Origin of the sequence: Bradyrhizobium sp. IC3123 (assembly GCF_020193625.1) — a bacterium.
GTDB classification, from domain to species: Bacteria; Pseudomonadota; Alphaproteobacteria; order Rhizobiales; family Xanthobacteraceae; genus Bradyrhizobium; species Bradyrhizobium yuanmingense.
Window position 1 is genome coordinate 1 of sequence record NZ_JADYVF010000001.1, and the last position, 56,030, is coordinate 56,030.

Here is a 56,030-nt window from a genome sequence, read left to right on the forward strand (position 1 = left end):
CACGGGCAACGCGCTGAACGCGCTCGGCCTTGCCGGCAACACCGGAACGGCGACCGCCTTCACCGCGGCGCGCACCTCCGGCATCGGCGGCATCAGCGGCAAGACCTTGACCTTCACCTCCTTCAACAGCGGCACGGCGGTCAACGTCACCTTCGGCGACGGCACCAACGGCACGGTCAAGACGCTCGATCAGCTCAACACCAAGCTGCAGGCCAACAACCTGTCGGCGACGATCGACGCCAACGGGCTGCTGACGATCTCGACCACCAACGACTACGCGTCCTCGACCATCGGTTCGAGCGCCGCGGGTGGTGCGATCGGCGGCACGCTGACCTCGTCGCTGACGTTCTCGACGGCTTCCAGCCCCGTCGCGGATACGGTTGCCCAGACCTCGCGTGCGAACCTGGTGTCTCAGTTCAACAACATCCTGAACCAGATCGACTCGACCGCGCAGGACTCCTCGTTCAACGGCGTCAACCTCTTGAACGGCGACCAGCTCAAGCTGGTGTTCGACGAGACTGCAAAGTCGAGCCTCAGCATCACCGGCGTGACCTACAATTCCAAGGGTCTGGGCCTCGCCTCGCTGACCAGCGGTGTCGACTTCATCGATAACGCTGCCACCAACAAGGTGCTGACCAACCTCAACGCCGCCTCGAGCACGCTGCGCTCGCAGGCCTCGAGCCTCGGCTCGAACCTGACGATTGTGCAGGTCCGTCAGGACTTCAACAAGAACCTGATCAACGTGCTGCAGACCGGCTCGTCCAACCTGACCCTGGCCGACACCAATGTTGAGGCGGCCAACAGCCAGGCGCTGTCGACCCGTCAGTCGATCGCGGTCTCCGCGCTGTCGCTGGCCAACCAGTCGCAGCAGAGCGTGCTGCAGCTGCTCCGCTAAGTCGCGGACGACATCGCAAGACGATTACGGCGGCGGGGCTTCGGCCCCGCCGCTTTCTTTTTGCGCACTGTTCGGAGATTTCGAGAGAGCAGGCGCCGCTCGAAAAAGTAACCAGCGGTTATGGTTAATGGATCGTAGTCGCCAGGAATTGCCAATGATTTCAGATGGATTGCGCGCCGTGCGCGCACGGTCCGCTCGCTTATGGTGAACCGGCGCTTATGCGGGCTTCATGCGTTTCACCCTTTGTTAGCCATGTCACGGCACGCTGGCCCCGTCACTCGATCCGGAAGCGATCGAACGAAGACGCGTAAGCCAGAAGGGTAAGAGTCATGTCCGGTATTGTTCTCTCTGCGTCGGTTCGTCAGAACCTCCTGTCTCTCCAGTCCACCGCCGATCTTCTCGCCACCACACAGAACCGTCTGTCGACCGGCAAGAGCGTCAACTCGGCCCTGGACAATCCCACCAACTTCTTCACGGCCCAGTCGCTCGACAACCGCGCCAGCGACATCAACAACCTGCTCGACGGCATCGCCAACGGCGTGCAGGTGCTGCAGGCTGCCAACACCGGCCTGACCTCGCTGCAGAAGTTGATCGACAGCGCCAAGTCGATTGCCAACCAGGCGCTGCAGACCACGGTCGGCTATTCCACCAAGTCGAACGTTTCGACCACGATCGCCGGTGCGACGGCGGCGGACCTGCGCGGCACGACTTCGTTCGCCAGCGCGACGGCGAGCAGCAACGTGCTGTATAACGGCACCGCCGGCGGCACCACGGCGGCGAACGGCACCAGCACGCTCGGCGCCACCATCGGCGTCTTCGCCAGCACGGGCGCAACGGCCGGTGACGGCACCACGGCGCTGGGCGGCACCATGACCCTGATCGCCACCAACGGCACGACCGCGACCGGCCTCGCCGGCAACGCCCAGCCTGCCGACGGCGACACGCTGACCGTGAACGGCAAGACCATCACCTTCCGCAGCGGCTCGGCTCCGGGCGCGTCCTCCGTTCCGGCCGGCTCGGGCGTCAGCGGCAACATCGTCACCGACGGCAACGGCAACAGCACCGTCTATCTCGGCACCGCCGGCACTCCGGCCGCGACCGTCAACGACCTGTTGAGCGCGATCGATCTCGCCAGCGGCGTCAAGACGGTCTCGATCACCTCGGGTGCGGCGACGATCGCCACGAGCAACGGCCAGACCGCTTCGACCGTCGCTGCGGGCGCCGTCACGCTGAGGAGCTCGACAGGCGCGGATCTGAGCGTCACCGGCAAGGCCGACCTGCTCAAGGCTCTCGCCCTGACGACGTCGACAGGTGCAGGCAACGCCACTGTCAACGTCAACCGGACCACGAGCGCGGCCTCGCTGGGTGCGACGATCACCGACGGTTCGACGCTGAACGTCAACGGTCACGTCATCACCTTCAAGAACGCGCCGGTTCCGGGCTCGACCGGTGCTCCCAGCGTTCCGAGCGGCTTCGGTGTCAACGGCAACGTCGTCACCGACGGCAACGGCAACTCGACCGTCTATCTGCAGGCCGGTACGGTCAACGACGTGCTGAAGGCGATCGACCTCGCCACCGGCGTGCAGACCGCGACCATCAGCGCCGCCGGCGTTGCCACGCTTGCGACGGCCACCGGCCAGTCCAACTCGACGATCAATACGTCCGGTCAGCTCAAGATCTCGACCGGCGTCAACGCTGATCTGTCGATCACCGGCACCGGCAATGCGCTGAACGTGTTCGGCCTCGCCGGCAACACCGGTAATGCGACCGCGTTCACCGCGGCACGCACCTCCGGTATCGGCGGCATCGCCGGCAAGACCCTGACCTTCACCTCCTTCAACGGCGGCACGGCGGTCAACGTCACCTTCGGCGACGGCACCAACGGCACGATCAAGACGCTCGATCAACTCAACACCAAGCTGCAGGCCAACAACCTGTCCGCAACGATCGACGCCAACGGCCTGCTGACCATCACCGCCTCCAACGACTATGCGTCCTCGACGCTCGGCTCGACGGCTGCCGGCGGTGCGATCGGCGGCACGCTCACCTCGGCCCTGACCTTCTCGACCGCTTCCACGCCTGTCCAGGATGGCGTTGCCCAGACGGCGCGTGCCAATCTGGTGACTCAGTTCAACAATATCCTCAACCAGATCGACACCACCGCGCAGGACTCCTCGTTCAACGGCGTCAACCTCTTGAACGGCGACCAGCTCAAGCTGGTGTTCGACGAGACCGCCAAGTCGAGCCTGAACATCACGGGCGTGACCTACAATTCCAAGGGTCTCGGCCTCGCCTCGCTGACGGTCGGCGTCGACTTCATCGACAACGCCGCCGCCAACCGGGTGCTGACCAACCTCAACGCCGCCTCGAGCACGCTCCGCTCGCAGGCCTCGAGCCTCGGCTCGAACCTCTCGGTGGTGCAGATCCGTCAGGACTTCAACAAGAACCTGATCAACGTGCTGCAGACCGGCTCGTCCAACCTCACCCTGGCCGACACCAACGTCGAGGCAGCCAACAGCCAGGCACTGTCGACCCGGCAGTCGATCGCGGTCTCGGCGCTGTCGCTGGCCAACACGTCGCAGCAGAGCGTGCTGCAGCTGCTCCGCTAACAAGCGGCTGAAATCACTGACTAAAATCGAGCGGCGGGGCCTTGGCTCCGCCGCTTTTTCTTTGCGTCCGGGGGCGGGAAGGGGCGTTCATCGGCGGTTAACCCTATCCCTTAAACCGCCGTTAACCATACTTTAAAGGACACCTCCTAAAACTGGACAAAAGGCCGGCTTTCCAGTCCGCGCGGCCGATTCGTATCCGGTTCAAGAGGAAGACTCGCCAATGTCCAACATCGTTCTCTCGGCGTCAGTTCGCCAGAACCTGTTGTCGCTGCAGTCGACGGCCGACTTGCTGGCCACGACGCAGGAGCGGCTGTCGACCGGCAAGAAGGTCAACACGGCGCTCGACAATCCCACCAACTTCTTCACGGCCCAGGGGCTGGACAACCGGGCGAGCGACATCAGCAACCTGCTCGACGGCATCAATAACGGCGTCCAGGTGTTGCAGGCCGCCAACACAGGCATCACCTCGCTGCAGAAACTGATCGACAGCGCCAAGTCGATCGCCAACCAGGCGCTGCAGACCACGGTCGGCTATTCAACCAAGTCGAACGTCTCCACCACGATTCCCGGCGCGACCCCGGCCGACCTGCGCGGCACGACCTCCTATGCGAGTGCGACCGCGAAGAGCAACGTGCTCTATACCGGCGCGGCCGGCGGCGTGACCCCGGTCACGGGAACTGCCGCACTCGGCGCCTCGCTCGGTTCGAGCGCCGGCACCTTCACAGGTACGGCCGCGCTCGCGGCCGACGGCACCACCGCGCTGTCCGGCACGGCGACGCTGGTCGGCACCACGGCATCGACCACCTTCGGCACGCCGCCCGCGGACGGCGACACCATCACGGTGAACGGCAAGACCATCACCTTCCGCACCGGCGTTGCTCCGAGCGCCCAGCCGACCGGCTGGGGCCTCGACGCCAGCGGGCACATCGCCACCGATGGCAACGGCAATTCGATCATTTATCAGGGAACGGCGGCGGCGCCCCTAGCGACCGTCAACGACGTCCTCACCGCCATCGACCTCGCCAGCGGCGTCAAGACCGCAACCATCAGCGCAGGCGCGGCGACCGTCGCCGTCAGCGGTGCGGCGGGTCCCGTCGGCACGCTTCAGGTCGCATCCTCCATCACGGCGGGCGCGGTTACGTTGAAGAGCTCGACCGGCGCCGATCTGAGCGTGACGGGCAAGGCCGACTTCCTCAAAGCACTCGGCCTGACGTCCGCGACCGGCGCGGGCAACGCGAACGTGACCGCGAACCGCTCGACGACCGCGGGTTCGCTCGGCACCCTGGTCCAGGACGGCTCGACGCTGAACATCGGCGGCAAGACCATCACCTTCAAGAACGCGCAGACGCCGCAATCGACAGCGAGCGTGGCCACCGGCTATGGCGTCAGCGGCAACGTCGTCACAGACGGCAACGGTAACTCGACGGTCTACATCCAGAGCGCGACGCTGACCGATCTGCTTAACGCGGTCGACCTCGCCACCGGCGTCAAGACCGCCAGCATCTTCAACGGCGCGGCAACCATCTCGACCACCGCGGGCCAGATCCCGTCGTCGGTCAACAGCAGCGGTCAGCTTGCGCTCTCGACCGGCATCAATGCCGACCTGTCGATCACCGGCACCGGCAATGCGCTCAGCGCCTTCGGCCTCAGCGGCAACACGGGAACGGCGACGGCCTTTACCGCGGCGCGCACTTCGGGCGTCGGCGGCATCAGCGGCAAGACCCTGACCTTCACCTCCTTCAACGGCGGCACGCCTGTCAACGTCACCTTCGGCGACGGCACCAACGGCACCGTCAAGACGCTTGACCAACTCAACGCGCAGCTTCAGGCCAATCACCTGACGGCCACGATCGATGCCAACGGCGTGCTCACGGTGACCACCGTCAATGAATACGCCTCTTCGACGCTCGGCTCGACGATCGCGGGCGGCGCGGTCGGCGGCACGATCACCGGCGTTCTCGCCTTCACCACCGCGCAGCCGCCGGTCCAGGATCCCGTGGCGCAGACCGCGCGCTCCAACCTGGTCAACCAGTTCAACAACATTCTGGCCCAGATCGACACGACCTCGCAGGACTCCTCCTTCAACGGCGTCAACCTGCTCAATGGCGACACGCTGAAGCTGGTCTTCAACGAGACCGGCAGCTCCACGCTGAGCATCAACGGCGTGGTGTTCAATGCGGCGGGCCTCGGTCTCAGCAATCTCGTCAACGGCGTCGATTTCATCGACAACGGTGCCACCAACAGGGTGCTGGCCAGCCTGAACGCGGCCTCGAGCACGTTGCGTTCGCAAGGCTCCACGCTCGGTTCGAACCTGTCGATCGTGCAGGTGCGTCAGGACTTCTCCAAGAACCTGATCAACGTGCTGCAGACCGGCTCAGCCAACCTGACGCTCGCCGACACCAACGAGGAAGCGGCGAACAGCCAGGCGCTGTCGACGCGCCAGTCGATCGCGGTCTCCGCGCTGTCGCTGGCCAACCAGTCGCAACAGAGCGTGCTGCAGCTGCTCCGCTAATTCCGCAGCGCAACTTCGCTATTCGAGATTACGCGGCGGAGCTGATGCTCCGCCGTTCTTTTGAGGAAGATCGCTAAGTCGAGATTAGCCGAGATCGACGCGGATCACGCCAGGCGAGTTTACATCGTGCGTGCGTAGATCTAGCGTTGCGCTGACGAAGGACTCCGTGCCCCGTAATTCTGCGGAGTACTTCCAAGCACGATACGTAAGCAAATCTTAAGCGGTGCTGCCTAGGGTTGGGAAAGAAATCCTTAAGCGCGTACAACGCGCTAGGTAACCTCCAGGGTGTGATTGATGTCGAATTCCGCTGCCTCGGCTTATGCGCGTGTTGCAACCACCACCGCATCTCCTCGCGACATCGAGGCGCAGACTCTGCTCAAGGCCGCCAACAAGCTCCAGGACGCGGTGAACAACGCCGATCCGCTCAGCGAGCAGACCATGCAGGCCCTGATGTTCAACCGCAAGCTCTGGACCATCTTCCTGAGCGAGGCGATGCGCGACAGCAATCCGCAGCCGATCGACGTCCGGCAGAAGATCGCCAACATCAGCGTGTTCGTGTTGAGCCAGACCGCCGCGCTGCAGATGAGCCCGCAGTTCGATCACTTCCGTCCGCTGATCGAGATCAACCGCAATATCGCGGCAGGGCTGTCCGGACGGCCGTGACGGAATTCGTGATGGTCGCATCACGAGCACATCGGCGAAACTCGCAATTTAGGCAGGAGCTGATCGCGGCCAGTGGTCTTGCCTCGGCACGCGAACTCCGCGCTGACCGATGACGGCCAGACGCAGAGCAGAAACATCGGCATCGATCGCGTGATCGTTAGGCGCTGAGATCCGTGCTGAGCGGACGCGAGGGCTCGGACTTCATGTCCAGTGCGTGGAAATAGGCACGCCGGCGGAGCATCGCCTCGTCAGGGAACTGGTTCACCACCGTGTCGGTCTTGTCGTTGACGACCTGAAAGACGAAGGACGCGGCCGCCTGGTCGAACACGACCTGGCGCGAGATGTTCTCGTGGTTCGGCAAATCATTGCGCACCGGCGCGCTCGTATCGCTCGCGGCGACCGTTTGCCTCACCGGAAGATCAGTTTGCACAGCATCGTTCGCCGCCGAATTCGACGTCGGTACGATCTGCACGGGGGCCGGGATCCCCACCGGCCTGATGCTGAAATCTGTACTCATGGCAGCCTCCTGGTTGCCTTACGTGAGTCAAATCCCAACCCCTCTAATCACGCAAGCATGGAACACCAGGACTGAACACCCGGTAAGGAAACGTGCCTAACCGCGCGACGCCATCGCCGCGCGGTTTTTCTTAAAATTGTCGGTTGTTCTCGTGCTGCTCAGAGCGAGCGGCTGACCGCAAGCGGCGTGATATGGCGCGGACCTGGCGCTGCGCTGCGCCCGGCGGCCGTATAGGTGTTCGGCACGTTGCGCTTCTGGATCTCGGCGTTGACGCCGCGCACGACGCTTTCGGAAACCGCGTGCGCGGTCGCGAGCACGGTGAGATTGACCTGGAGCATCGCGCGGAACGCATCGTGATGGCGATGCAACGTCGAGAGCAGCTCCGGCGCGGACTTCGCGAGCTGGTCCTGGTTTGCCTTCAGCTGGCCGACTGCGCTGACGTAGCTGCGCGACAATTCCTGCTTCTTGCCCTCGAGCGTCATCGCCTCGCGGACCTTGCCGGCGCGGACGAGCTCTGTCTCGCGCTCGATCAATCCGAGCAGGGCGCTCATCGCGTCCATTAGGCCTTCGGCGAGCTTGCGCGCCTCGCTGCTGACGGGCGCGCTGCCCGGGCGCTGGGCCTGCATCGGCTGACGTGAGGCGTTGAAATGGTTCATCTCGTTTGACCTTATGCCGTGCGGATCGTTTTCGCCTGCTGCAGGATGAGGGTACGGTAGACGTCGCTGGCGATGCCGACGCCGCCGGCCTGGGCGAAGTTCTTGGAATATTGCTCGGTCAGCATCGAGCGCCATACGCCGGTGCCGGGCGTGTCGCCGAACGGGCCTTCGCCTTTCAGGCCCGAGGTCATCTGCGCGAACATGCTGTTGAGGAACATTGCCTCGAAGTCGGTGGCGGTCTTCTGGGCCTTGGCCTGTTGCTGCGGCGAGACCCTTTGCAGCGCGGCGGCGAGCTCGAAGTCCGGCCGGCCGTTCCGGCTCTCGACCGAGAAGGCCGAACTGGTGGCGAGGCGCGGGGTGTTGATCGCGCTGGTCTGCATCACATCACCTCGATGTCGGCTTCGATGGCGCCGGCGGCCTTGATCGCCTGGAGGATGCTGATCATGTCGCGGGGGCCGATGCCGAGGCCGTTGAGGCCGTCGACGAGCTGCTGGAGCGAGACGCCGTCCTTGACGAGCGCCAGTTTCTTGCCGTCCTCGGTGACGGTGACGCTGCTGCGCGGCGCGACCACGGTGCGGCCGCGTGACAGCGGATTGGGCTGGCTCACTTGCGGGCTCTCGGAGATGGTGACCGTGAGGTTGCCCTGCGCCACCGCGACGGTGGCGACGCGGACGTCGCGGCCCATCACGATGATGCCGCTGCGTTCGTCGATGACGATCTTGGCGGCGAGATCAGGGTCGACCTGGAGCTGCTCGATCTCGGTGAGGAAAGCGACGACGTTGCCCTTGAACTCGGGCGGGATCGACAGCTGCACCGTCGAGGGATCGATCGGCTCGGCGGTCTTGACGCCGAGATAGTCGTTGATTGCGGCCGCGATGCGCTTGGCCGTCGTGAAGTCGGGGTTGCGCAGCGCCAGGCGGACGTTCGGCAGCCGGTTGAGCGCGAACTCGATCTCGCGCTCGATGATGGCGCCGTTGGCGATGCGTCCCACCGTTGGCACGCCGCGCACGATCTTGGCGGCCTCGCCCTCGGCCTGGAAGCCGGAGATCGCGAGCGAGCCCTGCGCCACCGCATAGACGTTGCCGTCGGCGCCGAGCAGGGGGGTGACCAGCAGGGTGCCGCCCTGGAGGTTCTTGGCGTCGCCGAGCGCGGACACCGTGACGTCCATGCGCGTGCCCTGAGTGGCGAAGGCCGGCAGGTTGCCCGTGACCATGACGGCGGCGACGTTGCCGGTGCGGATGGTGGCGCCGCGGATATTGACGCCCATGCGCTCGAGCATCGCCTGCAGCGACTGCTTGGTGAAGGGGATGTTGTTGAGCGTGTCGCCGGTGCCGTTGAGGCCGACGACGAGGCCATAACCGATGAGCTGGTTCTGCCGCACGCCCTCGATATTGGCGAGGTCCTTGATGCGCGAGGTCGCCGCCGCCGTGGTGACCGACAGCGCCAGCGCCGACAGCGCGGCGCAGGCCAACCCAACAATCCTCACCCAACGAACGCCTGGCATCTCTGCTCCCCAAGGCCCCTAGAAAAGGCTCCTCAAATCGGACAGGACTTGCACGACACTCCCATGACGAGCTGGTCCGGCGCTTTCCTTGCGAGCGCTGTGCCAACGCCTGGTGGCGAGCTAGGTGGCTGAATAGCTTGAATAAATCTGTTGCGTCCGTTGTCAGCACTCGTTCGCCCTGGGGAGCGAAACTGCCGCCTGTCGGCAGATTTTGCCGGGCCGTTTACGCGCCGTTAACCATAAGACAGCGAAGGTGAGGCATCGATCACCCGGATTCTTTCCGATGCGCATCTACGGACCGAACGGTACGACGCTTGGCACGCCGGCCAGCCAGGCCAAGCGGACGGGCTCCGGCAGTTTCGTGCTGCCCGACACCTCATCTGCGCAGGAGACGCGGAGCGCTGCCGCACCGAAGGCGGCCGCCAACATCGATGCGCTGCTAGCGTTGCAGGGTGTCGAGGAGGATCCGGTCGAGCGCCGCAAGCGCTCGGTCGCCCGCGGCAGGACTGCGCTCGACGTGCTCGACGATGTCAAGATGGGCCTGTTGTCCGGCAATCTCGACGTCTCGACCGTGATGCGGCTGCGTGATGCGGCGGCCCACCTGAAATCGTCCTCAGGCGATGCCGGTCTCGATGCGGTGCTCTCCGAGATCGAGCTGCGGGTCGAGGTCGAACTGGCGAAGGCCGGGCAGGCGTAGTCACGGAGGCTCTTACGCCGCTTCCTCCTTCAACTGCGCATCATAGCGGCGCTGGGCGGCGAGCACGTCTTTCAGATTTTGCTCGGCCCAATCGCGTAAGGGATCCACAGCCGCCGCCAGTGTCAGGCCGAGCTGGGTGATCGAATATTCCACCGTCACTGGCACGGTCGCGATGGCGCGGCGCCTGATCAGGCCGTCGCGTTCGAGCGACTTGAGCACCTGGCTCAGCATCTTCTGCGAGATGCCTTCAATCGTGCGGCGCAATTGATTGAAGCGCATCGGCTCCTCGCGCAGGAGCAAGAGGATCAGCACCGCCCATTTGTCGCCGACGCGATCGAGGATTTGGCGGGTGGGGCAGTTCGCTGCGTAGACGTCGGGTTTCATCGTCGGTTCTCGGAAATCCATACCGTTGCTTGGCATCCGCGTGCCGGTTGTACGCGATCAGTTACCTCAGCGTAATCAGGTAAGCACAAAGTGCTCTCTTAACACCAGCATTCTTTACGATATCTAGTCTCTGTCAGTTACCATAGAAGCAAAGGAGCCTTCCATGAAAATCGCAGTCGCCGGCGCCTCGGGCCGGGCGGGGTCGGAGATCACCAGGGAACTGTCCCGCCGCGGCCACACGGTCACGGCCATCGCCCGGAACCCGGAAAAGATTGCGGCCCTGCCGAACGTCACGCCAACCAAGGGGGATGTGCTCGACCAGGCGGGCCTCGCCAAGCTGTGGGCCGGTCACGACGTCGCCGTGAGTTCCGTGCACTTCCTGGCCAGTGATCCGCTCAAGCTGATCGGTGCGGCGAAGGACTCCAAGGTCGGTCGCTACCTCGTGGTGGGCGGCGCCGGGAGCCTCGAGGTTGCCCCGGGCGTGAAGCTGGTCACGACTCCCAATTTTCCGGCCCAATACAAGGCCGAAGCGGAGGCGGGCTCGGCCTTCCTGGACCTGCTGCGGCAGGAAAAGGACCTGAACTGGACCTTCATCTCGCCCTCGGCGCTGTTCGAGGAGGGGGAGCGCACCGGCAAGTTCCGGCTCGGGACCGACCAGCTTCTCGCAGATGCGAACGGCAAGAGCTGGATCACCTTCGCCGACTACGCCATTGCGCTCGCCGACGAGATCGAAAAGCCGGCCCACCTGAAGCAGCGCTTCACGGTCGGCTATTAAGGGCGGCCAGCCGCCTCCAAGCCCTCAAGGATAAACCTTCCTGTGCAAGGGCTTGGGGGCGCGGACCGGGCGGTGAGGGAAATATTGTCTGTCACGGGAGGCCACTATATAAGGCCCGGCTCAACGGACCCCGGTCCGTCCGCGAGTCGTTGCTTAAGAAGATAGGCCTCCCTTGGAAAAGTTGAAAAACTACCGACCGACCGACAAAGAGCCTTTCATGAACGACCGGCAGAAGGAGTACTTCCGTTTGAAGCTCCTCGCCTGGAAGGATGAGATCCTCAAAGAATCCAAGCTCACCCTGCAGGCTCTGCAGGAGGAGAACGTGAACCACCCCGATCTCGCCGATCGGGCCTCGTCCGAAACCGACCGTGCCATCGAACTCCGCGCCCGCGACCGCCAGCGCAAATTGATCGCCAAGATCGATGCCGCGCTCCAGCGTATCGAGGACAACACCTACGGCTATTGCGAGGAAACCGGCGAGCCGATCTCGTTGAAGCGGCTCGAGGCCCGGCCCATCGCGACGCTCTCGGTGGAAGCGCAGGAGCGCCACGAGAAACGCGAGAAGGTCTATCGCGACGAATAAGGTCCGAGCCGCAGAGATGCGGCTCTTTGTTTTTGGACGCAGGGCGCCATTTCGCGCCATGCTCCGCATATTGCCCATAGCTTGCCGTCGCGCCCACCATGGCGACAGCGCGATCGCGAAAAGTGAATCGCGATCAACGGGCTAGACCGGATTGCTCCGAGCTCACGTGAGTTCGGATGAGAAACAGCCTTCACTTCAGGTGCGGGAGATTTTGCGAGTCGCATCAACGAGATCGACTCTGAAGTTGAGACGCTGATCCAGCTGCATCAAGCATCGCTGCAATCAGGCCTGCTGCGACGTCTCGAGACGGGCATTCCCATAAAGCCTGGACCAGCTCAATATTTCCTTAAACGCCAACAACAGGCCGTGGGCCGCATCGGTCAGCTCGTACTCGACCCTCAACGGCTTTTCCGCGAAGACAGTGCGCGACACGAGGCCGTCCTGCTCGAGCTCGCGCAGCTGCGTGGTCAGCATGTGCTGGGTGATGCCGCCGATCGACGCAAGGCGCCGAAACGAACCGCGCCGTTCATCAGCGCAAACAGGATCTCCAGTTTGAGGGGAATGCGGGTCATGAGCACTGTTCTGGTCACCGGCGGGTCGGGCTTCGTCGGCATCCATGTCGTCCTGCAACTTCTGGCCGCCGGCCATGCCGTGCGGACGACGGTGCGACGGCCGGAGCGCCAAGCCGATGTGCTCGCCATGCTGCGCGAGGGCGGGGCGGCGACGCCCGAGAGCGTGGCCTTCGTCACCGCCGATCTGACCCGGGACGACGGCTGGGAGGCGGCGGTCGCGGGCTGCGACTACGTTCTCCACGTGGCGTCCCCGCTCTCGACCACCGTCCCGACGGACGAGAACGAGATGATCATCCCCGCCCGCGACGGAACGATCCGGGTGCTCCGGGCCGCGCGCGCGGCCGGTGTCAAGAGAGTCGTCATCACCTCGTCGCTGGGCGCGATCGGCTATGGCCATCCGCCGCGCGACAAGCCGTTCGATGAGACCGAATGGACCAATCTCGCCGGTGTCGACGGCCAACCCTACGTCAAGTCCAAGACGCTGGCCGAGCGGGCGGCTTGGGATTTCGTCGCGGGCGAGGGGAATGGGCTGGAGCTGTCGGTGATCAACCCTGCCGGTATTTTCGGGCCGGTGCTGGGGCCGGACTTTTCCGGCTCGATCGAGATCGTCAGATCTCTGCTCGACGGTGCCATGCCGGCGGTGCCGCGGGTCTATTTCGGCGTGGTCGACGTCCGCGACGTCGCCGAGCTGCATCTGCGGGCGATGATTGCTCCGGAGGCGAAGGGCGAGCGTTTCATCGCGGTCTCCGGCGAGACGATGTCGATCCTCGACATCGCCCGCGTGCTGCGGCGGGAACTCGGGCCCCGGGCGCGCCGGGTTCCGCGGCTCCAGGCGCCGGACTGGCTGGTGCGGCTGGCCGCCCGCCGGATTCCGCTGCTGCGTGCGGTCGTGCCGATGCTCGGAAAGGTCAGGCATTCCACCAGCGCCAAGGCCAAGTCGCTGCTCGGCTGGCAGGCGCGCTCCAATGAGGAGGCGATCCTTGCGACCGCCGAGAGCCTGATCCGGCTCGGCCTCGTGAAGGGGTGAGGGCACGCCAGCCGCGCTTGTCAGGCCGGGGCGGGGATGCTGAAGTGCCGCCTTGGACTGCGTAGCGTGGGAGGCGGCGCCGATGGACAAGATTCTCGAAGCCGCAAAGGCGATCGCGCTGGCGCGCCGCAACCACGCCCCGCTTGCGGCGCTGGAGCGGCCCCCTGCGGACGAAGCCGAGGGCTATCAGGTCCAGCGCACCCTGCACGATCTGCTGCTGCCGCATGTCGGCCCGCTCGTCGGCTACAAGATCGGCTGCACCAGCCAGGTGATGCAGGACTATATCGGCATCCCGCACCCTTGCGGCGGCGGCGTGTTCCAGAAGGGCATCCATGACAGCGGCGCCAAGCTCGCCGCCTCCAATTATGTTCGCGTCGGCGTCGAATGCGAGATCGCGGTGCGGCTGAAGCGGGACCTTGCCGCCGGCGAAGCGCCCTTCACGGCCGAATGGGTCGGCGAGGCGGTCGAGTCCTATCATCCCGCCATCGAGATCGTCGACGACCGCTACGTGAAATGGGAGACGATGGGCGCGCCGACCTTGATCGCCGACGATTTCTTCGCCGCCGGCTGCGTGCTGGGTCCCTCGGTCCCGCGCTCGTTGGTGCCGGACCTCAAGGCGGTCAAAGGCCGCGCCATCGTCAACGGCGAGGAGGTCAGCCACGGCACCGGCGCCGACGTGCTCGGCCATCCCCACAACGCGCTCGCCTGGCTCGCCAACCATCTCGCCGCCGAAGGCAAGGGGCTGCACGCCGGGCAGCTCGTGCTCACCGGCAGCCTGGTGAAGACGCTGTGGCTGAAGGCCGGCGACAAGGTGCGGATGGAGCTGGACGGGCTCGGCGTGGTGGAGGCGGAGTTTACGTGAGCGGCATTGGTCCTCTCCGCAGTCATTCCCCGCGAAGGCGGGGAATCCGTACGTCGCGCCTTCGCCAAGGCTTCGGCGGACAAAGTCGCTGCGCTCGCAATGACGGAGTGTGTTGTCGCGGCGTTGCAATAATGTCGCGGACCTGCCTCGCAGTACGCAGTTTCTGACACATCCCGACAAAGGCATCTTGCGCCCGCCGGCAATCGGGTCTATGAGCCCCGTCCGATTCAACCTGCGCGTTCAAAAATGAGGAGACCAGCCGTGAGTACTTTGTGGCGATCGACACATTCCGTGCCGACGCTCTCAGTGCGTCCGGCTGACAGTCATCCAATCATGTTGAACGACAATGGCACAGTCATTGATTCAGCGCCGGCGGGAGGCCGAGCGCACGCGGGTTGAAGCCTACGAGCTGTCGCTGCGGCACGTGTCGCAGCCGACGCGTCCTCCACCGGATTTCGAGAACGCAATCAAAGAGGCCAGGCGTGGCTTCGAGGCGGACATCCTTCGCGATGCTTCGGCATGGAAGCCGCAGCTGAAAACTCGCGACGCCGCGCGTCTTCGTCTTGGCGCCGCCCGCTATCTCTTTGCGCGCTATCCTGTCGCTGAGCATCTGGAGCAGATCTGGATCGACAGCGCGGGACTGAGCCGCGACGAGATCATGTTGCGCAAGCGATGGTATGTCGTGGCGGCCGGCGGCGGTTCGCTCTACGCCGCCGGTGCGGCCGAATGGCTGTCTCGCAAGGAGGTCCATGCCTTCCTCAATCCGTTGGGGAAGGTCGGCTTCGAGGCTGCGATCTGGCAGGCGATTGCGCGTTCCTATGCGACCGATCCCGCTGTTGCGATGCGGATCGCGCGCACCAGGATCACGCAGACGCAGCGCGCTCAGCATCGCTTCTGGCGCGAGGTGGTGCGCTTCTTCTGCGCGCAACCCACCACGGTCGAGGACATGGATGACTTCCATGACCACCTCGCCGATTGCCACCGGCGTGATCCAGAGTACACCCTCAAGGGGCGTTCACTGGTCTCGCTTGGGCGGCAGATGCGCGAATGGCATCGCGATCTCGATGCGATTGCTCGTATCGAGGCCGCACGCCGTCGCGCCGAGGCGGCGCGAAACCGTGCGGGGGGGCTGGCAGCAGGCCCCGAGCAGAGCGAGGACCGTTGGCCCGGTGCAGCGATCGCGGACTGGTCATGGACCAAGTCGTCCAAGGACCGCGCCAAGCGCGAAGAATATGTCGTGGTCCAGTTGCGGACCGCAGCCGATCTCGTGGCTGAGACGCGGGGCATGCGTCACTGCGTCGCCACTTACGCGACAAAGTGCATTGCCGGGCATGCCTCGATCTGGTCGCTCCGTCGCCGTGCCTCGGGTGACGTCCAGCGGCTGCTGACCATCGAGCTTGATACCCGTTCCAGGGCGGTTCAGGTTCGTGGGTTTGCGAACCGTCCGCCGTTTGCCGAGGAGTGCAAGATCCTCCAGCGATGGGCGCAAGCACGCGGGATCATGCTGCTGTGAGAGAAGCCTGCGCCGCTTTGGCGGCGCAGGCAAAATACATGCGGCCCTCGCCAGGGGAGCTAGCGAGGGCCGCGTAGTACATCGTCGTTCGCGCCTTTAGTTCGCGAGCACGATGTGGGAGCTCTTGAAGGGGCTTAGAAGGGCAGCAGCACGTCCATGACTTGCTGGCCGTAGCGCGGCTGCTGCACGTCAGTGATCTGGCCGCGGCCGCCATAGGCGATGCGGGCCTGGGCGATCTTGGTGGAGTCGATGGTGTTGTCGCTCTGGATGTCCTCGGGGCGGACGATGCCGGCGACGATCAGCTCGCGAATTTCGAAGTTGACGCGGATCTCCTGCTTGCCTTCGACGACCAGGTTGCCGTTCGGCAGCACCTGGGTCACCACTGCGGCGACGTTGGTCTGCAGGGCTTCCTTGCGGTCAACGCTGCCCTTGCCCTCGCTCGACGAGGTCGAGTCGGCGGTCAGGACGCGGCCCGGCAGGATCTTGTTGGCCTGGGTGATGGTTTGGGCGCCAATGAAGTTGGTGATTCCCGAATCTTCCTTGTTGGAGCGGCTGCGCGAGGTGTCGTTCTCGATGTTGGCCTTGTCGGTGATGTTCACGGTCACGGTCAGGAGATCGCCAACCTGGCGGGCGCGCTGGTCCTTGAAGAAGGCGCGGCTGCCGTTGCGCCACAGCGAGTTCGGATTGTAGGAGGCAACCTCGGGCTTGGGCATCGGCATCTGCACCGGCTTGTAGCCGGGCTGCGTCGTCGGATTGTCGATCGCCGACAGCTTCGGCTGCTCGCCGATCTGCGACAGGCGGTCGATCGAGGAGCAGCCGCTCGCCAAGGCGCAAGTCGCCAGCAGCAGGGCAGAGATCGCGATGCGACGAAGGCGGGAGGCCGAACTGAACGTGGACATGAATCTACTCTGACTTGGCTGGAGCTTGCGAGAGGCGAACTTGCGGAATCTGGGCTTGGGCGATCTCGGCTGCGGACGCGGGTGCCTGGACCAGGCTCTGCGCCAGGGCAGCGGCCGCCGGCACGGGGTCGCGCTTGACCGACGAGGTCTGCTCGACCGCCGGTGCCATCGGTGCGGACTGGCTGGCGCCCTGCACCGTGACTTGGCCGCGGCCGGTCACGATGCCGGTCAGCGTGCGCTTGGAGTGCAGATTGAGCACGCTGACGGTGTCGCCCTCGGCACCGCTCTCGTTCGCCTTGCCGCGCGTGGTGAGATAGAGACCCGGCACCTGGTAGATGATGGTGACGGCTTGGTCGCGCACCACGAAGTCGGGCTTGACGAGGTCGGCGGCGCGGATCGGCGTGCCCGCGCGCATTGCTCGGCGCAGCTGCATGCCGATGCTGCGGTCGCGCGAGGCAGGCTCGCCGGCGACTTCGGCCTTCGGCCGGCGCTCCAACGACAGGTCGGAGGATTTCAGGAGATCGGCGCGGTCGATGTCGCGGGTCAGCACGGCCACCTCCACCGTCTCGATCGCGGTGCCGGTGAAGCGCAGCTTGGTCGGCGCGGCGTTGCCGTCGTTGGCGATCTCGAAGGCGATGTCGAAACGCGTGCTGCGGGCATCATAGCGGGTTGCGACCGGCTGCAGCGCGCCGCTGTTGGAGGCGTCCAGCCGCATCTCGGCGACGCTGCGGTCGAACGTGATGGTGATGTTGGCGGCGTCGCCGAGGCCGAAGCGGCGCTCGAGCGCCGCGGCGACGGCGTTTTCGATATCCTTGCTCGCGAGCGTGCGGGCGAGGCGGGTGACCTGGACCTCTTTGATGTCCCCGGTCATGACGCCGATCACCTGCTTGGCCCGCAGGACCGAGAGCACCTGGCCTGTCGTCAGCGTGCCGGTGGTGCCGAGATCGGGCGAGCGGTAGACCGGGATCAGCGCGGCCGATCCGGCGTTGTCGATGAGATCGCCGATCCGCACCACGTCCGAAGTCACCGTGACGCTTGCGCGCAGCGTCGGCGCGGCGATGAAATCGTCGGCGGCCGCTGCCGGCAAGGCCAGCGCGAGAAGGGTGGAGATGGCGGCGAGGGTGGCGCGGATCATGGTCATCACCTCAGCGGAACAACGCCGTGGTCGATTGCATCATCTGGTCGGCGGCGCTGATCACCTTGGCGTTCATCTCGTAGGCGCGCTGGGCGGCGATCAGGTCGCTCATCTCCGAGACGACGTCGACATTGGCCTGCTCCAGGCTGCCTTGCGTGAGCTTGCCGTAACCTTCGGTGTTCGCGGTGCCGTCCTGCGGCGCACCGGACGAGGGCGTCTCGGTGAACTGGTTGTTGCCGACCGGCTGCAGGCCCGCCTTGTTGATGAAGCGCGTGACGCCGATCTGGCCGACGATCGAGGAGGTGGTTGAGCCCGGCAACGTCACCGAGACCTGGCCCTGCTCGCTCACGGAGATGCCCGAGGCGTTGTTGGGAATGGTGATGGTGGGCTGCACCGGATTGCCTTGCGCGGTGACGACGCGGCCCTGATTGTCCATCTGGAAGGTGCCGTCGCGGGTGTACTGGAAGGTGCCGTCGGGCATCAGGATCTTGAAGAAGCCCTCGCCCGAGATGGCGAGATCAAGGTCGTTGCCGGTCTGCGACAGCGTGCCTTGCGTCATGCTGCGCGGCGTGCCGACGGTCTTGACGCCGCCGCCGATGTCGACGCCGACCGGTAGGATGGTGCCCTGGTCCGACGACTGGGCGCCGACGCGGCGGACGTGCTCGTAGATCAGGTCTTGGAACGCCGCCGTCTGCTTCTTGAAGCCGGTGGTGCGGAGGTTGGCGATGTTGTTGGAGATCACCTGAACGTTGAGTTCCTGTGCCGCCATTCCGGTCGCTGCGGTGTGAAGCGCCTGCATCTCAGTTCTCCTTCAATCAGGCCGGAACGTCGGCGAGCTTCTCGATCGCCGATTTATGGAGGTCGCTCTGCTGCTGCAGCAGGTTGGCGACCGCGGCGTAGCTGCGCATCACCTCGACCATGCGGGTCATCTCGCCGACCGCATTCACGTTCGACTTCTCGACATAGCCCTGCTGCAGGGTGGACTTGGTGTCGGGCTGCTGGTTCGCCGAGCCGGCGGCATAGAGATTGGCGCCGAGCTTGGTCAGCTTGGCCGGATCGTCGAACGAGACCATGCGGATCTTGCCGCGGATCGAGTCGGTCCGCGCCGTGCCCTCGAGCACCGTGACGGTGCCGTCGGGCGCGACGTTGATGTCGTGGTCGGTCGGCTGAAAGGTGATCGGGCCGGCATTGCCAAGCACGAGATTGCCGTCGGCGGTGACGAGCTGGCCGGTGCTGTTGAGCGAGAACTTGCCGTCGCGGGTATAGAACTCGCCGCCATTGGCCTGCACTGCGAAATAGGCGCCGCCGTTGATCGCCATGTCGAGCGGATTGTTGGTCGGCTCCAGCGGCCCCTGGCTGATGTTGCGGAAGGTGCCGCGGTCCTGGACATAGGAGACCCGGCGGTCGCGGCCGATGAAATTGTCCTCACGCGCGTTCGAGTTCAGATATTCCTCGAACAGCGAATGGTCGGACTTGAAGCCGTTGGTGTTGGCATTGGCGACGTTGTTGGCGATGACATCCATCTGCCGTTCCAACGTCATCTGCCGTGACAAGCCGATCAGACGCGCGTTCTGCATCGGAAATCTCCCCTGAGCGGATCTGCCATTTCGCTCTCCCAAGCGCCTTGGCGGACCCTGTGGCCGAGACCGTCGGGCTCTCCCAAGCCGTGAGGTCTCGGGCCTGTCTCAGCGAAAGCCGTGCCAATCAGGAAAATCACGTAACTTCAAAGTGTTGGCGACTTTCGAGGGGCGCGAGCAGGCGGCAGAAAGGTTCTGTTAGCCATGTTTGCCCGGCAGATTTTTCCTAGCGGCGGCCCAATCGAAAGATTCCGTTAACCATTATTACCGTAGCGTTTGCGCATCAGAGGAGCGCATTGCGCTGGGGCATTCGTATCGCGTCATTGTCTGCCAGGAGGCTTCGCTCTTTCGACCCCTTTGAGAGATGAACGGGCGCGGCAACCATGGCAGAGAACGAGGAAGGCGGCGCAGCCGCTGATGGCGCGGAAGCCGCTCCGCCGAAGAACAAGCTCAAGCTCATCATCATGGTCGTCGGCGCGCTCGCCGTGCTCGGCGGCGGTGCTGCGACCTGGTTCTTCTTCTTCCGTCATAGCGGCGATGAGCATCATGCCGAGGCCGCGCCGCCGCCGAAGCCGCCGGCCTTCGTCGACGTTCCCGACCTGATGGTCAACCTCGCCGGTTCGCCCGGCGAGCGCGTGCAATATCTGCGGTTGAAGATCGTGCTGGAGCTGAAGGAAGAGAAGCAGATCGAGGCGATCAAGCCGACGATGCCGCGCGTCACCGACATCTTCCAGACCTATGTGCGCGAGCTGCGCCCGTCCGACCTCAACGGTTCGGCCGGCATCTTCCGCCTCAAGGAGGAGCTGACCAAGCGCGTCAACGCGGCGGTCGCCCCGATCCAGGTCAGCGCCGTGCTGTTCAAGGAAGTCGTGGTCCAGTGAGCATGACGGACTAGGGATCATGGCGGGCAACGACCAAGTCGACCAGGATGCAATTGCCGCCCAGTGGGAGGCCTCGCTCGATAGCGAGGATCCCGCCGAGGCGGCAAAGGCTGCCGCCGAGAACGAGCTATCGGAGACGATGGCCCTGCAATGGGCCGCCATGGTCGAGGACGGCAGCCGCGATCTCGGCACCGGCAAGAATTCCGGCGAGCGGGTGCTGTCCCAGGAGGAGATCGACAATCTCCTCGGCTTCACCGTCGGCGACGTCACGCTCGACGACCATTCCGGCATTCGCGCGATCATCGATTCGGCGATGGTCTCCTACGAGCGCCTGCCGATGCTCGAAATCGTCTTCGACCGCCTGGTGCGGTTGATGACGACCTCCTTGCGCAATTTCACCTCCGACAACGTCGAAGTCTCGCTCGACCGCATCACCTCGGTGCGCTTCGGCGACTACATGAACTCGATCCCGCTGCCCGCCGTCCTCACCGTCTTCAAGGCCGAGGAGTGGGAGAACTTCGGCATGGCGACGGTCGATTCCAACCTGATCTATTCGATGATCGACGTGCTGCTCGGCGGCCGCCGCGGCACCAGCCAGCTGCGCATCGAGGGCCGGCCCTATACCACGATCGAGACCGAGCTGGTCAAGCGGCTGGTCGAGGTGGTGCTGGCCGACGCCGAGCAGGCGTTCCGGCCGCTGTCGCCGGTGACCTTCTCGATCGACCGGCTCGAGACCAATCCGCGTTTCGCCGCGATCAGCCGTCCCGCCAACGCCGCGATTCTGGTGCGCCTGCGCATCGATATGGAAGACCGCGGCGGCAACATCGAGCTGCTGCTGCCTTACGCGACCATCGAGCCGATCCGGGGCGTCCTGCTCCAGATGTTCATGGGCGAAAAGTTCGGCCGCGACCCGGTCTGGGAGGGCCACTTCGCCACCGAGATCGTGCAGGCCGAGATCGCCGTCGACGCCGTGCTCTACGAGGCCGACATTCCGCTCAAGCAGCTGATGCGGCTCAAGGTGGGCGACACGCTGCCGCTCGACATGCGCGCCGACGCCAACGTCACCGTGCGTTGCGGCGACGTCACGCTGACCGAGGGGCGGATGGGCCGGGTCGGCGACCGCGTCGCGATCCGTGTGACGAAACCCTTGCGCAAGCCAAGTACGACACTTGCGATGTTCGAGAAGGTGGACGAGCAGAACAAGATGATGGAGGCCCCATGAACCACTCCCTGGGAATGGCGATCGAGACGTTGGTGGCTATCCTGCTGATGCTGACGATCGTCTACTGCGTCACGCTCAACAAGCGCTTGAGGCGGCTGAAGGCGGACGAGCATTCGCTGAAGGCCGTCATCGCCGAGCTGATCACCGCGACCGAGATCGCCGAGCGCGCGATCGGCGGGCTGAAGCTCGCCGTGCGCGACGTCAACGAGAACCTCGGCAGCCAGCTCGCCGCCGCGACGCAGATGTCGGATCAGCTCTACAAGCAGCTCGGCGAGGCCGACAACGTGGTGCGGCGCCTGTCCAAGATCGCGATCGCCGCGCGTCCCGTCACCAATCCGGAGACGGTCGCCGCGCCCGCGGCCAAGCCGTCGTCCGCGAAGGCAGTGGCGGCGGCCGCCGAAGCCTTCTCCGAGCGCCGACGATCCAACGGCCTTGCCGCATGAAGCCTGGGTATGAAGTCCTTTCGTAACATCCGCGTCATTCCCGTCGTCCTGGTCGCCGTCGCCGGCCTCGCCACGCTGAAGGTGGCGGGCCTTGCGATCAACGGCGGCTATGTCTTCGACTACAAGCCGAACCAGGGCAAGAAATCCTGGGCGGAAGAGAACCTGAATTTTCCGACCGGCCGCGAGGATCCCGACATCACCGGCTCGACCCCTGCGCCGAAGGAAGCACCTAAGCCGGCAGCGCCCGAGACCAAGATGGAGGGTGGCACCGTCGTCAAGATCGACGAGGGGCAGCCGCAGGTCTCGGCCGCGGAGCGCGCGATCCTGGAACGGTTGCAGGCGCGGCGTCAGGAGATCGAGGCGCGCCAGCGCGAGATCGACATCCGCGAAAGCCTGCTCAAGTCGGCCGAGAAGCGCATCGAGACCAAGGTCGAGGAGATGAAGGCGGTGGAAACCCGCATCTCCGCGACCCAGGCCGAGCAAAAGGCCGCCGAAGCCCAGCGCATGAAGGGCCTCGTGACCATGTACGAGGGCATGAAGCCCAAGGATGCCGCGCGGGTGTTCGACCGGCTCGAAATGGGCGTGCTGATCGAGATCGCCTCGGCGATCGCGCCGCGCAAGATGTCGGACATCCTGGGCCTGATGTCATCGGAAGCCGCCGAGCGGCTGACCGTCGAGATGGCCCGCCGCGCCAATGGCGGCGGCGATCAGTCCGCCTCGGCCGGCGAATTGCCCAAGATCGACGGCAAGCCGACGCAAAAGCCGAATTGAGGGCTCGAGGAGAAGCGCGCTTTCAATCCGCGCGCGGTCGACTGAAGCCCAGAGGAATGCCTCGTGCGCCTAATTCGCGAAGGCCTGTTGCACCCTGCGAACAGGCGGGCGCAACTGCTGCTCCATCTGGGCGAGGATATTGACCTGCTGCTTGATCAGCGCCGCCTTTGAGACGCGGGTCACGAGCTGCAGGGTGCTGTGGCAACAGGCACATTCATATGTCTTCAGGGCATATCCTCTTGCAATCGGGACGATCGCGACGACCGCTCTTGCTCTGCTACACACAATGCAACCGGCTTCTCCGCTCATTGATTACCCCCAGAGCTAACCAATGCGATTTGCATCGCCGAGATTCACATCTGATTCAGAGTCGCGCGCGAACCGCAACGAGCCGAAGGTTGTGAGTGCGCGCGCTCAGCAACCCGTCAAGGTGGAAATCAGAATCCCGTGGCGGATGCAGCCGGGGCAGGCGGCATCCTCCGGGACTGCGATGACTTGACGCGCGCAGGTGTGAAGTGGCGTACAGTGGTGCTCAAGGCGCCGTCCTACGCTTCGGTCATTCGCAGTCGGCAGCGCAGGAGGAGGCCATGAACTACTCGTCCGCAGCAGAACGCGTCATCGAGGCCGTCAACCGGATGCTCATAGCGGCGATGACATCCGCATGGACATCCGCGCTAAGCCATCAGCATGCCGCGCCGCCGGATGGCGAGGCGGGCAACGATGATCAATCTTCTCTTGGCGAAGAGAGCTCCTCGGCGCCCGATGGCGCCGGGACGCAACACTGAAGAGCCCATTGGCTCGGGGCGTCACAAGATCAGATCGTGCAAGCCGTGGCCGTGAGCCGGACTTGGGCCATGAGGCGGATCAACATCGGGCGGAGATGGTTCAGGCGTGAACGCCAGTTCGAGCCCGTGGAATCCTCCAGCGTGGCCGGGATGACCGGCGAGGTCTAGATGATCCGGCACGACGCTGTGCTGTGAGCCCTGCGAAGCGTTATCCTTGAACTTGAACGACTCGCCGAGCTGCTGCGTCTCGCTTGCAAGCGAATGGTTGGCGCCTCCGCTCGACGACTTCAGAAGGCTCGGATTGAGCGTCGCCTCTGCCATTCCATCGTTGGCACGACCGTGGGCATGCGCCGCCTCGTCGGCGTTTCCTTGAGGCGAGGCGCCGTGATTCCCGGCATTGTTCCCCGGTGCAAGCCCGCGCCCGGCGTGCTGTTCGGCGGCATTCTGGTCAAAATTCAGCGCGGCGATGGCAATGTCAGGCATGTGGCCGCTTCCAGCAATCGCGCCACTTTTGGCCAGCAATGCTGTGTCGGGACCGGCCAGGTGGTCGAAGACAAAACTGGCCTCCGTCGGTGCGGCGACGTATTGCGACATCGTAGACGGTCCGCTGCCCGAAGGAGCTACCGCAACAATAGCGAGTGTTTCGGTCGAGGGCGTTTGCATCGGGTCCGAACTGGAGATGCTCGAATATTCAGTTTGTTCGATCTGGTCCGAAGGCGTATCCAGGTTGTGGAGCGGCTCGCTTGACTGGATGTCCGGACTCTCTGCGAGGAGCGTGCCGTCGCCGCTTCCGGAGTCGGACGAGATTTCGGAAGTGATCGTCATTAGCCCGGCCGCATCACTCTGCAGGGTTGCGGTGAGGTCGGTCAGCTCGCTGGCGACCGCCACTACAGGCGCCGCTGGCGCCAGGATGAAGTCCGAGGCATCGACGGTTGCAATCCCCTGCAAATGGATTTCGAGCAGACTGGAATCGCCGATGTGCAGGGTCTGGTCCGTTGAGTTGACGTACACGATGGTTTCGTTCGACGCGCTGTCATAGATCCAGGCGATCGTATGTGGCGGCACCGTCGTGTTGGTTGAGCTCAACGCCAGGATGGCAAACCCGAGCGCGCCAAAGGCGGCCAGGTCGATCCTGTCCGCTCCCGATGCGAAGTCGGTGATGGTGTCGAACTGACCGGCACGGGAATCGGCAACGAACAAATATGCGAAACGATCGTTGCCATTGCTGCCGGTGAGTTGGTCCGCACCAAATCCGCCGGTTATGGTATCGGCGCCGTTGTTGCCGTTTACCGTATCGTTTCCCGAGCCGCCGTAGATGGCATCATTGCCATCGTTGCCCTTGATCGTGTCATTGCCTGAGCCGCCATAGAGAACGTCCGTCTTGCCGGTCCCATTGACCGTATCACTGCCGGCTCCCGCATAGATGACCTGACCTGTGTCGCCGCCGCCGGCGATGGTTTCGCTCCCCGGCGTTCCGTACACGTTCGGAGGATCGGAGATCACGACGGATCCGGTGGCCAGGTTGTCAAAATCGTTGGGGTCGGCATCACTGGCGCCATGAATGGCGACGGTCACCGTCTGCGTGGTACCGTCGATCGCGGTCACCGTGAATGTGTCGGTCAGGGTGTCGCCGGAATCGAGAGCCTCAACCACGCTGTTGTTGTTGTCGAGGGTGTACGTCCATGCGCCGGCTGCGGTCATCGTGAAGGTGCCGTATCCGTCGTCGCTCGCGGTCGGTGAAGAGATCGCGGTGAACGTATTCGGCGCGTTGTCGACGTCGGTATCGGTCAGCGTGCCAGTCGCGATGGGAGCGCCGGGCGAGAAGGTTCCTGCCTCGGTCACTGAGCCGGTCGTGGTGCCGGAAATGAGGGCCGCGTCGTTGCTGCCGTGAATGGTGATCGTCACCACCTGTGGCGTGCCGTCGAGGGTCGTGACAGTAAAACTGTCGGTGAGTGTGTCCCCGACATTCAGCGCCTGCACCGCGCCGCTCGCATTGTCGAGCATGTAGGTCCACGCGCCGGCGGCGGTTAGCGTAAAGGTGCCATAACCATTCGTGCTTGCCTTGGGCGAACTCACTGCTGTGAAGGTATTGGACGCATTGTCGACGTCGGCGGCAAACAGCGTGCCGGTTGCGCTCGGGCTGCCCGGTGTCGCATTGGCAACGCCGCCGGCCTCGGTCACCGCACCGGTCGTGGTGCCGGAAACGATGGCGGCATCGTTGGTGCCATGGATGGTGACCGTCACCACTTGGGCGGTTCCATCCAGAGTGGTCACCGTGAACGTGTCGGTCAGCGTTTCGCCGGTATTGAGCGCCTGCACCGCAGCGTTGGCGTTGTCGAGCGTGTAGGTCCACACGCCGGCAGCCGTCATGGTGAAGGTGCCGTAGCCGGCGGCGCTCTGCGTCGGCGAGCCGACGGCCGTGAATGCATTTGCGATCGTGTCCACGTCGGTATCGGTGAGGGTGCCGGTCGCGATGGGCGTGCCGGGGTTAGCACTGGCGACGCCGCCAGCCTCGATGACGGCGCCGGTCGTGTCGCCGGAGATGACCGCTGCATCACTGGCTCCCTGGATGGTGATCGTCACCACCTGGGGCGTGCCTCCGATCGTGGTCACCGTGAAGCTGTCGGTTAGCGTTTGGCCGGCATTGAGCCTCTGCACTGCGAGGTTCGAATTGTCCACGGTGTAGGTCCACACGCCGGCAGCCGTCATCGTGAAGGTGCCATAGCCGCCGGTGCGCGTCGTTGGCGAACTCACGGCCGTGAACGTATTTGGTGGGTCGTCGACGTCGGTATCGGAAAGCGTGCCGGTCGCAATCGGCGTGCCGGGCGTTCCATTGGCAATGCCGCCAGCCTCGACGATCGAGCCGGTCGTGGTGCCGGAGATGATTGCAGCGTCGTCGACACCGTTGATGGTGACTGTGAACGTCTGACTCGCAGAACTGAGGCCGTCGGAAACCGTGATGACGAAACTGTCGGTCGTGGGCGCCTTCAGCGCGTTGATCGCGATGCTGTCAGGCACGAACGTGTAGGCGCCGCTCGTACTGTTGACGTAGAGCGTTCCGTACGGACCGGGCTTTGACAGGTCGTATGTCACTCCGCCGAGGACCGTCTCGCCGGCGGTTGCCCCTATGACGCCAAAGGTCAGCTTGGCGCTGCCGCTGGTGCTGCTGGCAGCGAAGATTCCGCTCGTCGCAGTGAATGTATCAAACACCACCGTATCGAGCTCGGTCGGCCCCGCTCCGGTGCTGAGTGTCGGCGGTATGGGGTCGAAAACGGGAATGGCGAATGGCGACACAGGCGCCAGCAAATTCTGCAGCGAGGGCGCGTCGGGCTGAATGAAATTGATCGGCTGCAGCGATTGGGTTTTGACGAAGGGAGGCGTGCTCGAGCCATGCGGCCCCTGTCCGTCCAGATTGGCGAGCACGTCCTGCTGTGCGGCGCGCAACTCGTCCATGCGAGCGGCCGAGTTCGCGACCTGATTGACACTGATGGTGGATCCCACTTTCTTGACGATGATCGTTTCGCCGGGATCATCGACGATGATGTGCCGTGGGATCGGCTCCTTGGTCACGAGCTCAAATGCGCCGTGCGCAAGGTCCTTGTAAGTGATGGAGTCGTCATCCAGGAATGTGACGTCCGGGTCCGCGGCCTCGGCATTTTCCGCAACCGAGAAAGTCAATGCTGCAAGCGTCAGCATTCCGAAACCGCCCGCGTGACTTCGGGCGCGAATGCCTGCAATTGGCGTATTCAGCTGGAGAGACCCGGTTTCTGCCAGCCGACCTGGTACGAAACTGAAGCTGCCTCGGGTCACGTCGAACAGGGCTGTAGGTGGCGTGCCTTCGACGTCGAAGACGAATTCGCTCAGCGCGAGGCGAGTGTCGCAGGAGATGTTGAAGAAAGTACCGTCGATAAAGCGAATCGTGATCTGTCCGTCGGCGTCAGTCTCTATCACGTCAGCCCGGTAGACAGGCGCGCCGGCTACGGCCTGTGTGGCGACGCCACTGGCTCGCGTGAGCGTACCGCAGCCGATCGCTGTATGAATATGGCCAATGATTTGGACGGGCAGGGCCGCGGCGGCCCTATTGCCAACCTGGACATCGGATGCAACCAACATGGCTCGACCTCGCCTGGGTGATTAATTCAGGCTCGGCGTGCTGCCATGGTCTTTCGGGGCGGCCCTCGCCAAGGGACAAATATCCTGGGCGCTGGCAGCCGAAGGCTTGCCGCCGAAAATCATCAAGTCTGGTCCAGAGAGACGCATGGCGCGGGGACGGCGGCGCGTAATGCCATTCCCGGCGCGTATCCCTCCCGCTAAAGTGATTAAATTGACAAACGAGAGCTTATTTAATTTGTGGCGCTTCCGTAGCGTTACGGTAAACTAGGACGATTAAAATTATTAAACAAGAAATTTATTTATTGCGACCACGCTTCGCGGTTCAAGAGCGGTTCAAGAAATGAGCCGCCGCTAGTCGATAGGATCTTCTCGGAAAGGGCGGATCATGTGCAGACCTACGACAGCCGCTTTGGCGACCGGCTTGGTCTTGGCGCTAGCCAATTTCTCGCCGAGTGCGGCTCAAGCGCAAGTCGATTCCACCGGGCCCGCCGTCGCCAGCTCGTCTTCCAAACCGATCGGGAAGGTGGCGACGGCCACAGGCTCCGTCACGATCGAACATGCGGGCGCAGTGATCGTTCAAGCGAATGTCTCAAGTGAGCCCGGCCAGGCCAAGAGGGGTGATCCCGTATATCTTGGTGACGTGGTGCTGACCGGAGACGACGGCCGGGTCGGAATAAATCTTAGCGACGGCAGCTCGTTCAATTTATCGAGCAACGCCCGTATGGTGCTGGATCACTATGTGTATGAGCCGGCCGGCAAGTCCAACGCGACCCTGTTCAGTCTTGCCAAGGGAACGTTCACTTTTGTTGCGGGCAATGTTGCGAAGACCGGCGATATGAAGGTCGATACGCCCGTTGCCACGTTGGGGATCCGAGGTACGACGCCGCACATCGAGATTTCTGATGACGGGTCAGCCAAATTTTCGACGCTGATCGAAGAGGGCAAAAGCAAGGTCCTGAAGAAGCCGCCGGCCGGCGCGGCGCCGGAGCCCGATCGAAGCGCCAATCGCAGGCTCATTATCTGTCGGGGATGCTGAGAAGTTTGCTCGGCCGAAGCCGCCGTGATGCCGGCGCAGCGTCCGGCCCGGCAGAGAGACGCAACATGAGTGCTTCGTTTCGCTCGCGGAGTTCGGCGCTTGGTGTGAAAATCGCACGGGCCAGTGTCATCAGGGCAGGGATGCTCATTCTGATCGTTGGACTCTCCGGTTCGTCAGGCTTGGCGCAGACGTCGAAGAAGAGCAGCTCACTCAAGAATATCGAGCTATGTAACGGGTCAGATCGGGTCTCGCCCGAAGCTCGCATCGAGGCCTGCACGGCCTTTATCGATGCGGGCGAGGGGAGCACAAATGGCTTTGCCGTCGCCCACAACAACAGGGGCAATGCCCATAGCGCCAAAGCCGACTACGAAGGCGCGATCAAGGATTTCGTCGCAGCGACCCGGCATAACCCGAATTATGCGAAAGCCTTCAACAACCTCGGAGTGGCCTATCTGAGGACGGGCTCGCACGACCTTGCCCTTGGCGCTTTTCAAGAGGCGCTGAAGCTCAACCCCAACTATGCCACTGCCTTTGCCAACCGTGCGGCAGCGTTCTTGAAGAGGAATGCGTACGACCGTGCAGCGCAGGACTATGACGAAGCAATTCGCCTTGACCCGAAGCTGGAGGCGGCCTGGAGCGGACGCTGTTGGGCCCGGGCCATCCTCGGCGCCTTGCAGGCTGCGATGGAGGATTGCGAGATGGTGCTTCGATCGGGAGCGGGTAACGCCGCGACATACGATTCGCGAGCCCTGATAAATCTGAAAATGGGACAACTCTCCGCGGCTATCGACGACTACAACGCGGCGCTGCGGTACGCCCCCAAGCTGGCGAGCGCGCTGTACGGTCGCGGGGTCGCCAGATTCAAGCTCGGCGACACAGACGGCGGCAATAGCGATATCTCGGCGGCCAGAAGGATCGAGGCGCGAATCGCCGAAGATTTTGTCCGCTATGGGGTGCCGCAAAGGGACTGACAGGCCGCGACATCGTGCAGCCGTTAACAACTGCTTAACCGCCTGCGTCTCAAATTCAAACTCGCGGAACGGCCCCCGCTCCATCCGGCACGGCATGCTGTTCCCGCAAATCAAGACATAGCATTAACAAGTCCTTAATTGGCGAGACCTACAGTCGACGGCACGGGCCGGCGCCAGTGCCGGCATGCCCGCCGAACCGGAAGAAATGCCGCCAATGGCGCGAGAGGCTGCCGCTGGATTTGTGTCGCGAGCCCGCGCATCGGCGCGGGGCTTGTCGCGTCACGCCCGCGCCGCGGCCTTGCTGGCGGCCTGTCTCCTGTTTGGCCTTGCGGCGCCCGGCCGGGCGGCCGATCCGATCAGGGGCGAGGCGACGTTTTCAGCCGGTGGCGGCTTTGCCCGTCTCGTCATCAAGCTCGGCGAGGACGTTCCCTCCGAGGTGACGACCGCCGGCTCGATCCTCGTCATCCGCTTCGACCGGCCCGTCGATGTTCCCGTCGAGCGCATTCCAGAAGGCGCGCCCGATTACGTCAATTCCGCCCGCCGCGACCCTGACGGCGGCGCCATCCGCCTGTCGCTGGCGCGGCGCGTCACCGTGAACACCATGAACGCCGGCGAGCGCACCTTCATCGACCTGCTGCCCGAGGGCTGGAAGGGGCCGCCGCCGAGCCTGCCCATGGACGTGGTCAAGGAGCTTGCCGAGCGGGCACGCGCGGCCGAGCGTGCGCTGCGCGCCCAGCGCGCCGCCGCGGAGTCCAGGAAGCGTCCGCCGATCCGCGTGCGCGCCTCGGTGCAGCCGACCTTCGTGCGCTTCGTGTTCGAGATGCCCGACGGGGTCGGCGTCTCCTCCGTGCTCAACGAGCAGAAGCTGACGCTCGTCTTCAACGCCAATCTCAATTTCGACCTGGCGGACGCGGTCCTCGCCGCGCCGCCGAACGTCGCCTCGATCAAGCAGAAGGCCGATATCGACCAGACCAATGTCGAGATCGCGCTGATCGGCGATGCCGACGTGCATTCGTTCCGCGACGAGAAGAACTACGTCGTCGACGTCTCCTCCCAGTCCGATAAGGGTAAGTTGGCGGCAACGCCCGAGGCGACGATCACGCAGATGAAGCCGGCCGGTCGCGGGCCGGCGGCTGCCGCTGCACCTGCACCTGCGCCGGAAAAGCCCGCCGCCGAGAAGAAGGATGCCGCCCATCGCGAGCTCCCACCGCCGACCTCCGAGACGATCGCGCGCGAGGCGAAGGTCGACATCAAGCCCGAGGTGAAGCTGGAAGCGCCCGCCGCGCCGCCGCCCGCCGAAGCGCCGAAACCGGCAGCGCCTCCCGCGATCGAAGCGGCGCAACCGCCCAAGGAAGCTGCGAAGCCGGCGCCGGCGGCTGCCCCCGTCGAAGCGCCCAGGGAGGTTGCGAAGGAACCGGTCAAGGATGCTGGCAAGGATGCTGCCAAGGCTGTGCCGGCGGAGGTGCCGGTCGCGCCCGCGATTGCCAGCGTCGATGCGCGCCGCGACAGTGACGGCTTGCGCGTGACGTTCCCGTTTCAGGTCGCAACGCCGGCGGCGGCGTTCCGCCGCGGCGACACCGTGTGGCTGGTGTTCGATACGCCGAAGCCCGTCGATGTCGAGGCGATCCGCACCAAGGGCGGCGCGATGATCGGCGAGGTCGGCCGCGTCCCGCTCGACAAGGCGCAGGCGGTGCGCATCCGTCTCACCCGTCCCCTGGTCTATTCGCTGACGAGCGAGGAGGTCGGCAAGGAGACCAACTGGATGTTGACGCTCGCCGACAAGATCCAGGCGACGCCGCTGCCGCTGATGATGTCGCGCAACATCACCGATCCCGCGCTCGCCAATATCGCGATCCCCTTCGCCAATCCAGGCCAGCTGCACAAGCTCACCGATCCCGATGCCGGCGACACGCTCTATGTCGTCACCGCGCTGCGGCCGGTGCGCGGCTTCATCAAGCGGCAGGACCTCGTCGATCTCTCGCTGCTGGAATCCGCGCACGGCATCGCGATCCGGCCGAACTCCGACGAGATCGGCGTCGAGGTCGGCTCCGACAAGGTCATTCTCGGCAAGAAGGGCGGCTTGACCCTGTCGCCGGTCGACATCTCGGCCGAGCGGGCGCCGACCGCCGTGCGCCCGATCTTCAGTCCCGAAGGCTGGCGCAAGGGCCAGTCGGAAAACTTCATGGCGCGCCAGGGCGAACTGATGACGGCGATCTCGGCGGTCGAGCCGGCGCTGCGTTCGCTGCCGCGGCTCGATCTTGCGCAATTCTACATGTCGCGCGCCATGTATCACGAGGCCAAGGCCGTGACCGACGTGATGCTGAGCGATCCGCTCAACAAGGAGGAGAGCGGCGCGCTGATCATGCATGCGATCGCCAACATCCTGATCGGCCGGCCGGCGCAGGGCCTGAAGGATCTCGCCAATCCTGCGATCGGCAATAGCCACGATTCCCAGCTTTGGAAGGCGCTCGCCTATGCGCGCCAGGGCAAATGGGCCGATGCGCGCGAAAAGTTCAAGAACGTCGAATTCGCCATCGCCTCGCTGCCGCTCGACATCCAGCGCATCGTGACGATGGACGCGATGCGCGCATCCCTCGAGGTGAAGGACTATGCCGGCGCCTCCAAGCGCCGCAACGAGCTCGAGGTGGTCGGTGTCCCGCCCGAGGCCGCGCCGGGCTTCGCCGTGCTGCGCGGCCGGCTCGCCGAGGCGCTCGGCCACGACAAGGATGCGCTCGACGATTACAAGCTCGCGGTCGCCTCGAATGACCGTCCGGCTGCGGCCGAGGCCAAGCAGCTCGAGATCGCGCTGCGTCAGAAGCGCGACGAGATCGGCAAGGAAGAGGCGCTGCGCGAGCTCGAGACGCTGTCGATGACCTGGCGCGGCGATGCGATCGAGGTCAAGACGCTGCAGATGCTGTCGCGCCTCTATGCCGAGAACGGGCGCTACCGCGATGCGCTCACCGCCGCGCGTACCGCGACGCGGCTGCAGCCGAACGCCGAAGCCTCGCGTCAGGCGCAGGATCTCGCCTCCGAGCTGTTCACGCAGATCTTCCTCGGGCCGAAGGGCGACGAGCTGCCGCCGGTCGAGGCGCTCGGGATGTTCTACGAGTTCCGCGAGCTGACGCCGATCGGCCGCCGCGGCGACGAGCTGATCCGCCGTCTCGCCGACCGTCTCGCCTCGATCGATCTGCTCGACCAGGCCGCCGAGCTCCTGCAATACCAGATCGATCATCGCCTCGAAGGCGCCGCGCGCGCCCAGGTCGCCGCGCGCCTCGCCATGATCTATCTCGCCAACCGCAAGCCCGACTTGGCCATCACCGCGCTTCGCGCGAGCCGCATCAGCGATCTCTCCGGGGAGCTCCGGCAGCAGCGCCTGCTGCTGGAGGCGCGCGCGCAGAGCGACGTCGGCCGTCACGATCTCGCGCTCGACATTGTCTCCAACGTCGCCGGGCGGGAAGTGCTCCGCCTGCGCTCCGACATCTTTTGGGCGGCGCGGCGCTGGCGCGAGTCCGCCGAGCAGATCGAGCTCTATTACGGAGACCGCTTCCGCGACTTCAAGCCGCTCAATGCGGTCGAGAAGAGCGACATCATCCGCGCCGCCGTCGGCTACGCCCTCGCCGACGACTCGATCGGCCTATCGCGCTTCCGCGAGAAATACGCCCCGCTGATGAGCGAGAGCGCCGACCGTCTCGCCTTCGACATTGCGAGCAAGCCGGCCGCAGCCTCCAGCGCCGAATTCGCCGAGATCGCCAAGCTCGCTGCCAGCGTCGACACGCTCGACGGCTTCCTGCGCGAGATGAAGCAGCGCTTCCCCGACGCCACCGCCCGCGCGCCCGGCGCGCCGCAGGCCAAAGATACGAGCGACCACACCGGCTCGCTGCCCACGATCCCGGTCGTGCGGCAGATCAAGATGACGCGGTAGGACTGTCTCCGCGCGAAGCGCGGCCCGCGACCGCGCCACAAACTCGTCATTGCGAGCGCAGCGAAGCAATCCAGACTCTTTCCGCGGCGGCAGTCTGGATTGCTTCGTCGCAAGGGCTCCTCGCAATGACGAGGAGGGAGCGGGGGCTGTCGCTGAGAGCGGCAAGGACGCAGCAGCGAACGAAGCCTTACCCCCCGTAACTCTGCACCAGGCTCCCCGCCACCAGCGACCAGCCGTCGACCAGCACGAAGAAGATCAGCTTGAACGGCAGCGAGATCGTCGCCGGCGGCAGCATCATCATGCCCATCGACATCAGCACGGAGGCGACGACGAGGTCGATGATCAGGAACGGCAGGAATAACAGGAAGCCGATCTCGAAGGCGCGCTTCAGCTCGGAGATCATGAAGGCGGGGACGAGAATGCGTAAGGCGAGATCGTCGGGCGTGGCCGGCGGCGGCTCGCCGGAGAGATCCAGGAACAGCTTCAGGTCCTTTTCGCGCACGTTCTTCTGCATGAAGCCGCGCAGCGGCACGGAGGCGCGCTGGAACGCGTCCTCGACGCCGATCTGGTTGGCGACGAGCGGGCGGATGCCCTCGTCGTAGGATTTCTGCAGCACTGGGCCCATCACGAAGAAGGTGAGGAACATCGCGAGCGCGATGATCACCGAGTTCGGCGGGGCGGTCGCAGTGCCCATCGCGGTGCGCAGCAGCGACAGCACCACCACGATGCGGGTGAACGACGTCATCATGATCAGGATCGACGGGGCGATCGAGAGCACGGTGAGCAGCGCGATCAGCTGGATCGCGCGCTCGGTGACGCCGCCGCCACCGGCGCCGCCGCCGAGATTGATGCTGATGTCCTGGGCATGCGACGGCATTGCGAGCGAAGCCGCGCCGACCAGGACAGAAAGGAAAAGAACTCTACGCGGGAGGGCGGGCAACCTCACGAAGATGGCTTCGGACGGCCGAGCAGGGAGGCCATCTCGTCTTCGAGATTTTCAAAGCTGGTCTTTTCCGCAGCCGGCTTCGCCGGCGCAGCTGGCGGTGCCGGCGGCTCGCTGCGGGCGGCGCGCGCCGGAGCGGGCGGCGGCTCGGGCGCAACCGGAGGCGCGACCGTTTCCCCGGCCGGGCGGCGCAGGGCAGCCTCGAGTCGCTGCGCCATTTCGGCGAGATTCTGCTCGGCGCTCGAGGGCGCGGCAGCCGCTGCCGGCGGCGGAACGGGCGCAGCCTGCGGCACGGGCGGAGGAGGCGGTGGCGCCGCGGCGCGCTCGGCCCGCACCGGCGGCATCTTCATCGGCTCACTGCCGCGCGGCGGACGCGGCATCAGCGGCGGCTCGCCGCGGGCGATGCGCGGCGGCAGCGGCTCGGGCCGCGGTTCGCGCTCGGGACGTGGCGCGATCGGCTCCGGCGTAAAGCCGCCCAGAGCCGGCTCGCTGCGGCGTTCGGCCAGTGCAGGCGCAGGCCGACGCACTTCGTCGGCGAAGGATGGCCGCGCGGGCCGCGGCGGCGGCTCGGGCATTTGCGGCTCGGGATGATCGAGCAGCTCGGGCCGCGGCGCGTCGTCGGCCCAGCCGCCGGCATCGGGCAGGGGGGCAAGGCGCGGCGGTTCGGCGGCACTCGGACGTTGCGGAATCTGGTCGCGGCTGGGCGCGGCGCGAACGATGTTGGGCTCGACGACGATGTCGGTCGGGCCGCCGATCATCAGCAGATGCTCGACATTGTCGCGCCGGACCAGCACCAGGCGGCGCCGGCCGTCGACCGCGGCGGCGTCGATCACGGCGAGGCGGGGCATCCGGCCGCGCTGGGTGTTGGCGCCGATGCGGCTTCCGGCGAATCGGCGAACCAGCCATGCAGCGACGCCGATCAACGCCAGAACGACGATGAACGCGACGATGAAGGTGATAGGGCTGCCTTGCATACTTGTCCCCGACAAATGGCGCTTTTCTCGTGCCCATGGTCAGTCGAGCCGACCACCGGCGGACGATGCCCCAAACTGCGATTTCTTAACGTTCCACGGCAAGTTTTGCCGTCCCCAACTCTTAATAACCCATGAATCGCCCGATCCAAAACGACTTCTTGCCCTGTGCACGTCTCGCCAAACGGTTGGGTTAATGCCACTTTTCGCGCCGTCGAATCGCGGGGGCGCAAGAATCAGTTTCGGCTGGGGACATGCATCACGACCGGTCCTTAACCAGCTGTTAACCATACAGGCGGCAAATTCTGCCTAGCGGCGGTCCCTAGGGTCCGTCGGGGCGGAGGGAGCCGCGACGATGTCCATCAACGATATTCCGGAACTGTCGGTGCTTCGCACCAAGATGCAGTGGCATCAGGAGCGCCAGCGCGTCCTGTCCGAGAACGTCTCCAATTCCGACACGCCGAAATTCCGGCCGCGCGACCTGGTCGAGCCGAAGTTCGACAAGGCCGGCGCCGTCACGGGGTCCATGGGGCCCTTGGTCCTGACCCGGACCAGCGCCTCGCATTTGGCGCCGTCGGGGGCCCCTTCCGTCTTCGACCAGAACAAGAACGCGGGTTTCGAGACCCGCCCCGCCGGCAATGCCGTCAATCTCGAGGAGGAGATGATGAAGGCCGCCAGTAACCAGATGGACTACGCCGCGGTGACCTCGCTCTATTCGAAGAGCCTGCGCCTGCTCAAGACCGCGATCGGCAAAGGTTAGGCCCTAAAGGAGGCGGATCATGGCAAATGACAGCAGCGACTTCGCCCGCTCCATGGCAATCGCGACCTCGGGCCTGCGCGCGCAGGCCGGCCGCATGCGGGTGATCTCGGAGAACATCGCGAATGCGGACTCGACGGCGCAGACCGCCGGCGGCGATCCCTACCGGCGCAAGGTGCCGACCTTCTCATCCGCGCTCGACCGCACGCTCGACGCGCAGGTCGTCACCCTCGGCAGGATCAAGCCCGACCAGTCCGCCTTCCGCGTCCGATACGAGCCAAACAATCCGGCTGCGGATGCCAGCGGCAACGTCAAATATCCCAACGTGAACTCGGTGGTCGAGATGACCGACATGCGCGACGCGCAGCGGTCCTACGAGGCCAACCTCAACATCATCAGTGCGACGCGCCGGATGATCCAGCGCACGCTCGACATCCTCAAGAGCTGAACAGGACATTTGAGCCATGGCATCACCGACAATTGCCGCCAATGCTTACGCCAGCCTCGCCCGCGTGCTGGAGAACACCGGCACCGGCGCCGGCAAGGGCAGCGAACCGAACGGGCAATCCTTCGCCGCGCTGCTGAAGGACGCCGTCGGCAGCGTCGTGGAATCCGGTCGCAAGTCCGACGCGCAGACGGTGGCGATGGCCTCCGGCAAGGCCAACGTGATGGACGTGGTTACGGCGGTCGCCGACACCGATGTCGCGGTGTCCACGCTGGTCTCGGTCCGCGACCGCGTCATCGCGGCCTATGAAGACATCATGAAGATGCCGATCTGATTTGAAGCGAATGGCGAGTGGCGAATGGCGAGCTCTGGCCACCATTCGCTACTCGCGATTCGCTACTCGCTTCTCGCGCCTTCCTCTAACCCCATCGGAACCTCCAAATGACCGGACCCGAGACCCTCGACGTCGCGCGCGATGCGATCTGGACCATCGTGATCGTGTCGTCGCCGCTGATGGTGGTTGGCCTCGTGGTCGGCGTCATCGTGTCGCTGTTCCAGGCGCTGACGCAGATCCAGGAGCAGACGCTGATCTACGTGCCGAAGATCCTCGCGATCTTTGCCACGATGCTGTTGGCGCTGCCGTTCATGGCCGATTCGATGCACGCCCACATGCTGCGGATATCGTCGCGAATCATAGGCGGCTGAGGCACTATGCGTGAATTATGCGCATCGACGTCTCGTTGCTGCCGGCGCTCGCCGCTTCCTTCATGCTCGCCTTCGCCCGGGTCGGCGCGATGGTGATGCTGCTGCCCGGCCTCGGCGAGACCAACATCCCGACGCGGATCAAGCTGTCGATCGCGCTGTTGCTCACGCTGATCATCCTGCCGCTGCATCGCAACGCCTATCAGGTCGACATGGGCTCGCTGGCGCCGCTGCTGGTGCTGATGCTGCATGAGATCGCGATCGGCATCGTGCTCGGCGCGACCGCGCGCGTGACTTTGTCGGCGCTCCAGGTTGCGGGATCCGTGATCGCGCAGCAGATGGGGCTCGGCTTCGTCACCTCGGTCGATCCGACGCAGGGCCAGCAGGGCGTGCTGGTCGGCAACTTCCTGACCATGCTGGGCGTGACGCTGCTGTTTGCCACCGACAGCCATCATCTGGTGATCGCGGCGCTGAACGACAGCTACACGATCTTCTCGCCGGGCGAGACCGTGTCGAGCGGCGACGTCGCCTCGCTTGCGACGCGTGCCTTCGCCGCCGCGTTCCGTCTCGGCTTGCAGCTCTCCGGGCCGTTCCTGGTGTTCGGCCTCGTCTTCAATATCGGACTGGGCGTGCTGGCGCGGCTGATGCCGCAGATGCAGGTCTATTTCGTCGGCGTGCCGCTGTCGATCTTCGCGGGCTTCCTGGTGCTTGCCGTGGTGCTCACCGCGATGATGGGCACCTTTCTCGACTACTTCATCGGTGTCATGCACCAGATGATGCCGCTCAAGTGAGGGGGATCGATCGGTGGCGGAAGACAACGATCCCGAAAGTCAAACAGAAGACCCGACGCAAAAGCGCCTCGACGATGCGCTCGAACGCGGCGACGTCGCCAAGAGCCAGGAGATCAACACCTGGTTCATGATGGCGGGCGGCACGCTCGTCGTCTCCACCTTCTCGGGCTCGGTCGGCAGCGGGCTGCTGACGCCGATGCGCAACCTGCTTGCCAATTCCTGGATGATCAAGACCGACGGCAAGGCCCTGCTGGCGCTGATGCAGCAGATCGAGCTCGCCGTGCTTGCCGCGGTCGGCGTGCCCCTGTTGATGCTGGTGCTGGCGGCCATCGCCGGCAACATGCTGCAGCACCGGCTGGTCTGGTCGGCCGAGTCCCTCAAGCCCAAATTCAACAAGATTTCGCCCGGCGCCGGCTTCAAACGCATCTTCGGCAAGCAGGCGGCCGCCAATTTTCTCAAAGGCATCGGCAAGCTCGTCGCCTTGGCCGTGGTCATGACCATGATCCTGTGGCCGGAGCGGCACCGCATGGAGGCGATGGTCAGGCTCGATCCGGCCGCCATGCTCGGCGCCAGCACCAGCATGACCATCCAACTGCTCGGCGCGGTCGTCGCCGCGCTCGCGATCGTCGCCATCGCCGACTATTTCTTCCAGTACCGAAGTTGGTTCCAGCGGCAGAAGATGTCGCTCCAGGAGATCAAGGAAGAGTACAAGCAGTCCGAAGGCGACCCCCACATCAAAGGCAAGATCAGGCAGCTGCGGCAGCAGCGCGCCAAGAAACGCATGATGGCGGCGGTTCCCAAGGCCTCCGTGATCATCACCAACCCAACCCACTATTCGGTAGCGCTGTCCTACGAGCGCGGCATGACCGCGCCGATCTGCGTCGCCAAGGGCGTCGACAATCTCGCCTTCAAGATCCGGGAGATCGCGCGCCAGCACGACATCCCGATCGTGGAGAACGTGCCGCTGGCCCGCGCGCTCTACGCCACGGTGGACATCGACCAGGAGATCCCGACCGAGCACTACCATGCCGTCGCCGAAGTCATCGGCTACGTCATGCGCCTGAAGCGCGGATTCAGCGCCGGGCGGGGATAAGATGCCCGAAAAGTACCGGAAATGGCCGTAATCTGGGAATCAGCGTACCTTTTGCCGCTGCTGCCCTTGCACCTCAGGGTCCGATTCAGGCAGGGAGGACCCCACGCGCCCGGTGGCGCGTTGATTCTCTGCCGACAGGCTGCGCCAGCTCGAGAATGACCGCCGAGACCGACCACGACCTCACACGCGAGCCCGTTGCGGCGCACGAGCCGTCGCCGCGCTCGGGCAGCATTGCGCTGGTGCTGCTGGTGGCCGCCGGCCTCGTCGCCGTGGCCGTCGGGCTGATGACGCTCGGGCGCGCGCAGGCGCAGCCCTATATCCTCGGTATCCTCGCCGTGCTGGCGATGGTCGGCCTGTTCAACCTGTTCGCCTTCGCCGCCGGCATCATCCGCTTCGCCGACCGCAATCTCGACGATCCCATCATCGGCCGCATCTCCGATCACGCCTTCGACGGGCTCGCGGTCACCGACGCGCGCGGACACGTGGTCTATTCCAATGCTGCCTATCTGACGCTGACCGGCGCCACCGGCCCGCAGGACGTGCGCCCGGTCGAGCGCGTCTTCATCGGCAATCCCGACGTCTCGGAAGCCGTGTTCCGGCTGCTCAAGGCCGCCCGCGAGGGCAAGCGGCAGCAGGAAGAGGTGCGCATCTCCGGCCATGACGGCAATCAGGGCCGCTGGCTGCGCATGCGCGTGCGCCCGCTCGGCACCGGCAAGCGCGAGGCGAAATACGCGGTGTGGTCGATCGCCGACATCACGCGCGACCGCGAACGCCAGGAGGACGTGTTCCAGGAGCTCCAGCACGCGATCGAATATCTCGATCACGCCCCGTGCGGCTTCTTCTCGGTCAATCCAGCCGGCGAGCTCGCCTATGTCAACGCGACATTGGCGAACTGGCTCGACTACGACCTCGCCGAGATCGGCTCCGGCGGCCTGAAGCTTACCGATATCGTCTCCGGCGACGGCGCTTCGCTCTTGACCTCGATCGTGGCGGTGCCGGGCGAGGTGAAGACCGAGGTGTTCGACATCGACCTGCGCATGCGCACCGGCAAGACCATGCCGGTGCGGCTCTATCACAAGCTCGCCTTCGGCGCCGACGGCGCGCCGGGGCCCTCGCGCACGCTCGTGATCAGCCGCGCCCGCGACGAGCGCAGCGACCCTGATCGTGCCGCCGAAGTGCGCTTCATGCGCTTCTTCGACCACACGCCGATGGCGATCGCGACCGTCGATCGCGCCGGCAACGTGGTGCGCGCCAATGCGCGCTACGCCAAGCTCAGTCAGGCGCTGGGGCTCGACACCTCCTCCAAGTCGATCTTCCGCGCGGTCAATTCGCGCGACCGGCACCTCCTGATCGCGGCCATCAACCAGGCCGCCGAAGGCAAGGCCGATATCGCGCCGGTCGAGGTGGCGCTGGAAGGGGCCAAGGAACGCTGGGGCCAGTTCTTCGTGACGCCGGTCGATTCGGCCGAGACCGAGGCGGAAGCCGCCATCGTGCACATGCTCGAGACCACCGAGCGGCGCGCGCTGGAAAACCAGATCAACCAGTCGCAGAAGATGGAGACGGTCGGCCAGCTCGCCGGCGGCATCGCCCACGACTTCAACAACGTGCTGTCCGCCATCATGATGGCGAACGACTTCCTGCTGAACGCGCACAAGCCGACCGACCCGTCGTTCCAGGACATCATGCAGATCAAGCAGAACGCAACGCGCGCCGCCACCCTGGTGCGGCAGTTGCTGGCGTTCTCGCGGCGGCAGACGCTGCGGCCGCAGGTGCTCGATCTCGGCGACGCGCTGTCCGATCTCACCATGCTGCTGCGCCGGCTGATCGGCGAGAAGGTCAAGCTCGACCTCGTCCACGGCCGCGACCTCTGGCCGGTGAAGGTCGACGTCTCCCAGTTCGAGCAGGTGATCGTCAACCTCGCGGTGAACGCGCGCGACGCCATGCCTGACGGCGGCAAGCTGATCATCCGCACCGCCAACGTCACCAGCGACGATTCGGGCAAGCTCGCCTACAAGGGCATGCCCGCCGCGGATTATGTCCGCATCGAGGTCGCCGACACCGGCACCGGCATCCCCGCCGACATCCGCGACAAGATCTTCGAGCCGTTCTTCTCGACGAAAGAGGTCGGCAAGGGCACGGGCCTCGGGCTCTCCACCGTCTACGGCATCGTCAAGCAGACCGGCGGCTTCATCTACGTCGATTCCGAGCCGGGGCAGGGCACCTCGTTCCACATCTTCCTGCCGCGCCACATCGCCGAACCGGAGGTGCAGGTCGAGCAGCCCGCAGCCGCAATCGGCGCGACCAGCGGAGCCGCGAAGGAAGCCGCGCCCGCTGGGGCGGCAGAGGCGAAGCCGCGTACCGACCTCACCGGGCAGGGCACCATCCTGCTGGTCGAGGACGAGGAGGGCCTGCGCGCGCTCAATGCCCGCGGCCTGCGCTCGCGCGGCTACACCGTGGTCGAGGCCGAGAACGGCGTCGAGGCCATGGAGGTGCTGGACGAGCAAAGTGGCGCGATCGATCTCGTCGTCTCCGACGTCGTCATGCCGGAGATGGACGGCCCGACGCTGTTGAAGGCAATGCGCGAGAAGAACCCCGACATCAAGTTCATCTTCGTCTCCGGCTATGCCGAGGATGCCTTCGAGAAGAGCCTGCCCGAAGGCCAGCAGTTCGACTTCCTGCCAAAGCCCTTCACGCTCAGCCAGCTGGTCGCGGCGGTGAAGGAGACGATGACGAAGCAGGGGTGAGACCTGCCGCTCTCCTCGCAATGACGGCTGGTGGGCCAGCTCGGCTCGCGGACCCGGGGAAAAGCGGAAATCGGGTCGTAAACCCGGCGGTAAGCATCCTCCAATGGTTCCCGTAAAACCCCTGTCATATATGGGCTTTTGCCACATCCCCGCGACTGAGGGCCGCAGCCGCAAGTTCCGAAACCGGCTTCACTTTTCGGGAAGTCTGACCATCTTAGGGGCACGTCCCCATGCCGGGGATTTGGGAAACGCACATGACTTTCTCGCTTCGCTCCCGGAAATTCTTCAACACGATCGCCGTCGTGCTGGCGCTTGCGCTGCCGACCGCGCTGACGATCTCGTCGGCCGACGCCCGCGCGGGTGGCGGCATGTCGTCCGGTTCGCGCGGTACGCGCTCCTATTCGGCGCCGCCGTCGACCACGACCGCACCCGGCTCGGCCTCGCAGTTCAACCGCACCTACACCCAGCCGGGCGCAGGCATGAACTCGGCCGCGACCGCGCCGGCGCGCGGCGGCCTGTTTGGCCGCGCCGGCGGCTTCATGGGCGGCCTTGCGGCCGGCTTCCTCGGCGCCGGCCTGCTCGGCATGCTGTTCGGTGGCGGCCTGTTCGGCGGCCTCGGCGGCCTGTCCTCGATCATCGGCCTGATCATCCAGATCGCGCTGGTGGTGCTCGTGGTCCGGCTGGCAATGTCCTGGTGGCAGCGCCGTCACACTCCGCGGGCGGCTTACGCCAATGCTGAGGCCGGCGCAGCGCCCGGACCGCAGACGAACTATCGCAGCGGTCTCGGTGGTGGCCTTGGTGGCGGCCTCGGTGGCTTCGGCTTCGGCGCCAACAACGCGCCGCTCGAGATCAAGCCGGACGACTATGAGGCGTTCGAGCGCCTGCTCGGCGACGTCCAGGCCGCCTGGTCGAACGAGGACGTGGCCAAGCTGCACACGCTCGCGACGCCGGAAATGGTCTCCTATTTCGAGCAGGACCTCGCCCAGAACCGCGCCCGCAACGTGGTCAACAAGGTCACGGAAGTGAAGCTGTTGCAGGGCGACCTCGCGGAAGCCTGGCGCGAAGGCGAGACCGACTATGCCACGGTGGCGCTGCGCTTCGCGCTCACCGACAAGACGGTGGATCGCAACACCGGCGCAATCGTCGCCGGCAGCGAGCAGCCGGGCGAGGCGACCGAGATCTGGACCTTCGCCCGCCGGCCGGGCACAGGCTGGGAATTGTCAGCGATTCAGCAGACCAACTGATCGCGGACGAGATGAGGAACCAGGGCGTCGTGCTTCGGCACGGCGCCCTTTTTCTTTGGGTGTCTCGCCTCGCTGCATCGGAATAAGCGGCCGCGTGTCGGGTTGACATGGGGCGGTTAACAACAAGCACAACGGGAGGACAGCATGATCCGCATCGAGAGAACCGTGACGATTTCGAGCCTTGCGCTCGCCATGGCCTTGCTGGCGGCGCCCGCAACGCAAGCGCAGTCGGCCGACATGACTTTTTTCGTGACGTCGAACGGGCCCGGCAAGGGCGCCGATCTCGGCGGTCTCGAAGGAGCCGACGCGCAATGCCAGAAGCTTGCACAAGCCGCTGGCGCCGGCACAAAGACCTGGCGCGCCTATCTGTCGACGCAAGCCGCCGACGGCAAGCCGGCCGTCAACGCCAAGGATCGCATCGGCAAGGGGCCGTGGCAGAACGCCAAGGGCACGGTGATCGCCAAGGACGTCGCCGAGCTGCACGGCGCAACGAACAATCTCACCAAGCAGACCGCGCTCAGCGAAAAGGGTGAGGTCATCAATGGTGCCGGCGACCAGCCGAACCGGCACGACATCCTCACGGGATCGCAACCGGACGGCACCGCGTTTGCCGGGCCGGACGATCGCACCTGCAAGAACTGGACCTCGAGCACGCAAGGCGCTGCGATGGTCGGCCATTTCGATCGCCGGGGTCTGCGCGACGACGAGCCCTCGAAATCCTGGAATAGCTCTCACCCCTCGCGCGGGCCCGACGGCGGCTGCTCGCAGGCCGATTTGAAGACCACCGGCGGCGACGGGCTGCTGTACTGCTTCGCGGCGAATTGAGACGCTGAGTTCTCTCCACCGTCGGAGCTCTCTCCATTCGTCATCGCGAGGAGCTCTTGCTACGAAGCAATCCAGAGTGTCTCCGCGGAGGCAGTTCTGGATTGCTTCCGCCTTCGCCAAGCCTTCGGCGGACAAGTCGCTTGCGCTCGCAATGACGGCGTATGTTGAACCGCCGTTCCGCCTCACGCTGACGGAACCTTCAGCCACGTGCTACATTGGTCCGATCGCCTCCACGCTCACGGACCTCCCCCATGAAATACGAGCTCTACTACTGGCCCGAGATCCAGGGCCGCGGCGAATATGTGCGGCTGGCGCTGGAGGAGGCGGGCGCCGCTTACGTCGATGTCGCGCGCGGTCCGCGCGGATCGGCTGTGATGATGAAGATGATGGACGCGCAGAAGGGCACGCCGCCCTTTGCGCCGCCGTTCCTGAAAGCGGGCAAGCTCGTCATCGGCCAGACCGCCAACATCCTGTTCTATCTCGGCTCCCGCCATGGGCTTGCGCCGAAGACGGAAGCCGGCAGGCTCTGGGTGCACCAGCTTCAGCTCACGATCACGGACTTCGTCGTCGAGATCCACGACACCCATCATCCGCTCGGGCCCTCGCTCTATTATGAGGATCAGAAGGCGCCGGCGAAGAAGCGCACGGCCGACTTCTGGGACGAGCGCGTGCCGAAATATCTCGGCTATTTCGAGCGGCTCCTCGCCGGGAGCGGCGGCATTTACGTGACGGGCCGGCGCCTGACCTATGTCGACCTCTCGCTGTTCCAGCTCGTCGATGGGCTGCGTTATGCTTTCCCCAAGCGCATGAAGGCGTTCGAGAAGGATGTCCCGGGCCTCGTCGGCCTGCACGACCGCATCGCCGCACGGCCCAACATCCAGGCCTATCTCGCAAGCGAGCGCCGCATTCCCTTCAACGAGCAGGGCATCTTCCGCCGCTATCGCGAGCTGGACCGATAGCGGCTTCGTGCAGTTGGCGCGTTCACCAGACGCCGGGGATGAGGCGATGGCGCACCCGCGCCGTGTAATCGGTGTAGCCGGGCAGACCCTCGCGCAGCGTGCGCTCCTCGATCGGAATGCGGACCGCGAGCAAGGCGAGGAGGAGCGGCATCATCGCAAGTCCCCACCACGATCCCAGCAGCAACGGCACGCCGGTGAAGAACAGGATCATGCCGCTGTACATGGGATGGCGGACATAGGCATAGGGTCCGGTCGAGATCACGTGCTGCGCGCGCTCGGCTTGCAGCTTCACCACGGGCGCGGCGAACGAGTTCTCGCGGAACACCCACATGGTGAACAGTGTCGAGCCCAGGAACAGCCCGAGTCCGAGCACCTGCAACGCCGTCGACATGTCAGAGGATCGAACACGCCGGTCGAGCCCCATCAGGACGAGCCAGGCCAGGATGGCGACGATGAACAGCGCCATGAACATCTTGTCGGCGGCGGGCTGATCCTTTTGCAGCACCGGCCGCAGGCGTTCGGCGAGCAGCGCCGGATCGGTCCGGTAGAGCCACCAGCCGCAGAGTGGGCCGAGCAGGGCGGAGGTTGCGAGGAAGGCCCAGGCCGACGGCCAATGCAGCGTCCCCGCGCACGCGAACAGCAGCGCGCCCATGCCGACGACGAACACCGTGTTCCGCAATAGCAGCCGTGCGAACATGCGCAGGTCCCGAGTGAACGGCGCATGATCCTGGTGCAGCTATCCGGCAAAGATGCGGCCGGACACGCCAAAAGCCCGATCGACCGGATCGGGCGCTTCGGTCTCGGGACGCCTGATCAGGCGAGCTGATCGATCCGCGTGCCCTGACCCGGCGGCAGCGGCGCCGGCGGCTGCGGCTTGAAGGTCGGATTCTCGTCCTTGACCTTGGTCTGATCGTCCTGCGGCTTGGTCGTGTCGTAGTTCGGAACCACGATCGCGATCGGCGGGGGCGCAACGGTAGAAACCTTCATCCGCAAATCCTCACACATGGAAACAATCAAGCCTGCCCTGCGAGGAGCGAAATTTCCTTCAAGCCAATCGTTAAAATGTGAGGGAATTGGCGCGGTGAAGGCTGTGCACGCGTGGCATCCGCAAACCGAGACGACGAGGCCTCTCCCCGTCATTGCGAGGAGCCCTTGCGACGAAGCAATCCAGACTGCTTCCGCGGATACAGACTGGATTGCTTCGCTGCGCTCGCAATGACGGAGTATGCGGCGGACGCCATCGCGCGATACGCACCCCGCAAGGGTGCGGAAAGAGCTGGCGCGTGCCCTATTCGTCCTTGCCGCGCGTGATGGCGATGGACGCCTCTGTCTTGGTGCGGGTGCATTCCATGTTGAGCCGGCGGTAGCGCATGGTGACCTTGTCGCCGCGGAGTAGACCCATCCGCTTCAGGCAGCGCGTCGCGCCCGTCGTGGTGTCGTCCTTGGTCACGGTGAAGACGATCGCCGCCATCGAGCCGACCAGCGCGTAGAATTCCGGCTTCGGCTTGCGATCACCCTTGGCGTAGAGCTCGATGGAATATTTGTCGCCGCGGCAACCCACGGACAGCTCCTTGGCCGCCGGGTGCGTCAGGTAAACGACATTGGCGGCGCGAAAATTCACCTTGAGGCGATCGACCTGGCTCGCCAGCTCCTTGGCGCTGTCGTCGCAGCGATCGGCGCGGGCAGGCGAAGCGAGAGCCACAAGGCCGGTGAAGGCGGCGGCGACCAGGATCGCGCCGCGGACGTTCAGTTTCAATGTCATGATGAAAAGCCCCTTAGGGCACGCATTCAAGCGTCGGCGGACGCGAATCGCAAGGGTGGGCAGAGGCATTTCCACGAGCTGTGCCAATGCCTTCCCGTGCCGAACCTACCCCTCCCATGCGCACCGCTCCCTTTCTTTTCTGGCTAGAATGCGCTTAGAACGCTTCTATGCTGAGAGGCCCGCCACGGCCCCAAAACCCCGAGATTTGCCCCATGAACGCTCCCACCGCCTTCCCCGACCAGTCCAAGCCCGTTCCGCCCTACAAGCACACCCCGCTGTTCCCGCTGGGCAAGGACGAGACGCCCTACAAGAAGATTTCGTCCGAGGGCGTCAGGGTCGAGAAGGTGCTCGGCAAGGACATGCTGGTGGTGTCGCGCGAGGCGCTGCGGGCGCTGTCGGAGGCGGCCTTTGGCGACATCAACCACTATCTGCGCCCCGGCCATCTGAAGCAGCTCCGCGCGATCCTGGAGGACGGCGAGGCGAGCCCGAACGACAAGTTCGTCGCTCTGGACTTCCTCAAGAACGCCAATATCGCGGCTGGCGGCGTGCTGCCGATGTGTCAGGACACCGGCACCGCGATCATCATGGGCAAGAAGGGCTGCAACGTCATCACCGACGGTGACGACGAGGCGGCGCTGTCCGAAGGCGCGCGTGACGCCTACCTGCGCCGCAATTTGCGCTACTCGCAGGTCGCGCCGCTCTCGATGTACGAGGAGAAGAACACCGCCAACAACATGCCGGCGCAGTGCGAGATCTACGCCGAGGGTGACGACGCCTACAAGTTCATGTTCATGGCCAAGGGCGGCGGCTCCGCCAACAAGAGCTTCCTGTTCCAGGCCACGCCCTCGGTGCTGACCAAGGACCGGCTGCTCGCGTTCCTGAAGGAAAAGATCCTCACCCTCGGCACCGCCGCGTGCCCGCCTTATCACCTCGCCATCGTGATCGGCGGCACCTCGGCCGAGCTGTGCATGAAGACGGTGAAGCTCGCTTCGGCGCGCTATCTCGATGCGTTGCCGACGCACGGCTCGCCCGACGGCAACGCCTTCCGCGACGTCGAGATGGAGAAGGAAATCCACAAGATGACGCAGTCACTCGGCGTCGGGGCGCAGTTCGGCGGCAAGTATTTCTGCCACGACGTGCGGGTGATCCGCATGCCGCGCCACGGCGCCTCGCTGCCGATCGGGCTTGGCGTGTCCTGCTCGGCCGACCGCCAGGTGCTCGGCAAGATCACCAGGGACGGCGTCTATCTCGAGGAGCTCGAGCACAATCCCGCGCAATACCTGCCGCAGGTCGAAGAGTCGCTCGGCGGTGAGGTCGTCAAGATCGACCTCAACCAGCCGATGAAGGACATCCTGGCGACCTTCTCGAAATATCCGATCAAGACGCGGGTCTCGATGACGGGCACCATGATCGTCGCGCGCGATAGCGCCCACGCCAAGCTGCGCGAACGGCTGGAGAAGGGCGAGCCGCTGCCGGATTATTTCAAGAACCACCCGGTCTATTATGCCGGCCCCGCCAAGACGCCCGAGGGCTACGCCTCCGGCGCGTTCGGTCCGACCACCGCGGGCCGCATGGATTCCTTCGTCGACCAGTTCCAGGCTGCCGGCGGCTCGATGGTGATGGTCGCCAAGGGCAATCGCGCCCCTAGCGTGCGGGAGGCCTGCAAGAAATACGGCGGCTTCTATCTCGGCTCCATCGGCGGCGCCGCGGCGAACCTCGCCGAGCACTGCATCAAGAAGGTCGAGGTGCTCGAATATCCCGAGCTCGGCATGGAAGCGATCTGGCGCATCGAGGTCGTGGATTTCCCCGCGTTCATCATCATCGACGACAAGGGCAACGACTTCTTCAAGGAGTTGAATTTGGGCTAGTTGCTTCACCCGCACGCGCGCGGGGGAAGATGCTCGTGCCGTAACAATGATCGTCATGCCCGGGCTTGTCCCGCCTGCGCGGCCGAAGCCGCTTCGGCGAGGCGAAGGCCCGGGCATCCACGTTCTTAGTGCCGCAAAGAAGCCGTGGATGGCTGAACAACAAGCCCGGCCATGACGAAGCCAATGCTTCAGCGCCTCAACTGCAATTCGTGACCTGGTTGGAGCACAGCGCGCGCCACCAGCCGCGGACGCCGTCGTGGCTCTCGACCAGACCCCAGAGCCCACTGCAGGCGAAGATGCGCTTCGGGCCGCCGTCGGTGTCGAGCGGCCCGCCGAGCTCGCGCTGGGCCGGCATCCATTTGGCATCGATGAAGGGCGCCTGAAACAGCCCGCCCATGCGCGTGGTGCCATTGGCATAGTTCGCGCCGACCTTGTTCGAGGCGACCCAGCCGCGCCCGGCATAGGGCCTCGGCGCGCTGCGCGGATATCGCGTCTCGTCCTCATAGTCCTTGCCCGGCGGCCTCGCGTCTTCGATCAGGAACCAGCCGTCCCTGAAGCCGATGATGCGGAATTCGGTCAGCCAGCCGCCCTCGGGCGTGTTCTCGGCGCCGCCGAGCCTCAGCCGGTAGGGCGGCGGCAATGTGCCAAGCACGCGCGCCTTGATCGACGGCTCGGCGCGCACGTTGAGGCCGCTGGAATCCTTGTCGATGGACCAGGCGCCGAGATCGCAGGGCTCGGTGCCAGCAGGCAGCTTTGCGCGCTTGGCGGCGAGCTCGGCGTGCATCCCGGCGAAATCATTGTCGTCGTTATCAGGGGCCGGCCCGGTGCGCGGCTTCAGCTCGGCTGACGTCGCCCGCGTCGCGTCCGCAGTCAGCGTGACGACCAGAACCTGGCGCGCCGCAAAGACGCTCCCCGGTGTCTTCGGATCGTTCGATGTCGCGGGATAGACCGCGAGATAACCGGTCGACCCCTCGGTTCGATAAGCGGTGCCGGCAACATAGCCTGCCGGCACCAAGGCGAGCGCGCTCGCGCGCCACGCCGGTTCGCTGTCACCTGCGCGCGCGGCCTGTGCTACGGCAGACAGGACTGCCGCCGCGATGAGGAGGAGCGCACGCATCGGTGCAGCGCGCGGTTTACGCCCGCGCGCCCGTGAACGGGAAGCTGCCCATCGGGCCGATGCCCATCTCGCCACTGATGCTGTCGCCGGAGACCGTGCCGGTGAATTCGAGCGTGAGCGGCATCGGCTTGTCGATCGAGACCTTCCAGGAGACGTTGTCGCCGGAGACGGTGCCGTCGAAGATCTCGGTGGTATTGCCTTCCGCGCCCTGCGTGCCCGTGAGCGTGCCGCCAGCAGCCTTCAGGCTCAGCGTCGCCTGGCGCTCGCCCATCGGCGTCGTCATGGTCAGATTCCAGTTGCCGTCTACGGCCATTCCCGTCTCCCGAACAGATTGCGGCGGTCCGCGACGATCCGCGGCCGTCCCTGGCCGAGCCTATAGCCCAACTCGCAGCTCCTGCCTAACGCTCCGGTAGGGCATTTAGGCGCGGGCAGCGGCGCGTCGGCGGTTGGTTACGATCAGCCGCAGAACGAAGTACTGCACGGCAAAAGCCAGGATCTTGGCGCCGCCTGCGACCACCATAAGATAGAACGCCCAGAGCTTCAGATCGCCGGTGGCGGCGACTGCCATCATGCCGGCGCCGATCACGAACATCAGCGCCGCCCAAGCATAGCCCGCGATGGTGACATATTCCGGGACGGTCTCGACGATGACGGGCGGCATGTAGCGCAGCATCCAGCCGCGCTTGAGCATGATCGCGCCGATCGCGAAATGTGCGATCGAGGGTTTTGCCAGCATGAAGCGCGGATCATTGGTCAGCAGCGTGATACCGCCGAGCACGATGACCAGAGCGAGGCTCGCATAGGTCATGTAGTGGAGCGGCTGTCCCTTGAGGCGCGCATAGAGCACCTGCGCGAACGCGCCGGCAATCGCCACCGCCGTTGCGAGGATCACGTTGTCGGTGAGGAGATAGACGGCCAGGAAGATGATAACGGAGAGGAGGTCGGAGGCGAGGCGGGCGAATACGTCCTTCATCGTCATTCCTGTTTCGCGGTCGTGGGCAGGGCGCAGACTGCCGCACCCTACTTGATCCGGCGATGCCCGGCATATCACTTTGTGAAGACAACCGCGTACGAGATAGCGCATGGCAGCCCCCGACCAGAATGCCAGGCCGGGACCAGCAGCGCGGGATTCGGAACCGCAACAAGCAGAGCGCGATGCGCGAGACAGGGAGCCGCGCCGGACCACCCGTCTCTTACAATGTCAAGACGACGTAAACGACCTCCAGAAAATGAAGTGCTGCAACGAGCTGGCTGGTCATCTCGTCGACCAACCCCGTCCAGGGCAGGCGCGACACCATCGGGAGTGCGGCCGCGAGTAGAAGGCCGGCAGCGAGCAGGACGCCGCCTTCGAAGAACGTGAGGCTTCGCCGGCGCAGCCGTATCGCCAAGCATGCAAGTACGGCGCCGGCCGGGGCGATGACAGCGGTGGAATACGCGGTGATCGAGAGCATGTGCATCGGGCTTTCTTTGACCACGCAATATCCACGTGGATTCCGGGATCGCGATCTCCTCGCGCCCGTTGACGAGGGCTACGCCGCGCCGACCCAATTGCCGTGGAAGCCGTCGGGGACGCGATGTCCGAGCTGCACCAGGGCGGCAGGACCCGCCTCGATATCGGTGGCGTTGAACACGGCGAGATCGCTGCGGTTCTCCCGCGCACGCCAGACCACCGCGAGCAGCCAGCCGTCGCCTTCGGCGGCATCCCTGGATCGCTCGACGAAAACAGGCTCGGAGATGGTGTCGCCGGCCGGCAGCAGATATTGGCCGAGCCGCCTGCCGTTGCCGTCGACATGGACGATGCCCGACAGCGCGCCGAACATCGGCAGTTTCGGATTGGCGCAGGCGTACCAGCCGTGACGGCTCTTCAGCCCGGCGCGGCGATCGTCGATGCGCGGGAATTCTCCGGTGAGGTCGTCCAGGTAGGTCTGCTGGAAGCGGTCGGTATTGCCTGCGAGATCGAAGGTCCAGCGGCAATGGCGGGCGCGCGATTTCTCGGGATCGGTGGGGCGGCCGTCCGGATGCGGAAACAGCGGCGCTTCCTCGAACTGCATGACGTCGGCGACGATGCGGTTTTCGTCCTCCCACGCATTCATGACATGGAAGACGTAGCACGCTTCGGCACGAAACCAGACAATGTCCTTGGCCGTGCCGCTGCGCTTCATCACCCCGACATAGGCGCCCTTGTCCGGCTCCCAGGCATAAGGCGGCCGTCCGCTCATCGCGCGCTCCATGCTGCCCGTGATCGGCAGGATCGGAAACAGCACATGGTTCGCGGTGACGATGAAGTCGTGCACCATGCTGGCATAGGGCGCCTCAAACCGCTCGAACCGCGTCGCCTTGCCTGTTGCGTCGATCGATCCGTAGGAGAGGGCAGGCGTCAGCGGGCCCGCAGCGTTGTAGCCGAAGAACACCAGCTCGCCGGTGACGGGATCGATCTTGGGATGCGCGGTGAAACTGCCGGCGACGCGGCCCTGGTAGTTGTGATAGCCGCGCGTCGCCAGCGTGCCCGGCTCGATCTCCGTCGGCAGGTGCGCTTCTTCCAGCGCCAGCAGCTTGCCGGCGTGGAAGACGATGTTGGTGTTGGCGACGCCGCCATCGGTCAGGTTTGCCGGCGCATCCGGCAGCTTGCGGCCGAAGCCGCCGAACAGCGCGCGGCCGGCGTCGTGCTCGGCGAGCCATTTCGGCGTGCGGACCCAGCGGTTGCGGTAGCTGGCGCGCCCGTTCTCGAGATGGAAGGCGTGCAGCATCCCATCGCCGACGAACCAGTGCGCGCCGGGCGAATCGAACTGCGGATTGGGGCCGTTGCGATAGAGCGTGCCGTTCAGCTCGCGCGGCAATTCGCCGACGATCTTCAGGAAGGGCGCGTCGGCCTCGAATGGGATCGGCGCGATATTGTTGCTGCGCTCGGCCATGGCGTCGTGCTGCACGGCGAATCCTCCCTTATCTTTACATCGTAAAGATTGAGTAGACCCGATCGCAGCTTTCGTCAAGCGAAATCTTTACACTGTCAATATTGCGTCATATAGCTTGCAAATGGCCAAGACAGACACCAAGGGCGACGCGGCGCGCAGCCCGCGTGCCCTAAGAAAAACCACCTCGACCGCGGCATCGCGCGCCTCGCGGCGCGCCAGAACCGCCAAGACCGAGACGCCGTATCATCACGGCGCGCTCCGCGAGGCGCTGCTCCAGGCCGCCGAACGGGTGCTGGAGCGCGACGGGCTCGCTGGCCTGACGTTGCGCGCGGTGGCGCGCGAGGCCGGCGTCTCGCATGCCGCTCCCACCCATCATTTCGGCGACCTGACGGGCCTGCTCAGCGAGCTCGCGGCCGTCGGCTTCCGCCAGTTCAACGCGGTCATGAACGCTTCGTGCGATGCCGCCACCACGCCGCTCGAAGCCGCGCTGGCGCGGCCGAAAGCCTACATCGCCTATGCGCAGGCCCATCCTGGCATGTACGGCATCATGTTCCGCACCGAGCGGCTGGATTATTCGAGGCCGTCGCTGCACGAGGCGGCCGAGGCATCCTTCGCGGGCCTTACCAATGCGATCGGCATGATGCGGCAGGAGCAGATCAGCGGCGACGCGCTGACGCTGAACCAGGGCGCCGCGATCGCGCGAGCCTGGTCGCTGGTTCACGGCTTCACCATGCTGCTGCTCGACGGACGGCTGAAGGACATTCTCGCGCGGCTGCCGGAGGGAACGACGGCCGAGCGGCTGCTCGAGACGATGCTGACCGCTCCAGTGACCGATAAGCTGCCCGGCTCCTGATCACCAGGTGTGACGCAACTCTTGCTTTATTCAAGCGTTGATGCGCCATGGCAAAGGCATCGCGCTCTCCCTGGAAACGTGCCAACCCCCGTAAACGCGCGGGTAAGGCATCCAAGCATCTCAGTCCTGCACAGAAATCGGCGGCGAAGGCACGCGCCCGCCGCGCCGGGCGACGCTATCCCAACCTCGTGGACAACATGCGCGTGGCAGCGAAGAAGACCTCCAAGAGGAAGACGCCTTCCAAGTCGAAATCCTCCAAGGCAAAGTCTGCGAAGAAATCTGTCAGGAAAACCGGCAAGCGTAACGCAAAGAAGACCTCAAAGTCCTCGCGCAAGCGCGTCGCCTCCGCGCGCGAAAAGGATCCGCGGGGCGGGCTGACAGCAGCTGGCAGAAAGGCTTTCGCCCGCAAGCAGGGTTCCCATCTGCGACCAGGCGTCACCAAGAAACAATCCGAGATGACCCCGCAGGAAATGCGCCGGAAGGGAAGCTGGGCGGTTCGCTTCTACGGCCGCGCCAAAGTGCCACCGCTGGTCGATGCCAAGGGTCAGCCGACCCGGCACGCATTGTCGGCACATGCCTGGGGCGAGCCTGTTCCGAGGACGGTGGCAGCGGCCAGGCGCATTGCCGCGAAGGGCGAGCGCCTGCTGGCGCGCTACCGCCGCATCAAGGACAATGCCTAGCGCATTGTCGCGAGCTCGACGGCGCGGCCGCGCGCGCCGATGATCTTGACCTCGTCCTTGCCGCAAGCGAAACCGCGGGCGAGATCGTCGGCGGCCTTGCGCGCGAGCTCGTTGGCGTTCGGGTTGGCGATCCCATCGACATAGGCGACGTGGCAGACCGGACCCGGCGGCAGCCGGGTCACGACCAGCATGGCCTTGGTGTTCGGCCGACCCTGCTTGTCGGGATCGGAATTGTCGGCGATGTGCCAGCGCTGGATGATCGCGAACGGCCTTGCGCCGGCCGCGCGCCATTCGATGGTCGTCTCCGATGAATTGAACGGCCCGAACCAGACGTTGGCTGCCGGTTCCTCGGCTGCTGCCTTGCGGCTGCGCCCGACCGAGACGATCTCGCGAAGATCGTCCTCGGCGATCAGCACGATCAGGCCGTCCTTGCCCGGACAAACCCGCGTGCTGCTGCCGTCGAGCGCGCCGGGCTTGCCGATCTGCCGGCAATCTTTTGGAGCCGTCGAGGTGTAGCTGCTGCCCAGGGATTGGGCGTCGGCGCGGCTCAGACCGATGCAAGCCATCAGGACGGCGAAGCCTATTGCGGTGACACGGTTCATGTGAAGCTTTGATGGACTGGGAACTTCGTCCCATCAGACGTCTTGATTGTGGGCAAGGTTCAAACAGCGACGCGATATACCTGACAGCGGCGCGGAATCGTTCTACAAGAGCGGCTTCGCTTAAGCCGTGCGGGCCTCGTTCGCGTTCTCATTCTCCTGATCATGCCACCCACCTCGAACAAACCTTATCGCGTCGGCCGCTCCAAGACCGGGCTCGGCCTCTTCGCCACCAAGCCGATCAAGAAGGGGACCCGGATCATCCGCTATTTCGGACCGATCCTGGACTCGCGCATTCCCGAGCAGGACGAAATCGAGAACAAATATCTGTTCGAGCTCAACGGGCGCTGGACCATCGACGGATCGGTGCGCAAGAACCTCGCGCGCTACATCAACCATTCCTGCCGCCCCAACGCGGAATCGGACGTCCGCCCGCGCGAGCGCAAGGTCTATATCCGCGCCATCAGGAACATCGAGCCGGGCGACGAGATCAACTACGATTACGGCACCGACTATTTCAAAGCCTATCTGAAGCCGATCGGCTGCAAGTGCGATTCCTGCGAGAAGAAGCGCAAGAAGCTGCGCGCCGAGGCGAGGGCGGAAGCCGCCAAGGTGAAGGCGCGGGCCGAGCGCAAGGCGCAGAAGGCGGGCGCGAAAAGCACGGCTACGAAAAAGAAGAAGCTGAACGGCAAGCACTTCCCCGGCAAGGTCGGTCGCGCCAAGGCGTAGCCTCGCGCAGCACCCACCGGCTTTCACGAGTCCCCCTGATTGATCCTCAGGCTGCCGGCTGAAATGCAGCGGAGTCTCCACCACTCCATCATTGCGAGCGAAAGCGACTTGTCCGCCGAAGCCTTGGCGAAGGCGGAAGCAATCCAGAATCCAACCGCGGAAAGACTCTGGATTGCTTCGCTACGCTCGCAATGACGCTGTTGATACAGCGCGTTCAGATGTCTGACCGTCACCCTGAGGCGGCCCGCCTCTTCGGCGGCCCTCGAAGGGGGCGGCCCGCTTGCATCGAGGTCGTTCATACTTCGAGGCTCGCTGCGCGAGCGCCTCTGGCCCCGTAGGTTGAATTGAGCCCTTGCGAAACCCATCGCTTTTCCGTACTCGCTGCCTACCGGCGAGGCGTCGGGCAAAACACCCAAAATCTGTCAATCTCGGCGCGCAGAAATATATCGCTTTTCCGAATTTCGGATTTGTGGCATGTGTTGCCTATCCCGGCCCTGCCAGAGGGGCGCTTC

General features: G+C 64.9%; 55 protein-coding genes and 1 pseudogene. 32 read left to right on the plus strand and 24 right to left on the minus strand.

Annotated features, from left to right (window positions below):
* The 4 genes from I6F20_RS00005 to flaF form a co-directional block, all read left to right on the plus strand.
* Nucleotides 1-895 (plus strand): DUF1522 domain-containing protein (locus tag I6F20_RS00005; protein WP_275945360.1); only part of this gene is annotated, 895 nt, incomplete at its 5' end.
* 329 nt (nt 896-1,224) lie between these two features.
* Nucleotides 1,225-3,504, plus strand: coding sequence for a DUF1522 domain-containing protein (locus tag I6F20_RS00010; protein ID WP_225124686.1), 2,280 nt, complete (start codon nt 1,225-1,227; stop codon nt 3,502-3,504).
* A gap of 220 nt (nt 3,505-3,724) precedes the next feature.
* Nucleotides 3,725-6,016 carry a DUF1522 domain-containing protein gene (locus I6F20_RS00015; RefSeq protein WP_036013121.1) on the plus strand — a complete coding sequence of 764 codons (2,292 nt, stop codon included), beginning with the start codon at nt 3,725-3,727 and terminating at the stop codon, nt 6,014-6,016.
* A gap of 294 nt (nt 6,017-6,310) precedes the next feature.
* Nucleotides 6,311-6,679 carry a flagellar biosynthesis regulator FlaF gene (flaF, locus tag I6F20_RS00020; RefSeq protein WP_018642830.1) on the plus strand — a complete coding sequence of 123 codons (369 nt, stop codon included), beginning with the start codon at nt 6,311-6,313 and terminating at the stop codon, nt 6,677-6,679.
* Between the two features lie 157 nt (nt 6,680-6,836).
* Here flaF and I6F20_RS00025 read toward each other — a convergent pair whose 3' ends face one another.
* From I6F20_RS00025 to I6F20_RS00040, 4 genes are all read right to left on the minus strand, one after another.
* Nucleotides 6,837-7,196, minus strand: a complete 360-nt coding sequence (locus I6F20_RS00025) for a hypothetical protein (protein WP_036013119.1) — start codon at nt 7,194-7,196, stop codon at nt 6,837-6,839.
* Nucleotides 7,197-7,354: 158 nt separating this feature from the next.
* The gene (locus tag I6F20_RS00030; RefSeq protein ID WP_036013118.1) at nt 7,355-7,852 is read right to left on the minus strand and encodes a hypothetical protein; all 498 of its coding nucleotides are present in this window, start codon (nt 7,850-7,852) and stop codon (nt 7,355-7,357) included.
* Between the two features lie 11 nt (nt 7,853-7,863).
* A complete protein-coding gene (flgJ, locus tag I6F20_RS00035; RefSeq protein ID WP_225124687.1) occupies nt 7,864-8,232 on the minus strand; it encodes a flagellar assembly peptidoglycan hydrolase FlgJ in 369 nt (122 codons plus the stop codon).
* Nucleotides 8,232-9,356, minus strand: a complete 1,125-nt coding sequence (locus I6F20_RS00040) for a flagellar basal body P-ring protein FlgI (RefSeq protein ID WP_036013113.1) — start codon at nt 9,354-9,356, stop codon at nt 8,232-8,234. Before I6F20_RS00040 ends, flgJ begins: the two co-directional genes overlap by 1 nt.
* A gap of 283 nt (nt 9,357-9,639) precedes the next feature.
* Between I6F20_RS00040 and I6F20_RS00045 the strand changes: the two genes are divergently transcribed.
* Nucleotides 9,640-10,053, plus strand: a complete 414-nt coding sequence (locus tag I6F20_RS00045; protein ID WP_036013111.1) for a flagellar assembly protein FliX — start codon at nt 9,640-9,642, stop codon at nt 10,051-10,053.
* Between the two features lie 12 nt (nt 10,054-10,065).
* Here I6F20_RS00045 and I6F20_RS00050 read toward each other — a convergent pair whose 3' ends face one another.
* Nucleotides 10,066-10,437, minus strand: coding sequence for a winged helix-turn-helix transcriptional regulator (locus I6F20_RS00050; RefSeq protein WP_025037390.1), 372 nt, complete (start codon nt 10,435-10,437; stop codon nt 10,066-10,068).
* 163 nt (nt 10,438-10,600) lie between these two features.
* Here I6F20_RS00050 and I6F20_RS00055 point away from each other — a divergent pair, with 163 nt between their 5' ends.
* Nucleotides 10,601-11,212, plus strand: a complete 612-nt coding sequence (locus tag I6F20_RS00055; RefSeq protein ID WP_036013109.1) for an NAD(P)-dependent oxidoreductase — start codon at nt 10,601-10,603, stop codon at nt 11,210-11,212.
* 217 nt (nt 11,213-11,429) lie between these two features.
* Nucleotides 11,430-11,795 (plus strand): RNA polymerase-binding protein DksA, encoded by a 366-nt coding sequence (dksA, locus tag I6F20_RS00060; protein WP_085966600.1) that lies wholly within the window; start codon nt 11,430-11,432, stop codon nt 11,793-11,795.
* Between the two features lie 282 nt (nt 11,796-12,077).
* Here the strand turns inward: dksA and I6F20_RS00065 are convergent.
* Nucleotides 12,078-12,409 (minus strand): annotated as a pseudogene (locus tag I6F20_RS00065) (winged helix-turn-helix transcriptional regulator).
* Between I6F20_RS00065 and I6F20_RS00070 the strand changes: the two are divergent.
* The 3 genes from I6F20_RS00070 (at nt 12,366) to I6F20_RS00080 (ending at nt 15,769) form a co-directional block, all read left to right on the plus strand.
* Entirely contained in the window at nt 12,366-13,394 is a 1,029-nt protein-coding gene (locus tag I6F20_RS00070; RefSeq protein WP_225124688.1) for an SDR family oxidoreductase, read from the plus strand. The pseudogene I6F20_RS00065 and the gene I6F20_RS00070 sit on opposite strands and share 44 nt — an antisense overlap.
* A gap of 82 nt (nt 13,395-13,476) precedes the next feature.
* Entirely contained in the window at nt 13,477-14,256 is a 780-nt protein-coding gene (locus tag I6F20_RS00075; RefSeq protein ID WP_225124689.1) for a 2-keto-4-pentenoate hydratase, read from the plus strand.
* Between the two features lie 346 nt (nt 14,257-14,602).
* Complete coding sequence (locus I6F20_RS00080; protein ID WP_225124691.1) at nt 14,603-15,769, plus strand: PcfJ domain-containing protein; 1,167 nt, start codon at nt 14,603-14,605, stop codon at nt 15,767-15,769.
* 134 nt (nt 15,770-15,903) lie between these two features.
* Here the strand turns inward: I6F20_RS00080 and flgH are convergent, their stop codons facing one another.
* The 4 genes from flgH to flgF are packed head-to-tail and all read right to left on the minus strand — an operon-like array spanning nt 15,904 to nt 19,380.
* Complete coding sequence (flgH, locus tag I6F20_RS00085) at nt 15,904-16,668, minus strand: flagellar basal body L-ring protein FlgH (protein WP_109143183.1); 765 nt, start codon at nt 16,666-16,668, stop codon at nt 15,904-15,906.
* Between the two features lie 4 nt (nt 16,669-16,672).
* On the minus strand, nt 16,673-17,803 hold the full coding sequence (gene flgA, locus I6F20_RS00090; RefSeq protein ID WP_225124693.1) for a flagellar basal body P-ring formation chaperone FlgA: 1,131 nt from the start codon (nt 17,801-17,803) through the stop codon (nt 16,673-16,675).
* 10 nt (nt 17,804-17,813) lie between these two features.
* On the minus strand, nt 17,814-18,602 hold the full coding sequence (flgG, locus tag I6F20_RS00095) for a flagellar basal-body rod protein FlgG (protein WP_036013098.1): 789 nt from the start codon (nt 18,600-18,602) through the stop codon (nt 17,814-17,816).
* Between the two features lie 16 nt (nt 18,603-18,618).
* Nucleotides 18,619-19,380: a flagellar basal-body rod protein FlgF gene (gene flgF, locus I6F20_RS00100; protein ID WP_128264476.1), complete on the minus strand. Its 762-nt coding sequence runs from the start codon at nt 19,378-19,380 to the stop codon at nt 18,619-18,621.
* Nucleotides 19,381-19,763: 383 nt separating this feature from the next.
* On the opposite strand from flgF, the gene fliL reads away from it, so the two are divergent.
* From fliL to I6F20_RS00125, 5 genes are all read left to right on the plus strand, one after another.
* A complete protein-coding gene (gene fliL, locus I6F20_RS00105) occupies nt 19,764-20,261 on the plus strand; it encodes a flagellar basal body-associated protein FliL (protein ID WP_036027917.1) in 498 nt (165 codons plus the stop codon).
* 19 nt (nt 20,262-20,280) lie between these two features.
* On the plus strand, nt 20,281-21,483 hold the full coding sequence (fliM, locus tag I6F20_RS00110; RefSeq protein WP_036027916.1) for a flagellar motor switch protein FliM: 1,203 nt from the start codon (nt 20,281-20,283) through the stop codon (nt 21,481-21,483).
* Nucleotides 21,480-21,926: a DUF6468 domain-containing protein gene (locus I6F20_RS00115; RefSeq protein WP_057030304.1), complete on the plus strand. Its 447-nt coding sequence runs from the start codon at nt 21,480-21,482 to the stop codon at nt 21,924-21,926. The genes fliM and I6F20_RS00115 overlap by 4 nt, the downstream gene beginning before the upstream one ends.
* 9 nt (nt 21,927-21,935) lie before the next feature.
* Nucleotides 21,936-22,697 carry a MotE family protein gene (locus tag I6F20_RS00120; RefSeq protein ID WP_036013086.1) on the plus strand — a complete coding sequence of 254 codons (762 nt, stop codon included), beginning with the start codon at nt 21,936-21,938 and terminating at the stop codon, nt 22,695-22,697.
* Between the two features lie 587 nt (nt 22,698-23,284).
* On the plus strand, nt 23,285-23,482 hold the full coding sequence (locus I6F20_RS00125; protein WP_074448248.1) for a hypothetical protein: 198 nt from the start codon (nt 23,285-23,287) through the stop codon (nt 23,480-23,482).
* Nucleotides 23,483-23,503: 21 nt separating this feature from the next.
* Here the strand turns inward: I6F20_RS00125 and I6F20_RS00130 are convergent, their stop codons facing one another.
* On the minus strand, nt 23,504-27,595 hold the full coding sequence (locus I6F20_RS00130; protein ID WP_225124695.1) for a VCBS domain-containing protein: 4,092 nt from the start codon (nt 27,593-27,595) through the stop codon (nt 23,504-23,506).
* A gap of 409 nt (nt 27,596-28,004) precedes the next feature.
* Here I6F20_RS00130 and I6F20_RS00135 point away from each other — a divergent pair, with 409 nt between their 5' ends.
* From I6F20_RS00135 to I6F20_RS00145, 3 genes are all read left to right on the plus strand, one after another.
* The gene (locus I6F20_RS00135; protein ID WP_306469098.1) at nt 28,005-28,631 is read left to right on the plus strand and encodes a FecR family protein; all 627 of its coding nucleotides are present in this window, start codon (nt 28,005-28,007) and stop codon (nt 28,629-28,631) included.
* A gap of 65 nt (nt 28,632-28,696) precedes the next feature.
* Complete coding sequence (locus I6F20_RS00140; RefSeq protein ID WP_192893148.1) at nt 28,697-29,602, plus strand: tetratricopeptide repeat protein; 906 nt, start codon at nt 28,697-28,699, stop codon at nt 29,600-29,602.
* 214 nt (nt 29,603-29,816) lie between these two features.
* The gene (locus I6F20_RS00145) at nt 29,817-33,524 is read left to right on the plus strand and encodes a tetratricopeptide repeat protein (protein ID WP_225124697.1); all 3,708 of its coding nucleotides are present in this window, start codon (nt 29,817-29,819) and stop codon (nt 33,522-33,524) included.
* Nucleotides 33,525-33,711: 187 nt separating this feature from the next.
* Here I6F20_RS00145 and fliP read toward each other — a convergent pair whose 3' ends face one another.
* Nucleotides 33,712-34,470 carry a flagellar type III secretion system pore protein FliP gene (fliP, locus tag I6F20_RS00150; RefSeq protein ID WP_036013079.1) on the minus strand — a complete coding sequence of 253 codons (759 nt, stop codon included), beginning with the start codon at nt 34,468-34,470 and terminating at the stop codon, nt 33,712-33,714.
* Complete coding sequence (locus tag I6F20_RS00155) at nt 34,467-35,441, minus strand: flagellar biosynthetic protein FliO (protein WP_225124698.1); 975 nt, start codon at nt 35,439-35,441, stop codon at nt 34,467-34,469. The genes fliP and I6F20_RS00155 overlap by 4 nt, the downstream gene beginning before the upstream one ends.
* A 352-nt stretch (nt 35,442-35,793) precedes the next feature.
* Here I6F20_RS00155 and flgB point away from each other — a divergent pair, with 352 nt between their 5' ends.
* The 10 genes from flgB (at nt 35,794) to I6F20_RS00205 (ending at nt 44,998) form a co-directional block, all read left to right on the plus strand.
* Nucleotides 35,794-36,198 carry a flagellar basal body rod protein FlgB gene (gene flgB / locus I6F20_RS00160; protein WP_225124699.1) on the plus strand — a complete coding sequence of 135 codons (405 nt, stop codon included), beginning with the start codon at nt 35,794-35,796 and terminating at the stop codon, nt 36,196-36,198.
* A gap of 19 nt (nt 36,199-36,217) precedes the next feature.
* Complete coding sequence (gene flgC / locus I6F20_RS00165; protein WP_036013073.1) at nt 36,218-36,643, plus strand: flagellar basal body rod protein FlgC; 426 nt, start codon at nt 36,218-36,220, stop codon at nt 36,641-36,643.
* Between the two features lie 16 nt (nt 36,644-36,659).
* Nucleotides 36,660-36,974: a flagellar hook-basal body complex protein FliE gene (gene fliE / locus I6F20_RS00170; protein WP_157280796.1), complete on the plus strand. Its 315-nt coding sequence runs from the start codon at nt 36,660-36,662 to the stop codon at nt 36,972-36,974.
* Nucleotides 36,975-37,081: 107 nt separating this feature from the next.
* Nucleotides 37,082-37,345 (plus strand): flagellar biosynthesis protein FliQ, encoded by a 264-nt coding sequence (fliQ, locus tag I6F20_RS00175; RefSeq protein WP_025037372.1) that lies wholly within the window; start codon nt 37,082-37,084, stop codon nt 37,343-37,345.
* A 17-nt stretch (nt 37,346-37,362) separates the two neighbouring features.
* The gene (gene fliR, locus I6F20_RS00180) at nt 37,363-38,133 is read left to right on the plus strand and encodes a flagellar biosynthetic protein FliR (RefSeq protein ID WP_027575944.1); all 771 of its coding nucleotides are present in this window, start codon (nt 37,363-37,365) and stop codon (nt 38,131-38,133) included.
* Nucleotides 38,134-38,146: 13 nt separating this feature from the next.
* Nucleotides 38,147-39,226 carry a flagellar biosynthesis protein FlhB gene (gene flhB, locus I6F20_RS00185; RefSeq protein WP_109143187.1) on the plus strand — a complete coding sequence of 360 codons (1,080 nt, stop codon included), beginning with the start codon at nt 38,147-38,149 and terminating at the stop codon, nt 39,224-39,226.
* A 155-nt stretch (nt 39,227-39,381) separates the two neighbouring features.
* Nucleotides 39,382-41,970, plus strand: a complete 2,589-nt coding sequence (gene cckA / locus I6F20_RS00190; RefSeq protein WP_225124700.1) for a cell cycle histidine kinase CckA — start codon at nt 39,382-39,384, stop codon at nt 41,968-41,970.
* A gap of 230 nt (nt 41,971-42,200) precedes the next feature.
* Entirely contained in the window at nt 42,201-43,214 is a 1,014-nt protein-coding gene (locus I6F20_RS00195; protein WP_057030308.1) for a Tim44 domain-containing protein, read from the plus strand.
* A gap of 144 nt (nt 43,215-43,358) precedes the next feature.
* Nucleotides 43,359-44,039 carry a lectin gene (locus I6F20_RS00200; RefSeq protein WP_225124701.1) on the plus strand — a complete coding sequence of 227 codons (681 nt, stop codon included), beginning with the start codon at nt 43,359-43,361 and terminating at the stop codon, nt 44,037-44,039.
* A gap of 251 nt (nt 44,040-44,290) precedes the next feature.
* Complete coding sequence (locus I6F20_RS00205; protein WP_225124702.1) at nt 44,291-44,998, plus strand: glutathione S-transferase; 708 nt, start codon at nt 44,291-44,293, stop codon at nt 44,996-44,998.
* A gap of 22 nt (nt 44,999-45,020) precedes the next feature.
* Here the strand turns inward: I6F20_RS00205 and I6F20_RS00210 are convergent, their stop codons facing one another.
* The 3 genes from I6F20_RS00210 to I6F20_RS00220 all read right to left on the minus strand — a co-directional run bounded on the left by I6F20_RS00210 (nt 45,021) and on the right by I6F20_RS00220 (nt 46,760).
* Nucleotides 45,021-45,695, minus strand: coding sequence for a methyltransferase family protein (locus I6F20_RS00210; protein ID WP_036027901.1), 675 nt, complete (start codon nt 45,693-45,695; stop codon nt 45,021-45,023).
* Between the two features lie 116 nt (nt 45,696-45,811).
* Nucleotides 45,812-45,985, minus strand: a complete 174-nt coding sequence (locus I6F20_RS00215) for a hypothetical protein (protein WP_167361693.1) — start codon at nt 45,983-45,985, stop codon at nt 45,812-45,814.
* A gap of 301 nt (nt 45,986-46,286) precedes the next feature.
* Nucleotides 46,287-46,760 (minus strand): hypothetical protein, encoded by a 474-nt coding sequence (locus I6F20_RS00220; RefSeq protein ID WP_036013057.1) that lies wholly within the window; start codon nt 46,758-46,760, stop codon nt 46,287-46,289.
* Nucleotides 46,761-46,972: 212 nt separating this feature from the next.
* Between I6F20_RS00220 and I6F20_RS00225 the strand changes: the two genes are divergently transcribed.
* Nucleotides 46,973-48,628 (plus strand): fumarate hydratase, encoded by a 1,656-nt coding sequence (locus I6F20_RS00225; RefSeq protein ID WP_036027899.1) that lies wholly within the window; start codon nt 46,973-46,975, stop codon nt 48,626-48,628.
* A gap of 196 nt (nt 48,629-48,824) precedes the next feature.
* Here the strand turns inward: I6F20_RS00225 and I6F20_RS00230 are convergent, their stop codons facing one another.
* The 5 genes from I6F20_RS00230 to I6F20_RS00250 form a co-directional block, all read right to left on the minus strand.
* Entirely contained in the window at nt 48,825-49,745 is a 921-nt protein-coding gene (locus I6F20_RS00230; protein ID WP_225124703.1) for an SH3 domain-containing protein, read from the minus strand.
* Between the two features lie 16 nt (nt 49,746-49,761).
* Complete coding sequence (locus tag I6F20_RS00235) at nt 49,762-50,058, minus strand: hypothetical protein (protein WP_036013050.1); 297 nt, start codon at nt 50,056-50,058, stop codon at nt 49,762-49,764.
* 105 nt (nt 50,059-50,163) lie between these two features.
* The gene (locus I6F20_RS00240) at nt 50,164-50,718 is read right to left on the minus strand and encodes an inner membrane-spanning protein YciB (protein WP_036013049.1); all 555 of its coding nucleotides are present in this window, start codon (nt 50,716-50,718) and stop codon (nt 50,164-50,166) included.
* Between the two features lie 220 nt (nt 50,719-50,938).
* Nucleotides 50,939-51,202 (minus strand): hypothetical protein, encoded by a 264-nt coding sequence (locus I6F20_RS00245; RefSeq protein WP_036043814.1) that lies wholly within the window; start codon nt 51,200-51,202, stop codon nt 50,939-50,941.
* A gap of 72 nt (nt 51,203-51,274) precedes the next feature.
* Nucleotides 51,275-52,672: a carotenoid oxygenase family protein gene (locus I6F20_RS00250; RefSeq protein WP_225124704.1), complete on the minus strand. Its 1,398-nt coding sequence runs from the start codon at nt 52,670-52,672 to the stop codon at nt 51,275-51,277.
* A gap of 106 nt (nt 52,673-52,778) precedes the next feature.
* Here I6F20_RS00250 and I6F20_RS00255 point away from each other — a divergent pair, with 106 nt between their 5' ends.
* A complete protein-coding gene (locus I6F20_RS00255; protein ID WP_225124705.1) occupies nt 52,779-53,510 on the plus strand; it encodes a TetR/AcrR family transcriptional regulator in 732 nt (243 codons plus the stop codon).
* Between the two features lie 175 nt (nt 53,511-53,685).
* Here I6F20_RS00255 and I6F20_RS00260 read toward each other — a convergent pair whose 3' ends face one another.
* Nucleotides 53,686-53,919, minus strand: coding sequence for a hypothetical protein (locus tag I6F20_RS00260; protein ID WP_225114263.1), 234 nt, complete (start codon nt 53,917-53,919; stop codon nt 53,686-53,688).
* On the opposite strand from I6F20_RS00260, the gene I6F20_RS00265 reads away from it, so the two are divergent.
* Nucleotides 53,885-54,190 (plus strand): DUF6321 domain-containing protein, encoded by a 306-nt coding sequence (locus I6F20_RS00265; protein ID WP_225125314.1) that lies wholly within the window; start codon nt 53,885-53,887, stop codon nt 54,188-54,190. The genes I6F20_RS00260 and I6F20_RS00265 overlap by 35 nt on opposite strands.
* Here the strand turns inward: I6F20_RS00265 and I6F20_RS00270 are convergent.
* On the minus strand, nt 54,187-54,792 hold the full coding sequence (locus tag I6F20_RS00270; protein ID WP_225124707.1) for a hypothetical protein: 606 nt from the start codon (nt 54,790-54,792) through the stop codon (nt 54,187-54,189). The genes I6F20_RS00265 and I6F20_RS00270 overlap by 4 nt on opposite strands.
* A 162-nt stretch (nt 54,793-54,954) precedes the next feature.
* Here I6F20_RS00270 and I6F20_RS00275 point away from each other — a divergent pair, with 162 nt between their 5' ends.
* Nucleotides 54,955-55,518 (plus strand): SET domain-containing protein, encoded by a 564-nt coding sequence (locus I6F20_RS00275; protein WP_225124709.1) that lies wholly within the window; start codon nt 54,955-54,957, stop codon nt 55,516-55,518.
* 23 nt (nt 55,519-55,541) lie between these two features.
* Here I6F20_RS00275 and I6F20_RS00280 read toward each other — a convergent pair whose 3' ends face one another.
* On the minus strand, nt 55,542-55,817 hold the full coding sequence (locus I6F20_RS00280) for a hypothetical protein (RefSeq protein WP_225124711.1): 276 nt from the start codon (nt 55,815-55,817) through the stop codon (nt 55,542-55,544).
* Between the last annotated feature and the right edge of the window lie 213 nt (nt 55,818-56,030).

Coding starts and splice junctions, on each gene's coding strand:
- I6F20_RS00200 (WP_225124701.1), top strand. CDS start 43,359: ATGATCCGCATCGAGAGAACCGTGACGATTTCGAGCCTTGCGCTCGCC.
- I6F20_RS00015 (WP_036013121.1), top strand. CDS start 3,725: ATGTCCAACATCGTTCTCTCGGCGTCAGTTCGCCAGAACCTGTTGTCG.
- fliR (WP_027575944.1), top strand. CDS start 37,363: ATGCGCATCGACGTCTCGTTGCTGCCGGCGCTCGCCGCTTCCTTCATG.
- flgJ (WP_225124687.1), bottom strand. CDS start 8,232: ATGCAGACCAGCGCGATCAACACCCCGCGCCTCGCCACCAGTTCGGCC.
- I6F20_RS00280 (WP_225124711.1), bottom strand. CDS start 55,817: ATGAACGACCTCGATGCAAGCGGGCCGCCCCCTTCGAGGGCCGCCGAA.
- I6F20_RS00275 (WP_225124709.1), top strand. CDS start 54,955: ATGCCACCCACCTCGAACAAACCTTATCGCGTCGGCCGCTCCAAGACC.
- fliM (WP_036027916.1), top strand. CDS start 20,281: ATGGCGGGCAACGACCAAGTCGACCAGGATGCAATTGCCGCCCAGTGG.
- I6F20_RS00120 (WP_036013086.1), top strand. CDS start 21,936: ATGAAGTCCTTTCGTAACATCCGCGTCATTCCCGTCGTCCTGGTCGCC.
- I6F20_RS00140 (WP_192893148.1), top strand. CDS start 28,697: ATGAGTGCTTCGTTTCGCTCGCGGAGTTCGGCGCTTGGTGTGAAAATC.
- I6F20_RS00155 (WP_225124698.1), bottom strand. CDS start 35,441: ATGCAAGGCAGCCCTATCACCTTCATCGTCGCGTTCATCGTCGTTCTG.
- I6F20_RS00145 (WP_225124697.1), top strand. CDS start 29,817: ATGGCGCGAGAGGCTGCCGCTGGATTTGTGTCGCGAGCCCGCGCATCG.
- I6F20_RS00055 (WP_036013109.1), top strand. CDS start 10,601: ATGAAAATCGCAGTCGCCGGCGCCTCGGGCCGGGCGGGGTCGGAGATC.
- dksA (WP_085966600.1), top strand. CDS start 11,430: ATGAACGACCGGCAGAAGGAGTACTTCCGTTTGAAGCTCCTCGCCTGG.
- I6F20_RS00080 (WP_225124691.1), top strand. CDS start 14,603: ATGGCACAGTCATTGATTCAGCGCCGGCGGGAGGCCGAGCGCACGCGG.
- I6F20_RS00130 (WP_225124695.1), bottom strand. CDS start 27,595: ATGTTGGTTGCATCCGATGTCCAGGTTGGCAATAGGGCCGCCGCGGCC.
- I6F20_RS00070 (WP_225124688.1), top strand. CDS start 12,366: ATGAGCACTGTTCTGGTCACCGGCGGGTCGGGCTTCGTCGGCATCCAT.
- flgA (WP_225124693.1), bottom strand. CDS start 17,803: ATGATCCGCGCCACCCTCGCCGCCATCTCCACCCTTCTCGCGCTGGCC.
- I6F20_RS00030 (WP_036013118.1), bottom strand. CDS start 7,852: ATGAACCATTTCAACGCCTCACGTCAGCCGATGCAGGCCCAGCGCCCG.
- fliE (WP_157280796.1), top strand. CDS start 36,660: ATGGCATCACCGACAATTGCCGCCAATGCTTACGCCAGCCTCGCCCGC.
- fliQ (WP_025037372.1), top strand. CDS start 37,082: ATGACCGGACCCGAGACCCTCGACGTCGCGCGCGATGCGATCTGGACC.
- cckA (WP_225124700.1), top strand. CDS start 39,382: ATGACCGCCGAGACCGACCACGACCTCACACGCGAGCCCGTTGCGGCG.
- I6F20_RS00270 (WP_225124707.1), bottom strand. CDS start 54,792: ATGAACCGTGTCACCGCAATAGGCTTCGCCGTCCTGATGGCTTGCATC.
- I6F20_RS00045 (WP_036013111.1), top strand. CDS start 9,640: ATGCGCATCTACGGACCGAACGGTACGACGCTTGGCACGCCGGCCAGC.
- I6F20_RS00125 (WP_074448248.1), top strand. CDS start 23,285: ATGAACTACTCGTCCGCAGCAGAACGCGTCATCGAGGCCGTCAACCGG.
- I6F20_RS00075 (WP_225124689.1), top strand. CDS start 13,477: ATGGACAAGATTCTCGAAGCCGCAAAGGCGATCGCGCTGGCGCGCCGC.
- flgF (WP_128264476.1), bottom strand. CDS start 19,380: ATGCAGAACGCGCGTCTGATCGGCTTGTCACGGCAGATGACGTTGGAA.
- I6F20_RS00205 (WP_225124702.1), top strand. CDS start 44,291: ATGAAATACGAGCTCTACTACTGGCCCGAGATCCAGGGCCGCGGCGAA.
- flgC (WP_036013073.1), top strand. CDS start 36,218: ATGGCAAATGACAGCAGCGACTTCGCCCGCTCCATGGCAATCGCGACC.
- I6F20_RS00215 (WP_167361693.1), bottom strand. CDS start 45,985: ATGAAGGTTTCTACCGTTGCGCCCCCGCCGATCGCGATCGTGGTTCCG.
- fliL (WP_036027917.1), top strand. CDS start 19,764: ATGGCAGAGAACGAGGAAGGCGGCGCAGCCGCTGATGGCGCGGAAGCC.
- I6F20_RS00025 (WP_036013119.1), bottom strand. CDS start 7,196: ATGAGTACAGATTTCAGCATCAGGCCGGTGGGGATCCCGGCCCCCGTG.
- I6F20_RS00210 (WP_036027901.1), bottom strand. CDS start 45,695: ATGTTCGCACGGCTGCTATTGCGGAACACGGTGTTCGTCGTCGGCATG.
- I6F20_RS00010 (WP_225124686.1), top strand. CDS start 1,225: ATGTCCGGTATTGTTCTCTCTGCGTCGGTTCGTCAGAACCTCCTGTCT.
- I6F20_RS00195 (WP_057030308.1), top strand. CDS start 42,201: ATGCCGGGGATTTGGGAAACGCACATGACTTTCTCGCTTCGCTCCCGG.
- I6F20_RS00255 (WP_225124705.1), top strand. CDS start 52,779: ATGGCCAAGACAGACACCAAGGGCGACGCGGCGCGCAGCCCGCGTGCC.
- flgH (WP_109143183.1), bottom strand. CDS start 16,668: ATGTCCACGTTCAGTTCGGCCTCCCGCCTTCGTCGCATCGCGATCTCT.
- I6F20_RS00040 (WP_036013113.1), bottom strand. CDS start 9,356: ATGCCAGGCGTTCGTTGGGTGAGGATTGTTGGGTTGGCCTGCGCCGCG.
- I6F20_RS00245 (WP_036043814.1), bottom strand. CDS start 51,202: ATGCACATGCTCTCGATCACCGCGTATTCCACCGCTGTCATCGCCCCG.
- flaF (WP_018642830.1), top strand. CDS start 6,311: ATGTCGAATTCCGCTGCCTCGGCTTATGCGCGTGTTGCAACCACCACC.
- I6F20_RS00050 (WP_025037390.1), bottom strand. CDS start 10,437: ATGAAACCCGACGTCTACGCAGCGAACTGCCCCACCCGCCAAATCCTC.
- I6F20_RS00240 (WP_036013049.1), bottom strand. CDS start 50,718: ATGAAGGACGTATTCGCCCGCCTCGCCTCCGACCTCCTCTCCGTTATC.
- I6F20_RS00115 (WP_057030304.1), top strand. CDS start 21,480: ATGAACCACTCCCTGGGAATGGCGATCGAGACGTTGGTGGCTATCCTG.
- flgB (WP_225124699.1), top strand. CDS start 35,794: ATGTCCATCAACGATATTCCGGAACTGTCGGTGCTTCGCACCAAGATG.
- I6F20_RS00225 (WP_036027899.1), top strand. CDS start 46,973: ATGAACGCTCCCACCGCCTTCCCCGACCAGTCCAAGCCCGTTCCGCCC.
- flgG (WP_036013098.1), bottom strand. CDS start 18,602: ATGCAGGCGCTTCACACCGCAGCGACCGGAATGGCGGCACAGGAACTC.
- I6F20_RS00220 (WP_036013057.1), bottom strand. CDS start 46,760: ATGACATTGAAACTGAACGTCCGCGGCGCGATCCTGGTCGCCGCCGCC.
- I6F20_RS00235 (WP_036013050.1), bottom strand. CDS start 50,058: ATGGCCGTAGACGGCAACTGGAATCTGACCATGACGACGCCGATGGGC.
- I6F20_RS00230 (WP_225124703.1), bottom strand. CDS start 49,745: ATGCGTGCGCTCCTCCTCATCGCGGCGGCAGTCCTGTCTGCCGTAGCA.